Annotated in this window: 53 protein-coding genes, 4 tRNA genes and 1 rRNA gene; 39 read left to right on the top strand and 19 right to left on the bottom strand. The window is 41.4% G+C overall.

Features of this window, described 5'->3' with window-relative positions; all coding sequences use genetic code 11:
• Positions 1 to 104, top strand: a 5S ribosomal RNA gene (gene rrf / locus FTU70_RS11635); the annotation flags it as partial.
• 164 nt (positions 105 to 268) lie between these two features.
• Here rrf and FTU70_RS11630 read toward each other — a convergent pair.
• Positions 269 to 1,648 (bottom strand): dihydrolipoyl dehydrogenase, encoded by a 1,380-nt coding sequence (locus FTU70_RS11630; protein ID WP_180060628.1) that lies wholly within the window; start codon positions 1,646 to 1,648, stop codon positions 269 to 271.
• A 160-nt stretch (positions 1,649 to 1,808) separates the two neighbouring features.
• Here FTU70_RS11630 and FTU70_RS11625 point away from each other — a divergent pair, with 160 nt between their 5' ends.
• Complete coding sequence (locus tag FTU70_RS11625) at positions 1,809 to 3,506, top strand: hypothetical protein (protein WP_180060627.1); 1,698 nt, start codon at positions 1,809 to 1,811, stop codon at positions 3,504 to 3,506.
• Between the two features lie 158 nt (positions 3,507 to 3,664).
• On the opposite strand, the gene FTU70_RS11620 is transcribed toward FTU70_RS11625, so the two are convergent.
• Together FTU70_RS11620 and FTU70_RS11615 are read right to left on the bottom strand one after the other, a co-directional pair.
• A complete protein-coding gene (locus FTU70_RS11620; RefSeq protein WP_180060626.1) occupies positions 3,665 to 4,087 on the bottom strand; it encodes a beta-lactamase hydrolase domain-containing protein in 423 nt (140 codons plus the stop codon).
• Positions 4,080 to 4,415 (bottom strand): TIGR01244 family sulfur transferase, encoded by a 336-nt coding sequence (locus FTU70_RS11615; protein WP_096902417.1) that lies wholly within the window; start codon positions 4,413 to 4,415, stop codon positions 4,080 to 4,082. The genes FTU70_RS11620 and FTU70_RS11615 overlap by 8 nt, the downstream gene beginning before the upstream one ends.
• A 123-nt stretch (positions 4,416 to 4,538) precedes the next feature.
• Here FTU70_RS11615 and FTU70_RS11610 point away from each other — a divergent pair, with 123 nt between their 5' ends.
• The 3 genes from FTU70_RS11610 to FTU70_RS11600 all read left to right on the top strand — a co-directional run bounded on the left by FTU70_RS11610 (position 4,539) and on the right by FTU70_RS11600 (position 6,341).
• Positions 4,539 to 5,435: an alpha/beta hydrolase gene (locus tag FTU70_RS11610; protein ID WP_180060625.1), complete on the top strand. Its 897-nt coding sequence runs from the start codon at positions 4,539 to 4,541 to the stop codon at positions 5,433 to 5,435.
• Positions 5,436 to 5,867 (top strand): thioredoxin TrxC, encoded by a 432-nt coding sequence (gene trxC, locus FTU70_RS11605; protein WP_070153832.1) that lies wholly within the window; start codon positions 5,436 to 5,438, stop codon positions 5,865 to 5,867. It begins immediately after the preceding gene.
• 96 nt (positions 5,868 to 5,963) lie between these two features.
• A complete protein-coding gene (locus tag FTU70_RS11600) occupies positions 5,964 to 6,341 on the top strand; it encodes an acyl-CoA thioesterase (protein ID WP_228748483.1) in 378 nt (125 codons plus the stop codon).
• Between the two features lie 85 nt (positions 6,342 to 6,426).
• Here FTU70_RS11600 and FTU70_RS11595 read toward each other — a convergent pair whose 3' ends face one another.
• Together FTU70_RS11595 and FTU70_RS11590 are read right to left on the bottom strand one after the other, a co-directional pair.
• Entirely contained in the window at positions 6,427 to 6,930 is a 504-nt protein-coding gene (locus FTU70_RS11595) for a DUF4442 domain-containing protein (protein WP_096902415.1), read from the bottom strand.
• A 12-nt stretch (positions 6,931 to 6,942) separates the two neighbouring features.
• Positions 6,943 to 7,431 carry a YajQ family cyclic di-GMP-binding protein gene (locus tag FTU70_RS11590; RefSeq protein WP_004976234.1) on the bottom strand — a complete coding sequence of 163 codons (489 nt, stop codon included), beginning with the start codon at positions 7,429 to 7,431 and terminating at the stop codon, positions 6,943 to 6,945.
• A gap of 92 nt (positions 7,432 to 7,523) precedes the next feature.
• Between FTU70_RS11590 and FTU70_RS11585 the strand changes: the two genes are divergently transcribed.
• A complete protein-coding gene (locus FTU70_RS11585) occupies positions 7,524 to 7,838 on the top strand; it encodes a rhodanese-like domain-containing protein (RefSeq protein ID WP_004976235.1) in 315 nt (104 codons plus the stop codon).
• A gap of 79 nt (positions 7,839 to 7,917) precedes the next feature.
• Here FTU70_RS11585 and mnmC read toward each other — a convergent pair whose 3' ends face one another.
• Genes mnmC through FTU70_RS11565 form a run of 4 tightly spaced genes read right to left on the bottom strand, consistent with a single transcriptional unit; the run spans position 7,918 to position 11,261 of the window.
• Positions 7,918 to 9,819, bottom strand: a complete 1,902-nt coding sequence (gene mnmC, locus FTU70_RS11580; RefSeq protein WP_179991585.1) for an FAD-dependent 5-carboxymethylaminomethyl-2-thiouridine(34) oxidoreductase MnmC — start codon at positions 9,817 to 9,819, stop codon at positions 7,918 to 7,920.
• Positions 9,820 to 9,856: 37 nt separating this feature from the next.
• Complete coding sequence (locus FTU70_RS11575) at positions 9,857 to 10,312, bottom strand: hypothetical protein (RefSeq protein ID WP_004976237.1); 456 nt, start codon at positions 10,310 to 10,312, stop codon at positions 9,857 to 9,859.
• A gap of 5 nt (positions 10,313 to 10,317) precedes the next feature.
• Positions 10,318 to 10,620, bottom strand: a complete 303-nt coding sequence (locus FTU70_RS11570) for a YciI family protein (protein WP_004976238.1) — start codon at positions 10,618 to 10,620, stop codon at positions 10,318 to 10,320.
• Between the two features lie 29 nt (positions 10,621 to 10,649).
• Positions 10,650 to 11,261 (bottom strand): septation protein IspZ, encoded by a 612-nt coding sequence (locus FTU70_RS11565; protein WP_004976239.1) that lies wholly within the window; start codon positions 11,259 to 11,261, stop codon positions 10,650 to 10,652.
• 45 nt (positions 11,262 to 11,306) lie between these two features.
• On the opposite strand from FTU70_RS11565, the gene FTU70_RS11560 reads away from it, so the two are divergent.
• Positions 11,307 to 12,161, top strand: coding sequence for a PHP domain-containing protein (locus FTU70_RS11560; protein ID WP_180060624.1), 855 nt, complete (start codon positions 11,307 to 11,309; stop codon positions 12,159 to 12,161).
• Positions 12,162 to 12,266: 105 nt separating this feature from the next.
• On the opposite strand, the gene FTU70_RS11555 is transcribed toward FTU70_RS11560, so the two are convergent.
• A complete protein-coding gene (locus tag FTU70_RS11555; protein ID WP_180060623.1) occupies positions 12,267 to 13,175 on the bottom strand; it encodes a bestrophin family protein in 909 nt (302 codons plus the stop codon).
• Between the two features lie 77 nt (positions 13,176 to 13,252).
• Positions 13,253 to 13,942: a DNA repair protein RadC gene (gene radC, locus FTU70_RS11550; protein ID WP_180060622.1), complete on the bottom strand. Its 690-nt coding sequence runs from the start codon at positions 13,940 to 13,942 to the stop codon at positions 13,253 to 13,255.
• 113 nt (positions 13,943 to 14,055) lie between these two features.
• On the opposite strand from radC, the gene coaBC reads away from it, so the two are divergent.
• Positions 14,056 to 15,330 carry a bifunctional phosphopantothenoylcysteine decarboxylase/phosphopantothenate--cysteine ligase CoaBC gene (gene coaBC / locus FTU70_RS11545; protein ID WP_004976244.1) on the top strand — a complete coding sequence of 425 codons (1,275 nt, stop codon included), beginning with the start codon at positions 14,056 to 14,058 and terminating at the stop codon, positions 15,328 to 15,330.
• 78 nt (positions 15,331 to 15,408) lie between these two features.
• Here the strand turns inward: coaBC and secB are convergent, their stop codons facing one another.
• From secB to rsgA, 4 genes are all read right to left on the bottom strand, one after another.
• Positions 15,409 to 15,867 (bottom strand): protein-export chaperone SecB, encoded by a 459-nt coding sequence (gene secB / locus FTU70_RS11540; RefSeq protein WP_004976246.1) that lies wholly within the window; start codon positions 15,865 to 15,867, stop codon positions 15,409 to 15,411.
• Positions 15,868 to 15,901: 34 nt separating this feature from the next.
• Positions 15,902 to 16,156 (bottom strand): glutaredoxin 3, encoded by a 255-nt coding sequence (gene grxC / locus FTU70_RS11535; protein WP_004976247.1) that lies wholly within the window; start codon positions 16,154 to 16,156, stop codon positions 15,902 to 15,904.
• A gap of 33 nt (positions 16,157 to 16,189) precedes the next feature.
• Positions 16,190 to 16,597, bottom strand: a complete 408-nt coding sequence (locus FTU70_RS11530; protein WP_004976250.1) for a rhodanese-like domain-containing protein — start codon at positions 16,595 to 16,597, stop codon at positions 16,190 to 16,192.
• Positions 16,598 to 16,691: 94 nt separating this feature from the next.
• Complete coding sequence (gene rsgA / locus FTU70_RS11525) at positions 16,692 to 17,750, bottom strand: small ribosomal subunit biogenesis GTPase RsgA (protein ID WP_096902409.1); 1,059 nt, start codon at positions 17,748 to 17,750, stop codon at positions 16,692 to 16,694.
• Positions 17,751 to 17,873: 123 nt separating this feature from the next.
• Between rsgA and orn the strand changes: the two genes are divergently transcribed.
• Positions 17,874 to 18,431, top strand: a complete 558-nt coding sequence (orn, locus tag FTU70_RS11520; RefSeq protein ID WP_004976254.1) for an oligoribonuclease — start codon at positions 17,874 to 17,876, stop codon at positions 18,429 to 18,431.
• 210 nt (positions 18,432 to 18,641) lie between these two features.
• On the opposite strand, the gene FTU70_RS11515 is transcribed toward orn, so the two are convergent.
• The gene (locus tag FTU70_RS11515; RefSeq protein WP_131261957.1) at positions 18,642 to 19,517 is read right to left on the bottom strand and encodes a metal-dependent hydrolase; all 876 of its coding nucleotides are present in this window, start codon (positions 19,515 to 19,517) and stop codon (positions 18,642 to 18,644) included.
• A gap of 132 nt (positions 19,518 to 19,649) precedes the next feature.
• On the opposite strand from FTU70_RS11515, the gene FTU70_RS11510 reads away from it, so the two are divergent.
• From FTU70_RS11510 to FTU70_RS11490, 5 genes are all read left to right on the top strand, one after another.
• On the top strand, positions 19,650 to 20,696 hold the full coding sequence (locus FTU70_RS11510; RefSeq protein WP_180060621.1) for an AraC family transcriptional regulator: 1,047 nt from the start codon (positions 19,650 to 19,652) through the stop codon (positions 20,694 to 20,696).
• A 434-nt stretch (positions 20,697 to 21,130) separates the two neighbouring features.
• Positions 21,131 to 21,934, top strand: a complete 804-nt coding sequence (gene trpA, locus FTU70_RS11505) for a tryptophan synthase subunit alpha (RefSeq protein ID WP_180060620.1) — start codon at positions 21,131 to 21,133, stop codon at positions 21,932 to 21,934.
• Positions 21,931 to 22,827: an acetyl-CoA carboxylase, carboxyltransferase subunit beta gene (gene accD / locus FTU70_RS11500; RefSeq protein ID WP_180060619.1), complete on the top strand. Its 897-nt coding sequence runs from the start codon at positions 21,931 to 21,933 to the stop codon at positions 22,825 to 22,827. Before trpA ends, accD begins: the two co-directional genes overlap by 4 nt.
• Entirely contained in the window at positions 22,824 to 24,107 is a 1,284-nt protein-coding gene (gene folC / locus FTU70_RS11495) for a bifunctional tetrahydrofolate synthase/dihydrofolate synthase (protein WP_180060618.1), read from the top strand. The genes accD and folC overlap by 4 nt, the downstream gene beginning before the upstream one ends.
• Positions 24,098 to 25,144: an SPOR domain-containing protein gene (locus FTU70_RS11490; RefSeq protein WP_373685343.1), complete on the top strand. Its 1,047-nt coding sequence runs from the start codon at positions 24,098 to 24,100 to the stop codon at positions 25,142 to 25,144. Before folC ends, FTU70_RS11490 begins: the two co-directional genes overlap by 10 nt.
• A gap of 143 nt (positions 25,145 to 25,287) precedes the next feature.
• Here the strand turns inward: FTU70_RS11490 and FTU70_RS11485 are convergent, their stop codons facing one another.
• Positions 25,288 to 25,929 carry a peroxiredoxin gene (locus FTU70_RS11485; RefSeq protein ID WP_179990535.1) on the bottom strand — a complete coding sequence of 214 codons (642 nt, stop codon included), beginning with the start codon at positions 25,927 to 25,929 and terminating at the stop codon, positions 25,288 to 25,290.
• 338 nt (positions 25,930 to 26,267) lie between these two features.
• On the opposite strand from FTU70_RS11485, the gene secA reads away from it, so the two are divergent.
• The 10 genes from secA (at position 26,268) to FTU70_RS11435 (ending at position 34,903) form a co-directional block, all read left to right on the top strand.
• Positions 26,268 to 28,982, top strand: coding sequence for a preprotein translocase subunit SecA (gene secA, locus FTU70_RS11480; protein WP_179990882.1), 2,715 nt, complete (start codon positions 26,268 to 26,270; stop codon positions 28,980 to 28,982).
• A gap of 162 nt (positions 28,983 to 29,144) precedes the next feature.
• Positions 29,145 to 29,501, top strand: coding sequence for a hypothetical protein (locus tag FTU70_RS11475; RefSeq protein ID WP_026438462.1), 357 nt, complete (start codon positions 29,145 to 29,147; stop codon positions 29,499 to 29,501).
• A 195-nt stretch (positions 29,502 to 29,696) separates the two neighbouring features.
• Positions 29,697 to 30,917 (top strand): bifunctional glutamate N-acetyltransferase/amino-acid acetyltransferase ArgJ, encoded by a 1,221-nt coding sequence (gene argJ / locus FTU70_RS11470; protein WP_180044508.1) that lies wholly within the window; start codon positions 29,697 to 29,699, stop codon positions 30,915 to 30,917.
• Between the two features lie 150 nt (positions 30,918 to 31,067).
• Complete coding sequence (gene nadA / locus FTU70_RS11465; protein ID WP_180060616.1) at positions 31,068 to 32,135, top strand: quinolinate synthase NadA; 1,068 nt, start codon at positions 31,068 to 31,070, stop codon at positions 32,133 to 32,135.
• A 153-nt stretch (positions 32,136 to 32,288) separates the two neighbouring features.
• Positions 32,289 to 32,365 (top strand) — tRNA-Pro (locus tag FTU70_RS11460).
• A 46-nt stretch (positions 32,366 to 32,411) separates the two neighbouring features.
• A tRNA-Arg gene (locus FTU70_RS11455) sits at positions 32,412 to 32,488 on the top strand.
• A gap of 38 nt (positions 32,489 to 32,526) precedes the next feature.
• A tRNA-His gene (locus FTU70_RS11450) sits at positions 32,527 to 32,602 on the top strand.
• A 4-nt stretch (positions 32,603 to 32,606) separates the two neighbouring features.
• Positions 32,607 to 32,683: transfer RNA gene (locus FTU70_RS11445), tRNA-Pro, on the top strand.
• A gap of 893 nt (positions 32,684 to 33,576) precedes the next feature.
• Positions 33,577 to 34,461 carry a DUF6731 family protein gene (locus FTU70_RS11440; RefSeq protein WP_180060615.1) on the top strand — a complete coding sequence of 295 codons (885 nt, stop codon included), beginning with the start codon at positions 33,577 to 33,579 and terminating at the stop codon, positions 34,459 to 34,461.
• On the top strand, positions 34,430 to 34,903 hold the full coding sequence (locus tag FTU70_RS11435; RefSeq protein ID WP_180060614.1) for a hypothetical protein: 474 nt from the start codon (positions 34,430 to 34,432) through the stop codon (positions 34,901 to 34,903). The genes FTU70_RS11440 and FTU70_RS11435 overlap by 32 nt, the downstream gene beginning before the upstream one ends.
• A 1-nt stretch (position 34,904) precedes the next feature.
• Here FTU70_RS11435 and FTU70_RS11430 read toward each other — a convergent pair whose 3' ends face one another.
• On the bottom strand, positions 34,905 to 35,960 hold the full coding sequence (locus tag FTU70_RS11430; RefSeq protein ID WP_180060613.1) for a phage portal protein: 1,056 nt from the start codon (positions 35,958 to 35,960) through the stop codon (positions 34,905 to 34,907).
• A complete protein-coding gene (locus FTU70_RS11425; RefSeq protein WP_180060612.1) occupies positions 35,957 to 37,723 on the bottom strand; it encodes a terminase large subunit domain-containing protein in 1,767 nt (588 codons plus the stop codon). Before FTU70_RS11425 ends, FTU70_RS11430 begins: the two co-directional genes overlap by 4 nt.
• A gap of 184 nt (positions 37,724 to 37,907) precedes the next feature.
• Here FTU70_RS11425 and FTU70_RS11420 point away from each other — a divergent pair, with 184 nt between their 5' ends.
• From FTU70_RS11420 to FTU70_RS11350, 15 genes are all read left to right on the top strand, one after another.
• A complete protein-coding gene (locus FTU70_RS11420; protein WP_180060611.1) occupies positions 37,908 to 38,750 on the top strand; it encodes a GPO family capsid scaffolding protein in 843 nt (280 codons plus the stop codon).
• 43 nt (positions 38,751 to 38,793) lie between these two features.
• The gene (locus FTU70_RS11415) at positions 38,794 to 39,798 is read left to right on the top strand and encodes a phage major capsid protein, P2 family (protein WP_180060610.1); all 1,005 of its coding nucleotides are present in this window, start codon (positions 38,794 to 38,796) and stop codon (positions 39,796 to 39,798) included.
• 4 nt (positions 39,799 to 39,802) lie between these two features.
• Complete coding sequence (gene gpM, locus FTU70_RS11410) at positions 39,803 to 40,531, top strand: phage terminase small subunit (RefSeq protein WP_180060609.1); 729 nt, start codon at positions 39,803 to 39,805, stop codon at positions 40,529 to 40,531.
• Between the two features lie 154 nt (positions 40,532 to 40,685).
• Positions 40,686 to 41,135, top strand: a complete 450-nt coding sequence (locus tag FTU70_RS11405) for a head completion/stabilization protein (RefSeq protein ID WP_180060608.1) — start codon at positions 40,686 to 40,688, stop codon at positions 41,133 to 41,135.
• 9 nt (positions 41,136 to 41,144) lie between these two features.
• Positions 41,145 to 41,357, top strand: coding sequence for a tail protein X (locus FTU70_RS11400; RefSeq protein WP_180060607.1), 213 nt, complete (start codon positions 41,145 to 41,147; stop codon positions 41,355 to 41,357).
• 7 nt (positions 41,358 to 41,364) lie between these two features.
• The gene (locus tag FTU70_RS11395; RefSeq protein WP_180060606.1) at positions 41,365 to 41,718 is read left to right on the top strand and encodes a putative holin; all 354 of its coding nucleotides are present in this window, start codon (positions 41,365 to 41,367) and stop codon (positions 41,716 to 41,718) included.
• Positions 41,711 to 41,983: a phage holin family protein gene (locus FTU70_RS11390; protein ID WP_180060605.1), complete on the top strand. Its 273-nt coding sequence runs from the start codon at positions 41,711 to 41,713 to the stop codon at positions 41,981 to 41,983. Before FTU70_RS11395 ends, FTU70_RS11390 begins: the two co-directional genes overlap by 8 nt.
• On the top strand, positions 41,980 to 42,834 hold the full coding sequence (locus tag FTU70_RS11385) for an N-acetylmuramidase family protein (RefSeq protein WP_180060604.1): 855 nt from the start codon (positions 41,980 to 41,982) through the stop codon (positions 42,832 to 42,834). Before FTU70_RS11390 ends, FTU70_RS11385 begins: the two co-directional genes overlap by 4 nt.
• Positions 42,831 to 43,334: a phage tail protein gene (locus FTU70_RS11380; RefSeq protein ID WP_180060603.1), complete on the top strand. Its 504-nt coding sequence runs from the start codon at positions 42,831 to 42,833 to the stop codon at positions 43,332 to 43,334. Before FTU70_RS11385 ends, FTU70_RS11380 begins: the two co-directional genes overlap by 4 nt.
• An 11-nt stretch (positions 43,335 to 43,345) precedes the next feature.
• Entirely contained in the window at positions 43,346 to 43,795 is a 450-nt protein-coding gene (locus FTU70_RS11375; protein ID WP_180060602.1) for a phage virion morphogenesis protein, read from the top strand.
• Between the two features lie 72 nt (positions 43,796 to 43,867).
• Complete coding sequence (locus tag FTU70_RS11370; RefSeq protein WP_180060601.1) at positions 43,868 to 44,494, top strand: phage baseplate assembly protein V; 627 nt, start codon at positions 43,868 to 43,870, stop codon at positions 44,492 to 44,494.
• A complete protein-coding gene (locus tag FTU70_RS11365) occupies positions 44,494 to 44,838 on the top strand; it encodes a GPW/gp25 family protein (protein WP_180060600.1) in 345 nt (114 codons plus the stop codon). The genes FTU70_RS11370 and FTU70_RS11365 overlap by 1 nt, the downstream gene beginning before the upstream one ends.
• Entirely contained in the window at positions 44,835 to 45,737 is a 903-nt protein-coding gene (locus FTU70_RS11360) for a baseplate J/gp47 family protein (protein ID WP_180060599.1), read from the top strand. Before FTU70_RS11365 ends, FTU70_RS11360 begins: the two co-directional genes overlap by 4 nt.
• Positions 45,737 to 46,357, top strand: a complete 621-nt coding sequence (locus FTU70_RS11355) for a phage tail protein I (RefSeq protein WP_180060598.1) — start codon at positions 45,737 to 45,739, stop codon at positions 46,355 to 46,357. Before FTU70_RS11360 ends, FTU70_RS11355 begins: the two co-directional genes overlap by 1 nt.
• Entirely contained in the window at positions 46,354 to 47,445 is a 1,092-nt protein-coding gene (locus FTU70_RS11350) for a phage tail protein (RefSeq protein WP_180060597.1), read from the top strand. The genes FTU70_RS11355 and FTU70_RS11350 overlap by 4 nt, the downstream gene beginning before the upstream one ends.
• Positions 47,446 to 47,534: the final 89 nt, after the last annotated feature.

Genomic DNA, 47,534 nt, shown 5'->3' with positions numbered 1-47,534 from the left:
TAGCAAGAGTGAACCACCTGATCCCTTCCCGAACTCAGAAGTGAAACCTCTTCGCGCTGATGGTAGTGTGGGGTTACCCATGTGAGAGTAAGTCATCGCCAGCTCATTATTCTAAACACCCTCAACTCACGTTGGGGGTGTTTTTTTATGCAAAAAGAAAATAAAGTTAGAAAAATGAAATTATAAAAAGAAAGGAAACATAAAAGTGAAGGCAAAATAAAACCATCAGGGGATGGTTTTAAAGAGTAAGCATACTTTCTAAATTTGATTAGACATCACGTAGTAGTCGACGTGCATGTTTAAATGCTGTTCTTAAACCTTCTTCTAGTGTTGGATGGTAGAACGGTTTATCTAAAATATCTTCAAGTGTGAGTTCTTCATCAATCATCCAAGCCAATAAGTGCGCCATGTGCTCAGCAGCATCCACAAATAATTCAGCACCTAATAACTTTTGACTTTTATTATCAATATAAACTTCAATAGCACCTTTGTTTTTTCCTAGCACCAAAGCGCGACCTTGTTTTTCATAAGAAACAAAGCCTGTTGTAAATGCAATATTTTGATCTTTCAGTTGTTTATAGTTTTGTCCTACAGATGCCATTTCAGGTGAGCTAAACACAATGCCCATGGGTGTTAATGTTTTTATATTTTCAATGTTTGGAAAGCTTAAACAATTATGCACGGCTGCACGCCCTTCATGTGCTGCTTCATGTTGAATGGGAGTATTCGTGTGTGCATCACCCACAATAAAAATAGCATGCTGTCCGAGTTGTTTGGTATGAGGATCAATTGGGAGTTGTTTGATGTTGTTGAAACTTGTATCAATATTTTCAAGATGAAGCTGATCTAAATAGCTGCGTCTACCCGTAGCAACCAATACATAATCGGCAGTTAAGCTTTGTATTTGTCCATTTTCTTGATATTCAATTTTCACGCCTTGTTCTGTTTTTTGTAGTTGTGTAGGCAAGGTTTCAAATTTGATATTCAATTCTCGACTGAGTGTATCTTGTGCAATGGTTTGTAGTTCTGGGCTGCGGAGTGAACCAACTTTACGACTACGGGCAAAAATAGTGGTATCTACCCCTAAGCGTTGCATAGCTTGAGCCAATTCGATTGCAATTACACCACTGCCAATGACGGCCAAAGATTGGGGTAAGTTCTCTAATTCAAAGATTTGATCTGATGTGATTAAGCGTTCGCCTAATTTTTCTTTCCATGCTTGCTCATAAGCAGGAGTAGAACCGACTGCAATAATAAAAGCTTTTGCCTGATATTGCTGTCCATTCACTTGAATTGTATGGGCATCTATAAAAGTCGCAAAACCTGAAATCTTATGGGATGCTTCCCAACGATCTACATCTTTTTGTGTGGCACGGGTAAAACGATCACGTAATTGGCGTACGTGCGTCATGATTTGGGATGTATCAATTTTTGCATCTACCGTGAGTGCAACTTCTTGTGCATGTTGTATGTCGTGCATGCGATTGGCACTAGAGATGAGAACTTTGCTGGGCATACAACCAACGCGGGCACAGGTGGTGTCCCATGGACCGTGATTGATGATGATTAGGTTTTGGGTGTATTTAATCGCTTCTTTATAGGCGCTAATGCCTGCGGTGCCTGCACCAATAATAATGAGGTCGTACATTTGTGAGCTACTTCAGGTAATAAATAAATTCAGGCTAACACGAGCAAAACATTTATCATGCTTTTATTTACATAAAGCAGTAACTATGGTTACATATCTGACAATATTAATTTTATGTTTGATTAACTCATAGTTTTAGAGGGATTTGGGGAATAACTCAATGAAAAAGAAAGAAATTAGTTTGAAATTTTCGGCTGTGGCTTTAGCAGTTTTATTGGCTGGCTGTGGTGGCGGTGGAAGTGATGGATATTATGGGGGGGATGCTTCTAACGCTAATAGCGGTGGGGCTAATCAAAACCCATCTACTCCAGTCGGTGAACTACCTGAAGTTGCAACTTCAACAAATGCATTTACGCAATTAAACTCTTCTAAGCCTAATTTGTTATTGAGTGGAGATACGACAGTACTTCAAGTCCAATTGCTAGAATCTGCTACAGGTGGAGCATGGTCCGATGAAGAAATTTCATTACAACTAGTTGATGCACAAAATTTAGGTATAAGTTTTGCACCAAGCAAAGCTACTACAGATGAAAATGGATTCGTGACATTTAATCTTACATTAAATACTTTAAATGTCAGTGAAAGTTATAAATCTCAATTATTAAGTACTGGACTACAAATAAATGTATTAAATAGTAAAGGTACTAGTTTGGGGAGTCATGTCCTTAAAGTAGTAGAAAATGAAGAACAAAAAGCACAATATGATTTAGTTGTTAGTGCTAATAAAAATGAACTTTCTCTTACAGGTGATAATGCGATAATAACAGTACGTGCAGTAGACTTAAATGGTGGTTCACTTCAAGGTAAAACGGTGACCCTATCTTTAAAAGACTATACACACGTTCGTTTGGAGAGTGCATCAAGTTTAATAACTGATTCATTCGGAGATGCTAAATTTAAAATTAGCTTGTTACCGACAACGGGTAATGCTGCAGATTTATTGAAACTTAATGGAGTTGATGTAGAAGCGACAATTAAAGATGAAAAAGGTGTAACAGTTACGGAACCTTTCGAGCTTAAAGTCGTGGCTGGCGTTACAGCAACACCAGTAGGGCAAATTACTTTGGGTAATGCAGCCCTTTTAAGTAAAAGCTCAGATCAAGTTTATTATACTGAAAAATTCTCGGCTCAAGTTGTAGATGCTGATGGTAAACCTATTAAAACACCACAAAAAGTTACGATGAAAGTTGATATTATTTCAAGTACAACTGGATACTTTTTAACACAAGCTCAGATTAATGCTATGCGAAGTCAAGATGCCTTATCCTTTGAGCAGAATCGTATAGTTCCAATCCAGAATGAGATTACTACACTAGAGTTAAGTAAGGCACGTTTACAGGCTGATATTGATAAATTAGATCCAAATAGTGCAAATTATGATAGTGATAAGAAGGCTTTAGAGAATCAAATTATCGATATTGACTATAATATATTGGTTAAAAACACTGAAGCTTCAGTTTTGAAAGCTAGACTTGATTTAGTTAATAAAATTACAATTCCGAGTCGTGTTCAATGGGAATGTGGTATAAATCCAACCACTCAATTAGCTACAAGTTTAGTAGATCAAACGAATCAGAGTTTAGGTAGCCAGTATGAATACACTACTGACACAACTGGTAAATTTGATTTTAATATTAATTATCAAAGACGTTATGCTAGATGGCAAACGGTGTTATTAACAGCTTCAGCCCAACGTGCTGATGGCACAAAAATTGAGTCCACAATGACGTATGCATTGGGCGCATTAAAAGAAGATATTGATGCTGCTACTGGGCAACCGTTTGATGTAAGTCCGTTTAACCGTACTGTAGCTGATAATTGTAATTATATTAAACCGTGGACTTCTTTACTGAATTAAGAACTTAGACTAAAAAACAGCGCTTCAGCGCTGTTTTTTATGGGGGATTTCAATTTAAAAATTAAAGAGAAGTCCCCACACTCACACCCACCGTCGGGCGTACTTGCATAGAACTACAAGCACTCAGAAGCAAGACACACATCACCACCAATAAAACTTTATTCATGCAACAAACCTTGAGATTTTGCCTGATGAAATAACGCATTAGAACGAGCGCCACTACGACAAATCATCAGAATGGGTTTTGGAAGCTCATTATAATATTTAGCGAATTCAAGAATGTCTGTTTGAGAAATTTTACCGCTGTTGACAGGTTGATAAATCACACTGATCTGGGATTTTTCCGCGATATTGCGTAATTCACTCACCTTGACTGCATTACCCATCTCTTGATCAGGGCGGTTCACAATCACAGATTTAAAACCTTGCCGCATCAACTGTGAAAATTTGGCAGCATTCATCTGACCTGCAACACTGACTTTGGTATTTAAAGTCTGAACATCGTTTTGAGCGTGACTCAGCGGGATACTGCTACAGATCAGAATACAGCAAAATACATATTTGAGGATGGGTTTAGTCATCCAACAAATCCATTTGTTTTGCCAACTGGAATAAGTTGTTTGAGCGGTTACCCGTACGGCAGAACATCAACACAGGTTTTGGCAATTCGTTATAGTGATTGGCAAAAGTACGCACATCGACTTCAGTAATTTGACCAGACACCACAGGTTGATAGACATAATCTAAGCCTGCTGCACGTGCAGCTTCTTCAATTTGCGCACTGGTTGGTTGCTCAGCACCACCTTCCATATCTGGGCGGTTATTAATAATTGACTTAAAGCCTTTCTCTACAACTTGGCTCACATGTTCAGGACCAATTTGACCCGCAAAACCGACTTGTTCAGACATGGGAATACTCCATCATTTTATTCATGACAATATGCTTTATGATAGCATTAAGCAGATTCAAGAGCAGAATGTTCTGAAATATTTATAACGACGATAACGATAAAATAACGCAATGGAGCGCTTATGCATTCCTATACGGTCGAGCCTTTATATGTCAAAAGTGATCACGAGGTGATTGCTGCAGACTTTTATCGCCCTAAATCTATAGAAAAACCCGCGGTAATTCTGATGGCGCATGGTCTGGCGGCCTTGCGTCATTTTAAATTGGTGCAATACGCACAATATTTTGCTCAGGCAGGCTATGCCGTGGTGCTATTCGATTATCGCTATTGGGGCGGGAGTACGGGGCGTCCACGTGAGTTGGTATCCATAGAGGCGCAGTTAGATGACTGGCGCAGCATGATTTCACATATCGCGGAACGTAAGTTGATTGATGCCAAACGCATGATTCTGTGGGGAACTTCTCTGAGTGGCGGATATGTGCTGAGTTTGGCCTCACGCTTACACAATATTGCCGCGGTCATGGTACAAGTGCCTTTTGTAGATGGTGCGGAAAGTGCCAAGTTATATCCTTTGCAGCAACTTCCGAAAGCCCTAAAAATCTCCAGTCAGGACTATATGGGAGCAAAGGTGGGGATGTCACCCAAAACGCTTGCAGTGGTGGCGCAAAAAGAACTGTGTTTTTTACCGACCACAGACAGTTATGCAGGTTATATGTCAATTGTGAACCCCGATCATTACTGGAGTGGGGAAATTCCTGCTCGGGTGTTTTTTAATTTGATTCGTTATCGCCCCATTCAAGAAGTGCGGCAAATCAACATCCCTGTGTTATTTATTGCTGCACAGCGTGACAGCCTGATTCCAATTGAATCGAGCCGTGAAACGGCCACCAATATTGCGCCTTATGTGCAATATGAAGAGTGGGATATGCAACATTTTGATATTTATCATGGTGAATGGTTTAAAAAAGCCATTCAGACCCAATTAGAGTTTTTACAGCAACTGTTTGGAGTTCAGTAAATGATTATTGTATGCCCTGGATGTGGTGCAAAAAACCGTGTACCTGAAGATAAATTATCTGCAAATCCTGCATGTGGGCAGTGTCATCAAGCGCTGATTCCACTTGCACCCATTGAATTGAATGAGCAAAATTTCAGTAATTTTATCCAAAATAGCGATTTACCTATTCTGATTGATCTTTGGGCGGACTGGTGTGGTCCTTGCAAGATGATGGCACCACATTTTGCAACAGTTGCCAAGCAGAATCCGCAGGTGGTGTTTGCCAAAATTGATACCGAGGCCAATCCACGCTTAAGCAGTGCATTCCATGTGCGCAGTATTCCAACACTGGTATTGATGAATAAAAGCAATGAAATTGCTAGAATAAGCGGCGCGCTACGAGCGACTGAATTACAACAGTGGTTGGATCAGCAACTCAATGCCCAGTCTTAATGCACTGTTCGTGCTAATTTAATGCAAATGTCCGGAGTGAACGTGTCAGATTCTCATGTAAAACCAGAGGGAGTGCTTTCCCTACAAACAATTGCCATGCCAGCAGATACCAACTGGAGTGGAGATGTCTTTGGAGGCTGGATCGTTTCACAGATGGACTTGGCAGGTGCGATTCATGCCGAGCGTTTTAGTAAAGGACGTTGTGCCACGATTTCCATTAACCAAATGACTTTTTTGGTGCCTGTAAAAGTGGGCGATGTGATCAGTTGCTACACCAAAATTTTGAAAGTGGGCAATACTTCAATTCAAATGCAAATTGAAGTGTGGGACAGCCATGATGATTCACGTGAAGCTGTGCGTGTTACCGAAGGGGTATTTACCTTTGTTGCGGTTGATGTCAAAGGCTCAAAACGTCAGATTCCTGAAGAAGCCAAACAGAAGTTTTTAGAAGCTCAGGCTAGTCAAGCATCATAAGTATCAAGCTAGTCAAACATCGTAATGAAAAAAATCCCAGCACAGTAGCTGGGATTTTTTCTTGGAGAGGAAACAGGCGTTAGGCTTATTTCTGCTTTAAATGTGATTTTGACACCCATGCCCACAACATTTCACACTGAATCGGGGCTTCGCCTGATTCATCAATCACACTGACATTGACCAGTGTTTCGCCTTTGTCGGTGCTGTGCATGAGTTGTTGCTGTTCTGGGCTGAGTGTGGCAATGGCTGTCATTGCACCTTGAGTTGGACGTTTAAAGTCCACTTTCAGGCTTTTAATCAGCACAATGGCACTATCAGGTACATTCATAGCAGTCACAAAACCTGTAGCAGTTTCGGCAAGCAGCGCCATAGCACAGGCATGTACCTGTCCAATATGGTTTTGCATGGCTTTATGATTGGCAAGACTGACCACCACTTGCGATGGGGTTACTTCTTGATAGCGAATTTTCGCAGTGCCCACCATCGGCACGACACGACCAAAGGCTTGACTCAAAAGGCGGCTTTGAATGCCTTTCGGCAATTTTGATGTTGCTTTGACCAGTTTGTTTAAGCGATTGGTTGGTGTCATGACATCCCCAAATTAATCTTTAAAGTTGTTAAATTGCAGTGGCAGACCAAATTGTTGCTCTTTCAAGAACGCCATTACTTGTTGCAATGTGTCGCGTTTCTTGTCGGTCACACGAATTTTGTCACCCTGAATAGAAGATTGCACTTTAATGCCACTGTCTTTAATGGCTTTGTTAATTTTTTTTGCGGTATCTGAGTCAAGACCATCTTTAAGTTTGATCACTTGAATCACATTTTTACCTGATGCGGTCATTTTTTGTGGGTCAAGCGCCTGAATGTCGACTTTACGCTTATAGAAGTGATTTTCGAGCATGGTATACACTTGCTCACATTGGAAATCACTTTCAGTGGAGATTTTAATCTCTTTGTTTTTTTCATTGAGGTCGATAGAAACATCCTGACCACGAAAATCGAAACGAGTACCGATTTCTTTTTGTGTGTTTTGAACCGCATGATTCACTTCAAAAAGTTCTAATTCAGAAACAATATCGAAAGAAGGCATAATGAAGACCTTTGCAAATGGAAACAATATCTGAGATGCTAGGGATGTTTTCTTCATTTGCCAAGTGTTGTTTTACATCAAAGGAGTGCGCAATGATCCGTAAACAAGAAATTACAACATTTGAGTTCCCAGCTGACGCGATTATCTGGGATGTACGTGATGCAAGTGCTTATGCAGAAGCTCATGTTAAAGGTGCTGTGAATCAGCCAATTAACGATCTATCAGCAGAGAGTCTTACTCAGGTGTCGGCGGATCAACCCATTTACATTTTATGTGGTGGCGGAAGTAAAGCCCCACGTGCAGCGGAAAAACTAGAAGGTTTGGACAGCTCACGTGAATATGTTGTTTTAATGGGTGGTACACGTGCTGCGCGCGACGCAGGCATGCCTTTGGAACAAGGTCACTAAGTATCATCAATATGAAGAAAGCGCCGTAAGGCGCTTTTTTGTTGGGTATCGTTTTATTTCTATTTTCTCTAAGCGAGCGTTAGCTTGAAGGTGGAGGAGCTTTAAAATAAGGCTTCTTGGTTTTCACCTTTTTCTGAAAACGTGTAGCTGCCAGTTTTTGTACTAAGTTTTTAGGTACAGCGCAGGCTTCTGCTAAAACTTGTGCCGCCAGTATTTCACTGCACAACGGGGCAAATAAAAAGCCTTTAGAACCGAGTCCTGCAAAGCTGTAAATTTCCTGATCATCACGCATTTTGCCAAGTAGGGGAAAATAATCCTTACTTTGGGCGCGTAGCGAAGCGCGACCTTGCCAAGTATCTACGGGTGCTAAGTTTTCGGCATACGCAGGAAAGACACTGTGGATAAGTTCGTAGTTATGCACATGGTCTTCTGCCAAGACGTCACAATCTTCCCGATTTGGATAAAACGATGCACCTAAAATCAGTTGATCGGCATTGAGCTGCATGCAATAGCCGCCATAGCTATAGGCTTGTGATAATGGCAAAGCCTGATCTGTATTATTTACCCAGCTAACTTGCCCACGAATGGGTTTAAGCACAGGGTAATGCTCAAAAAAAGCACCGCTTTGCAGCGCTGCACAGACGATGACATGATCAAATGTTCCAAGTTCAGTATCTACGCTGTGTAAGATCAGTTGCTGTGCTGTCGTGGTGATTTGTTTAATTTGAGCTTGCTGAAACTGAATGTGCGGATGCGCAAGAATTTCATCACGCAGTTGATGTGGAGAAACTGCTCCTGCTTGCAATAAGTTTAAACTGGCAAAGTCGCTTTGTGGCGTAAGTTCGGTTGCACTCTGTGCTGCTAAAATACCTTTTGGGTATTGTGTGGCTAAATCCAGCAATTCATCGGCATGTTTAAGTGCCAGTTGATGAATCTGCAACGGACGAAATGCTTTGAATGCGGCATAGTGATTTAAAGCATGTTGCCATGCCAAAGTCATTAAATGATCAGCACTTTGATGAATTGGGCAAAGTTTTGGGTTTAAGAGTGCCAAAGGATTGCCAGAACCGCCTGCAAGTGGCGCTGTTTGGTCATAGAGCGTGACTTGATGCCCTCGTTGGGAAAATGCCCACGCACAGCTTAAACCCGCAATTCCTGCGCCTATGATCGCAATATGGCGCTGTTGGTTGCTTGTTGTGGTATTTGTTGTAATTTGAGTTTCGTTCTGATCGGATATTGGCTCTATTTCAGGCGCTTGCCAGATGGCTTTCAGCATTTCCCGTTTATGCCCAAAACCGCGTGGGCGGGTGATGTGAATACCGTGTTGTTTTAAGCCACGTTTGAGTACGCCTGCCACACTAAATGAGGCAAAAGTCGTGCCATAATCGGACAGTGCTACAATCGGGTTGAGCACGGTTTCCTGCCACATATCGGGGTTACAGGCGGGTGCAAAGCCATCTAAAAACCACGCATTGACAGGAGCAGTTTTAGCAATGACAGGAAAAACTTCCTGAGCATCGCCTAGCCATAAATCTAGGCTAAAGCGTTCATCTGGAAAGTTTAAACGATGACAGCCTGCAATAGCGGCAGGGTATTGCTGAATCAGCTGTTCAGACAGATGACTGAGTTCGGGCCAAGCCGCTAAGGCACGTATAAGATCGGCTTTGCAAAGTGGAAATTTTTCGACAGAAATTGCGTGTAAATGGCTGCGATTATTGGGACGTACCTGTTGCCATAATTGCCAGAGCGCTAAAATATTTAAGCCTGTACCAAAGCCTGTTTCGCCTACACAAAAATATTCAAAATCATTCAGCGCTGCTAAACGGATGGGTAAGTCATTGCCCTGTAAAAACACATGCCGTGTTTCTAATAAACCGTTGTCTTTAGAGAAATACACATCGCCAAATTGTTTGGAAATGGGCACATCAATACCATCGACCAGTTGCCAATCCAGCTCGGCAGTTTGAATAGGCTGAAACAAAACCAGAGTACCTTAAATCAAGAGGTGAATGCTCACCTTACCATTGGCGGCGACGTTTGGTATAGACATAGCTAGCAATTAAGAAGCCGAGCAATACGCCAACCGCGAGTGTTGCAGCACCGTATAAAAACATTTGCGCACTGCGTTCACTTTGCAGTACTTGAACTTGCACGCCTAAATTATCGTTTTTAAGTTGCAGTTCCTGATTCTGTGCCAAAGCATCGAGGTTTGCCTGTTCAAGTTGTTGCAAACGTGTGCTCTGATCTTTAATCAAGGCTTTGGTTTTAGCTTCCTGAAGGGCTTTATTTTTGGCAATTTGTTCTGCAGTCAGGGGCTTATCTTGTGCAGGAGTAACCCCATTGGCTGTTGCTACAGCTGCCGTGTTGGTCACAGCAGCAGGAGCAGGTGCAGTAGGTGTGGTTGTGGCTGGCTCAACTGCATATACAGGTGAACTGAGCAGAACAGCAACAACACTGGCAACAACGAAACGCATAGCGCTTATCCTTGAGGGAATGCTTTATTGAATGGCTTAACGTCAATGTGGCTATATACGCCTTCTTTTAAGAAAGGTTCATCTTGTAGCCAAGCATCGAGTGCTTCACGACTGTCAAAATCGACAATCATGGTGCTGCCATAAAAGCCTGCTTGTGGATTGCTTGGGTCTTTTGGCATTGCCCCCGCCACAATTAAGCGACCTTCGGCATCGAGTTGTTGCAAACGTGCAAGATGTGCAGGACGGGTCGCAAGACGTTTTTCCAGTGTACCTTCACGGTCAGTACAACTCAGAACAAATAAAGGCATAGTTACTCTCGAATATCGCAGATCAGAAATTATTCAGATGTTTTAAAGTATTTGCGCAATACAATAAACTGCACAATGATAAAGGAAAACATCACAATCATGTCACCAAAAGCAGTGAATTCGCCCCAATATTTTCCGTCCATAAATAAAAATGCAAAAAATACGTGTAGGAAAGACATGACTGCAAACATGGCTGCCCAAGTATAATTCAGGTTTTTCCAGCCAGCTTCGGTCAAGTTGAACACAGGCCCAAATAAGCGTTGAATCAGTGGTTTACGGTCTTTGCTGAACCATGGTGATAGCAAAAAAGCACCTGCAAATACAATGTTTAAAATGGCAGCTTTCAGGCGAATATAAAAGTCATCGCTTAACATTAAAGTAACGCCACCAAAAATTACGGTCATAAACAGCACAATCCACTGTTGTTTATCTAAACGGAATTTTTGCATGATGAACAATGCGCCGTACACCACTAACATCGAGATGATCAGACCTGTGGTGGCCACCAAAATATGGTTGTTATCGACACCGCCTGCAGAGCCGATCAGTTGTAGTAATTGATGATTAGTATCTTTTGGATCTACAGTTTTGTATAAATAAAAGAAAATAATGAGGGGCACAAAGTCTAAAAGTGCTTTCATGTTAGAGTATCTAAATCTGATCAAATAAATGACATAGTATAAGTGATGCACGGCGTAGATTTACATACACACAGTAATATTTCTGATGGAACTTTGTCACCTGGAGAATTGGTGTCTGCGGCAATTCAGCAGGGCATTCATACCTTGGCATTGACTGATCATGACACAATGGATGGGCTGGCTTTGGCAGAGCAAGCGGCTCAGGGGCAAGATTTAAAGATTATTTCGGGAGTGGAAATTTCCAGTCAATGGTCACGTACTGCCACTAAAAAAAGCTATAGCGTGCATGTGGTGGCGCTAAACATGCAAAATCCTGCACCTTTACAGGCGCTGCTGGAACAGCAAAAACAAATTCGTGCAGAACGTGCCAAACAAATTTGTGATTTACTCACTCCGCTGATTGGACAAGATATTTATAATGATGTACTTCTTAAAGTCGAAGGCGTAGCAGATCGGATTACCCGTACGCACATTGCCAAAACCTTACAAGAAAAAGGCATTGTAACGCGTGTGCAGCAAGCATTTGATAAATACATCAAAGAAGGCAAAAAGGCTTATGTGAAATTTGATGGCTTGAGTTTGGAAGATACGATTCGGGTAATTCATGACAGTCAGGGTTTTGCCGTGTTGGCGCATCCAACCCGTTATGATTTATCTGCGACCAATATTCGTTATTTGATTGAAATTTTTGCCAAATATGGGGGTGATGCAGTGGAATTGCCGCCTAATATTGACCCTGCATCGACCCGTCAAATGGTGGATCGCATGATTGCTGAACATGGTCTAAAAGTATCTGTCGGCAGCGATTTTCATGGTGAAAATATGCCGTGGATTAAATTGGGCAATATTCCGCGGGTGAAAGATGGTCAAATTGGGATTTGGGAGAGTTTTGTTGAGTAACTCCCTCATCCCAACCTTCTCATATAAGCAGATGTGATATCCATTATTAAAATTTAGAAAGGATAAAAACTCCTTCTCCCTCTGGGAGAAGGTTGGGAAGAGGGTCTAAAGCAAATTATTGTCCTGTGCCTGAATTGGTGGTGGCGTTGGTTTACCCAACGTACCCAATAATTCAATTTCAATGGTTCTTACCATGGCATCTAAAGGTAAGTCATTGCTTTGCGTGCCAAAAGGTTCTTCAATTTCAGAACTGAGCGCATCCAGACCTAAAAAAGTATAAGCCAAAATACCGACCAAAAGCGGAGTCGCCAATCCGAGTGTAGACCCTAAACTAAAGGGCAACATAAAACAGAAAAAGTACACTGTTCGGTTAAGTAGGACTGAATACGCAAAAGGGAGCGGTGTGGTAGCAATACGGTCACAACCCGTGAGTACCAAACTCAGCTCTGTGACGTGTTGATTCATTTGTGTGTAAATAATATCGGAAATTTCGCCCTCTTTAAGTGCTTGCATTAACTCCCATTGAATCAAACTGAGCGTGTATTGCGGCGCATTGGCTTGTTGATACAGTTGGGTAATTGCTTGCTGACTCATGCCACTGGTTTGAATTAACTCGGTTGGATTGGCAGTTTGATGACGCAGGCGGTCTCGCAAGACATTGGCAAATACAATGACGTGCTGAATGACGCGTTCACGTCGTGCTTGACTAAGTATACGGCAGTCGCGGTCAAAGTGGCGCGCGTTGGCAATCAGCATGCCCCAAAGTTTACGTGCCTCCCACCAACGGTCATAACAGGCAGAGTTTTTAAAGCCCAAAAAAATCGACAGCACCACCCCAATTAAAGTAAAGCCAACCAAAGGCAATTCTGGAAAATGAAAATAACCAATATAAGACAAACAGCCAATAATGGTGGAGATCAACATCACCACGCCCAAAGGCGGTAAGACCTTCGGTAAAATCGTGCCCCGCCAAGAAAACAGTAAGTTAAATACACTGGGTTGATCGACTATCATTTTATTAGAATCATCACAATTTTTTGATGATCTTCTGTGCTTGTGCAGGCTTTGTCAATATGCAAATTTTAAGTGTGCTAAAATTTAAGCAGTTGTTGTTCGGCAAAGGAAAAATTACCTTCACTTGAGATGATACAGTGATCGATCAAACGCAGCTCTAGCAACTGACAGGCTTGCTGAATCTGCTGCGTCAGGATTAAATCTGCACGTGAGGGATGTGGCAATCCGAAAGGATGATTGTGTGCAATCACAATCGCCGTAGCGTGTTGGCTAATTGCAAAACGCAGCAATTGATTAATAGAAATTTCACACGAATTCACTGCGCCATAAAATAACTTTTTAAAGCTGATTTTGCGTAAACAGGCATCTAGACAAAGTACCGCAAACACTTCTTGGGTTTCGCCCAAAAGTTCAAAACGCAAATACTCCATCAAACGTTTGGAGTTGCTAAGCTCTAGCGCATCTTGTTTTAAATGTTCAGCCACATAACGCCGTCCGAGTTCTTTAACTGCCATGAGCTGTGAATATTTACTGTTACCCATGCCGTGAAATTGACACAACTCGGCAATGGGTGCATCGAGTAAAGTAGTGAGATTGCCAAAATGCTGAATTAGCAATCGTGCCAACTCCACCGCAGAATGTTGTTGCGAGCCTGAGCGCAGGAAAATAGCCAGTAGTTCGGCATCGGACAAACTTGCAGCACCATTTTGAATCAGACGCTCACGTGGCCGTTCTTGTTCAGGCCAATGTTTAATAGATAAATGCATTGTTATTTGACTTTTTTATTCTAAATTTGAAACTTAAATCCCAACAGATCTCTTGGGAATGACATTATTTAATGCTATTGTGAGCGCCACTGCAACAAAAAGGTGGCTTATTTGTGAGCTTCGATTTAAGCGTCCTCCCTCATAAAAACATTATTTTAGCTGTGACAGGCGGCATTGCGGCCTATAAAAGTGCGATTTTAGTGCGTCGTTTAAAGGATGCGGGGTTTAGTGTTCGCGTGGTCATGACCAAGGGGGCACAAGCTTTTATTACACCGCTGACCTTTCAAGCACTGTCAGGCAATCCAGTACATACCGAATTATTAGATACCGAAGCCGAAGCAGGCATGGGGCATATTGAATTGGCACGGTGGGCCGATTTAATTTTGGTTGCGCCCGCCAGTTGCGACACCTTAGCCAAATTTGCTGCAGGTCTGGCCGATGATTTGCTCAGTACTTTATATTTAGCCACCACTGCACCAGTTTGGGTTGCACCTGCCATGAATCAGCAAATGTGGGCAGCCAAAGCCACACAGCGTAACTTAACCACTTTGGTGGAAGATGGCGTGCATGTAATTATGCCCGATGCGGGCGAACAAGCCTGTGGAGATGTTGGTTTAGGGCGTATGCCAGAACCTGAAGATTTGGCGCATCAGGTGACGCAGTATTTTCATCAGGCACAGCGTGCTTTGGTGGAAAAATTTGGCATGTTGGCAGGCAAAAATGTCACCATTACAGCAGGCCCAACCCGCGAAGCTTTAGACCCTGTGCGTTATATTTCTAACCATAGTACAGGCAAAATGGGTTTTTCTTTGGCTGCAGCCTGTTATGCAGCAGGGGCAAAAGTCACGCTTATTGCAGGCCCAGTTAGTTTAGATACGCCAAATGGGGTACAGCGAATTAATGTGTCTTCTGCAATTCAAATGCTAGATACCAGTTTGCAGATGCTTGAACAAGGCTGTGATATTTTCATCGCTACAGCCGCGGTGGCAGATTACCGCGTGGCAGAAATTGCGGAACACAAAATTAAAAAATTAGGCGATGAGCTGAATGTGGCGTTGGTCAAAAACCCTGATATTGTTGCGACCATTGCACAACAGGAAAAACGTCCGTTTATGGTTGGCTTTGCTGCAGAAACCCGCAATGTAGAAGAGTATGCAGCAGGCAAGTTGGTGGCGAAAAAGCTAGATATGATTGCCTGCAATGACGTTTCCCGTGCCGATATTGGTTTTGCTTCCGATGAAAATGCCATGACGGTATTTTTTGCCGAAAGCTACCGTATGGAAAAACGCGATTTGGAAAAAGCCTCGAAACAGGAAATTGCGCAGCAATTGGTCGAAGCGATTCATGATGCCTTGTATCGAGATCCATCTCAGGATGATGATTTTTAATTTTGATCGTCCATCAGTAAATGGCTGACGTAAAAAAACCGCTGAAATTTCAGCGGTTTTTTTATATCCAATCGCGAATTAAGCTTGACCTTCAGCTGCAGCGGCTTGAGCACGTTGCATATTGGCTTCAAACTCGGCATCGAAGTTGATTGGCGTTAACAATAATTGTGGGAAGCTGCCTTTGGTAACCATATCATTCACTGCTTCACGCAAGAATGGGAACAAAATGTTCGGGCAGTATGCGCCAAGAATGTACGGTAAACGCTCTTCTTCAACGCCATCAATCAGGAAAATACCAGCTTGGGTAACATCAACAATAAATGCAGTATCGCCTGCGTTGTTGGCTTGAACCACAACTTTTAATGCTACTTCAAAGTGGGTTGGATCAATTTTTTCTGCAGAAGATGACAGGTTGATGTTCAATTCAGGCTGCCATTCTTTGGTAAATACTTGTGCCCCAGGAACTTCAAAAGAAATGTCTTTGGTATAAATACGCTCTAATGCCAATTGTGGTTGAGCTTGTTGTTCTTCACTCATGTTAAATCCTTAAGAGTTGGTTATCGTGTTATGTTTATGCCAATAATTGATCGAGCTTGCCTTCGCGATCTAACGCATATAATTGGTCAAAGCCGCCAATAAACTGGTCATTGATGAAAATTTGTGGAACGGTACGATGATTGGTGCGTTGCATTAATTCAACACGTACTTCAGGCGCTTCATTCGACAAATTAATTTCTTTATAGGCAACGCCTTTACGCTCAAGGAGTTGTTTTGCACGAATGCAGTATGGACATACAGTCGTTGAATAAATAGTGACTTCAGCCATGATTGTTCTCCTTGCGAAAAATATTGGGTAAAACTATTTGCTTTTTACTAAAGGTAAACCTTGTGCTTTCCAGTTGCTAATACCGCCATCTAAACGATAGGCATCGGTATGTGCGACCTGTTGTAAAGCACTGCCTGCAACCTGACCCAAGTTACAGATAAAGACCAATGGGCGATCTGAGGTTTTTAACTCTTCAACATGCTTGGTAATTTGGCTATAGGGAATATTGCGGCTACCACTGATATGACCTTCACGGAAATCTTTGGCATCACGTAAATCAATCAACATGGCATTTTTAGCTTTGACTAAAATACCCAAAGATTGTGGGGAAATTTTGCGACCATTGCGTTGACCTTCTAACACAAAGAACAACACTACCAATACAGCCAGCGTCCCAAATAAGAAGGGATGATTCCCCATAAATTCGAACCAACGTTCCACAAGTCACCTAATTACAATGTCAAAATTGTTCAAGAGTATAGCGTATAAATATGGCGATCAAAAACACCGCTTCAAGGGCAGCGCCATAATAAAATTAATTTTTTTGTTGCGCTTCGGCAATTTCATCACACAGTCTTAAATAACTGTCTAAACGACGCGATAATATTTCACCTTCTGCAGCAGCCAGTCGCAGCGCACATTGCTTTTCATGTTTATGGGTACAGTTGCGGAATTGGCAATGCCCCAGCAGGTTTTCAATTTCAGGAAAACCATTTTGAATTTTATCTTGGCTTAAGTGCCATAAACCAAATTCACGAATCCCCGGTGAGTCAATTAAGGCTGCACCATCTCCAAAGCCAATTAAGCGGGTAGAGGTTGTGGTGTGTTGTCCAAGTGCTGAGTTTTCTGAAATGATATTGGTCTTTTGCGCCGCTTCAGGCACGATGGCATTAATCAGCGAGCTTTTACCCACGCCCGATTGCCCGACAAAAGCTACCGTTTCACCTGCTAAACGTGCCGCTAAATGCTCTAAATTCGCATCGGATTGGGTTTGCATAACTTCATATCCCAAGTCTTGATATTCCTTGAGCAAGTCTAAAATCGGGTCGTTTTCTTTGAGTAAATCAGATTTGTTTAAAACCAATAAGGCGGGAATATCGGCATCGGCACAAGCAACCAAATAGCGGTCAATCAAGCCCGGTGCAGGTTCAGGCAAAGGCGCAAAAACAATCACAATCAAACTGATATTGGCGGCAACAGGTTTAACTTTGTGATAACGATCAGGTCGGGTCAATAAAGATTGGCGTGGATGAATCGCGGTAATAATCCCTAAACCTGTATTCGGATCGGCTTGCCATTTGACCCGATCTCCCGTCACCAATAATTCTAAATTGGTGCGAGTATGACAACGCCAAATGCTGCCTATTTCGATAGGTTTCCAAAACGGTTCAGGCTCACCTGCGTGCACCACAGGTTTTTCAGGATGAATTTCAGGAACAGATAAAGCCTGCACTTCTAATTGACGACCATAGTGTTGTACCACCAAGCCTTCTAAATCATGTGAAGTGTCAATGTCTGCCTGACGTGACTTGTGTTGTTTTTCAATTCGACGTTGCTGTTGTTCAGTCAATCGACGCTTACGAATTAAAGCCATTCATATCCTAAAAAACCATGAACTCAGGATGGCAAAAATAGCATGAAGCGGGGGCACAGTTACAGCCAAGAAGCAAGAAATTTGCTACTATGTTGTTTTTAAGCCGAATAAGATTGCACATTTATGAGCAGCACGCCTGATACTCGCCTCATTTGGATTGATTTGGAAATGACAGGTTTAGATACCGATAACGACCAAATTATTGAAGTGGCTACCATTGTGACCGATGATCATTTAAATATTTTGGCAGAAGGTCCTGTGCTGGCTGTGCATCAACCTGATCGTATTTTAAATGCCATGGATGAGTGGAATACACGTCAGCATGGACAATCGGGCTTAATTGAGCGTGTGCGTCGCAGCAAACTCACTGCGCAGGATGCAGAACAGCAAACTATTGAGTTTCTGAAAAAATGGGTTAATCCTAAAACATCGCCAATGTGTGGCAACTCAATTTGCCAAGACCGCCGTTTTTTACACCGTTTAATGCCTGAATTGGAACAGTACTTCCATTATCGTAATTTGGATGTTTCATCAGTGAAAGAGTTGGCAAAGCGCTGGCGTCCAGAAATTATGAGCGGTTTGAAAAAGAATGCGTCGCATTTGGCGATGGATGATATTCGTGATTCGATTGCTGAGCTGAAATATTATCGCCAATACTTTTTTATTATGAATCAGGACTAAAACCTTTTTCTGCGTAGGAGATGGAGCTGTAACAGTAACAGCGATCTCTTACGCTTAAACTGTGTTGGTCACTCATAAATAAGAAATAATAAGATATGACTCAGCATTGCCTTATGCCTTACTTTATATAAAGATATTAGAGGCAAGTTTGTATAAAGCTAAGCAATGCTTAGGTGTTCATTGGTTAAAAGCCAAGCAAAACCAAAAGCTTTATTTTCCTGCCTGCCAAAATGCTTCACCTGCCTGAATTGGGTCGCCTGTTTGCGCCAAAGTCTCAAGCCAGACATCATATTGCGCGATGATTGGATGTTGGCTAGGGTGAAAGTCAGGTTTAAACCAATCACGATATTGTGATTGCATTTTGCGTAATTTCCCTTGTTTGCCAAACAGCCATTGCAAGCCACGTACATTCATTTTAAGGCGCTGGGTACGATTAAACCCATCGCATCTCAGCATGACATTGGCGCGGTACAGGGTAAATCCGAACATTAAACCTGTGGTCAGCACCAACGCCATTTTTCGAGTCACTTCAGGCACATTGCCCACCTGTTGCATCACATCAAACGCCACATCACGATGTTCCATTTCTTCAATCGCATGCCATGCAAATAAAGCACGGACATAAGGATGTGCATCTTGCAGCGTGTCTTTTTCGCCATAAAAAGTTTCTGCCATAAGTGCGGTTAAATGTTCCGCAGCTGCTGTCATGGCGATGTTGTATTGGGGCGAGCGATATTTCAGTTCAAACTTAAACACTTTGTTTAGACGCTGAATAAACTGATCTACAGGCATGCCTTGATCTTTCATGACCTGATTCATTTTGTCGTGTGCAATGCCGTGCTGAGCTTCTTGTCGAATAAAATCGGCAACACGCTGTTTTAAGTCAGGGTCTTGAATTTGATCACGGAACAAACGTACCGATTGAATGAAATAACGCTCGCCATCAGGAAAAGTCAGGCTCAAAGCATCAAACATGCGGGTTAAAAACGGGTCACCTGCAAACCAGTAACGCGGCACATCGGCTAATTTAAAATCGAGATTGCTGCGTACTATGGGCGCAGCATGATATTGGACAAGTGCATTCATTTTATTTTATTTCACTCTGGTCAATCCTGTTTGCATTATGTCGGGCTTTGGCAGATTTGTTTTGACAGTATTTGCCAGTTTTTATACATTAAGCGACAAAAGAAAATGATGCATGTCAAAATGAGCAAGCACATGAGCGAAATTCAAATTCCGAATGGTTATTATCAACTTTGGTTACGCTATTTATCTGCACAGGGCAGAGTTCCTGAGCAGCTTGGATTTTCGCCTGCACAATTGCAGCAGTTACAGCATGTGTTGGCATTGCCCATGGATACCCAATCGTCCTATCAGTTTTTTAACGAGATCATCCAACACAGTATTCAGTTTTTAGATTGTCCAACGCTCGTTTTTGAATTGGCACGTTATATTCAGCCTGAACATTTTGGCGTGCTTGGCTATATGGCATCGCGTAGTAACAGTGTTGCAGAAGCCATTCAATATATGATGCGTTTTAGTCGCTTGGTGGTGGATGGTACGGCAGCCGTACCAATGCGACTGGAACAACAATCAGATGCTTTATATTTATCATGGCCATTGGTGGATGAAAAATACAGCTTGGTTCATGAAATGACTTTTGCTTGTATGACTCAATTGGCCATGCAAATTTTTGATTTTCAACACTCTCCGATACGGGAGATTCATTTTGCCCATGCACCGCGTATGGCGATGCTGCATTATGAAAAGTTTTATGGTTGTAAGGTTTTATTTAAGCAAGCGGAATATCAAATTGTTTTAAATTTAGAAAGCCTCAGTTTAAAACCACAGCAAGCCGATCCCTCTTTAATTCATTTACTCACCAAACAAGCTGAAGATGCGATTGCATTAAAACCCAATGTCGATAGCGTATTACAGCAAGTTCAGGAGATGGTGGCGCAATATTTACGGCAGGAAGAAAACATCCCTAGTATTGAGTTTGTGGCACAGGTGTTGTGTTGTTCTGTGCGCACGTTGCAGCGACAGCTTAAACAAGAGGGCACAGGCTTTAAACAGATTATTGAAAAAGAGCGCATGCAGCGCTGTGAGCAGTTGCTTATACAAAATCTAGGGTTGTCTGAAATTGCACAGCAATTGGGGTATTCAGATCAATCTGCTTTGGCGCGGGCCTATAAGGCCTACACTGGGCAAACCTTGCTTAAAGCCAAACAGGCTTTACAGCAGGGTGAGTATGAAAAGAAATAGATAGGCATTTAAGTTCTAGCCTGATGAAGCACAGTATTTCAGCGCGATGTGTCATAGCATCACGGAACAATAGCATTGTAAAAATAGCGCTGAGCAATCGCTTTGAATCAGCTTTTGCAAGGTTGTGAAATGAATGATTTAGATGCTAAGTATTTTGTTTATATCATTTTTTAAAAGTTTAAATGCAAAATTGGGCAAAAAGCACAAACCGATAAGCAGGCCAAATTAGGCATCTTTGATCATTGAGAAAAAAGCGCAAATATTAGTAAATGTAGCCTCGCGGTTGTTCTGAATAAATCGTTTTGCAAACAGAAATACAGCAACCCATGCCAGTGCGCTATTCATTGTGTAAAAAATAGCGTTACAATGGGTCGATTTGTATTTCTACAATAGCAAATGTCTCAGTTTTAATCATTCAAGGAAAATACAACCCTATGTCACGTTTAGCCACACGATTTGCACAGCTTGAATCTCAACAGCGTAAGGCCTTGGTTTCTTATGTTATGGCAGGTGACCCTCATCCAGAAGTCACAGTTCCGTTGTTACATCAAATGGTCGAGGCAGGGGTAGATGTCGTTGAATTAGGTTTGCCGTTTTCAGACCCAATGGCCGATGGTCCAGTGATTGCCCTTGCAGCAGAGCGTGCTTTGGCAGGTGGTACCAGTACGCTAAAGGCTTTAGACATGGTCAAAGAATTTCGTCAAAAAGATCAGGAAACCCCTGTAGTGTTGATGGGATACTTAAACCCTGTAGAAGTGATTGGTTATGAAAAGTTTGTTGAATATGCCAATGATTGTGGTGTAGATGGTGTGCTTTTGGTGGATTTACCGCCTGAAGAAGCTCAAGATTTTGACAACATCTTAAAGAAATATGAGATGGATCAAATTTTCTTGTTGGCACCAACATCGACACCAGAGCGTATTCAGTTTGTGGCAAATCAAGCCAGTGGCTTTATTTACTATGTTTCCTTGAAGGGCGTGACAGGCGCAGCAACACTTGATGTTGCAGAAGCAGCAACACGCTTACAACAAATTAAATCTGTTACAAATGTGCCGGTTGGCGTAGGTTTTGGTATCAGCGATGCTGCCTCTGCCAAAGCAATGGCTGCAGCTGCCGATGCAGTCATTGTCGGAAGTGCTTTTGTAAAACAATTTGCGAGCCTTGCCCCAGAACAAGCCGTCATTGCAACGGTTAACAAAGTGAAGGAGCTTCGAGCTGCGCTCGATGAGTTAGTATGAATCAAGAAGTGAAAACAGGGAAAATTCTAAGCCCATCGACGCCGTGGACTGAACGTGGTGTGCCTGGTATTGAAACACCAGATGAACAACAAGCCTTAAAAGCTATTTTCACTGAACCAACAATTGAATGTCCTGAATGTCATGCGTTGGTCACCCGTACCGCAATGTCTTTTAATGCGTATGTATGTCCACAATGTGACGAACATTTACGTATGAAAGCGCGTGAGCGTTTAACTTGGTTCCTAGATCAAGTTCAACAAGAATTAGGTCAAGAATTTTCTGCCAAAGACCCGCTGAACTTTGTAGACAGCAAGGCTTATCCTGAGCGTATGTCTGAAGCGCAAAAGAAAACAGGGGAAACTGAAGCTTTGGTGGTAATGCAAGGTTTACTCAAAGAAATGCCGGTAATAGCTTGTGCATTTGAGTTCGACTTTATGGGCGGCTCAATGGGTACTGTTGTTGGTGACCGTTTTGTTCAAGCGGCTGAACGTGCGATTCAGCAAAAACAACCTCTAATTTGCTTTGCTGCATCTGGCGGTGCACGTATGCAAGAAGGCATGTTGTCTTTAATGCAAATGGCACGTACCTCTGCAGCGATTCAGCGTATGAAAGAAGCAGGCTTGCCATACATCGTGGTGTTGACACATCCTGTATATGGCGGTGTAACAGCATCATTGGCAATGTTGGGCGATGTACACATTGCTGAACCTAAAGCGATGATTGGTTTCGCAGGTAAACGTGTGATTGAGCAAACTGTACGTGAAAAACTGGAAGAACCGTTCCAGCGTGCAGAATACTTGCTTGATCATGGCGTGGTCGATCAAATTGTCCACCGTCATGCATTACGTGATACAGTTTATCGCATTGTGTCGAAACTGATGAATTTGCCTTGAACATAGCACCGCTTGCAACCGATGATTTAAATACATGGCTCAATTATTGGAGCCATGTTCACGTTACGGGTATTGATTTAGGTTTGGAGCGGGTGATTCCCGTTGCCGAAAAACTGGGTGTGACTCAGCCAAATGCCAAAGTCATTACGGTTGCAGGAACCAATGGCAAAGGTTCAACCACTACCACTTTGGCAGCAATTTTAAATGCCCAAGGCTATAAGGTAGGATTGTACCAATCGCCGCATATTTACCGCTTTAATGAGCGGGTCAAATTAGCAGGAAACGAAGTTGATGATCAAAGCTTGATTGATGCCTTTGTGCAGGTCGATCAAGCACGACGCGCCTGCGATCTGAGTTTATCTTTCTTTGAAGCGACCACGTTGGCTGCCTTTGTGATTTTTAAAGCACGTGACTGTGATGTCTGGGTGCTTGAAGTCGGTTTGGGTGGACGTTTAGATGTAGTGAATGTGGTGAACCCAGATGTGGCCGTGATTACCAATATTGGGTTGGATCATGTTGACTGGTTGGGCGATAGCATCGAAAAAATTGCTTATGAAAAAGCAGGGATTATTCGTCCGAACATTCCAGTGATTTTTGCAGGTCAGCAAGATTTACCACAAGCCATTCAAGACAAAGCAACAGCGTGCAAGGCGCCGTTATTGGTCTTAAATCGTGATTATTTTTATCGTGCTTCTGACGATGGCGAATCTTGGATGTTTGCATCTTCAGGTTGTACCTTAAAACTTCCAACAGGCAGTTTGGCATTAGATAATATTTCTACCGCAGTGGCAGCTGTATTAAATAGTGGCTTAGCGGTTTCTCAAACGGCAATTGCAGAAGGGATTCAAGCCGCTAAATTGGCGGGACGTTTTGAAGTTCGTCAAATTCAGGGTAAAACCGTGATTTTTGATGCAGGGCATAACCCGCATGGCGTTGAATTTTTGTTAAAGCAATTGCGCAATTTCTTAAATTACAATAAACAGTACACAGAAGTGGTTGGTGTTTTTTCAATGTTGGCAGATAAAGATATAAATTCTGTCGTTGAGTTATTGAAAGATACGGTGTTAATGTGGAAAATTGCCGCATTAAATGTGCCACGTGCGGCAGAGATCACGGTTTTAGATCAAGCTTTGCAAGGCGAAACAGTACAACACTTCGACAGTGTGCAATTGGCTTTTAAATCAGCGCTGGATGAAACAAAAAATAATCAGCTGATCTTGGTATGTGGATCATTTCATACCTTAGAAGCGGTATGGGAGTATTTGGAAGAATGTCAATGAATAACAAACAACGCTGGATGGGTGGCGTTGTTTTATTAGGTGGTGGTGTTTTATTGGCAGCATTGCTTTTAAAAGGGCAAGAAGAAATACATCAAAATAATGTCAAAATCCCAAGCCAAGCTGAACAAGTTCAGAATAAAAATGCCAATCAAGCAGAAATGGTGCAATTGCAGCCTCTAACTGTAGATGTCGAAACCGAGCAGCGCCTGCTAGAAGAGCAGCGCCGTGCACGTGAAAAAGCGGTAGCAGAGCAAGAAGCGCGTGCAGCCGAATTTTTGGCAATGCAGCAACAGGCTGAAGCTGAAGCAGCACGTAAAGCAGCAGAAGAATACGCAGTTTTAAATGCCCTGCGTTCAGGTCAGCAGCAAAGTTCTGACAATATTCCACCGGAATTGGTCGAAGATGAACAAGCCAAGCAAAAGCGTTTGGCTGAAGAAAAAGCTGCCCAGCAAAAGAAGTTAGAGCAGCAAAAGGCAACGGATGCCAAGAAAGCTGCTGAGTTAAAAGCCGCGCAAGAGCGTAGTGCTGCAGAGAAAAAAGCAGCAGATGAAAAGCGTTTAGCGGAAGAAAAACGTATTGCAGAAGAGAAGCGCAAAGCGGAAGAACAACGCCAAGCCGATGCAAAACGTAAAGCTGAACAAGAGCGCAAAGCAGCAGAAGCGAAAAAAGAAGCAGAACGTAAGGCTGCCGAAGAAAAACGTAAAGCTGAGGAAAAACGCAAAGCTGAAGAAGCTGCCAAGAAAAAGGCTGAAGCTGAAAAAGCACGTAAGTTATTGGAAGAAGGCGATAAGCAGTGGATGGTACAAGTGGCTTTGGCTGCTAACCAAGCCAATGCCGATGCTTTGGCGGCAAAACTGAAAGCCAAAGGTTATAAAGTCACCCAAAGTCCAACGTCTAAAGGGGTTCGGATTATGGTTGGGCCATCTAAAGACCGTGATGCTGCAGATGCAACCCGCAAGAAAATTACCGCAGACCCAAGTTTGAATATGAAATCTGCATGGGTGATTGACTGGGTACCGTTAGATAAACGTGACTAGATCATTCGATCAAAATGTTTATTAAAAAGGATTTAATCTTTTGGGTTAAATCCTTTTTTAATGCTGATTGAATTTAGGCGTGTTTCAAATGCTTTGATTGTAAAAAGCCTATCCGAAGATAGGCTTGCTCATGTAACACTTAATTAAGTGCGGTTCGGTTGTTTGGTCAAACGTAAATAAGGCTTGATGGCTTTATATCCACTTGGGAAGCGTTCTTTAAGTTCCGCTTCATCCTGAATGGCAGGCACAATGACCACATCTTCACCATCTTGCCAGTTGGCAGGCGTTGCAACCTTGTAATTGTCAGTCAGTTGTAGTGAATCAATGACACGTAAAATTTCGTGGAAATTACGTCCTGTAGAAGCAGGATAAGTAATGATCAAGCGTACTTTTTTATTTGGATCAATAATGATTAATGAGCGGACAGTCAGTGTTTCGCTGGCATTCGGGTGAATAAAATCGTACAGGGTAGACACTTTACGATCTTGGTCAGCAAGAATTGGGAAATTAACCGTTGTATCTTGAGTTTCGTTAATATCTTGAATCCAGCCTTTATGAGATTCAGCATCATCTACAGAAAGTGCAATCGCTTTGACATTGCGCTTGCTGAATTCATCTTTCAGTTTTGCGGTATAGCCTAGCTCGGTGGTGCAGACAGGTGTGTAATCGGCAGGATGCGAAAATAGAATGCCCCAGCTGTCACCTAAAAATTCATAAAAATCAATTGGGCCTTCATTTGAATCTTGCGTGAAGTTGGGTGCAGTGTCACCTAAGCGAATAGTCATTGTGTACCTCTGTCTTGTTTTGTTGTGTGATGTGTGCGTACTACTATGCGCCATTCCTTTTGCAGAATTAAATAGTGTTTTTGTATGTGCTTATGAGTAAATTGAATATGCTGTGTCGTTTTTATTGCATTTTCAAAATAGATTGATGTGTGATTGCTATATATCGTCCGCTCGAAATTTGTTACATTAACTGCCACTTAGCAGCGAGAAATGGCAAGTAGAGATTGGAATTTTTAATAGGTTTTTGTGCAAAACCCTTGTACTTCAAATTTCTAGCACCATAATAACCACTAAGAAAAACCTATTTATTTGACAAGCAAGATTTAGAGAGTTTATTCATGTTGGCAAGTCTGATCGGAGGAATCTTCGGTACTAAAAATGAGCGCGAACTCAAACGCATGCGTAAAATCGTAGACAAGATTAATGCGCTCGAGCCGACGATATCTGCCTTAAGCGATGCAGACTTATCTGCAAAAACCGAAGAATTCAAACAACGTTATAACAAAGGCGAAAGTTTAGATAAATTATTACCAGAAGCATTTGCAGTATGTCGTGAAGCGGCTAAACGTGTCATGAGCATGCGTCACTATGACGTGCAGTTGATTGGTGGTATTACCTTGCACGAAGGTAAAATTGCAGAAATGCGTACAGGTGAAGGTAAAACCCTAATGGGAACTTTGGCCTGCTATTTAAATGCTTTAAGCGGTCAGGGCGTGCACGTCATTACTGTGAATGACTACTTGGCGCAGCGTGATGCTGAACTCAACCGTCCTTTATTTGAGTTTTTAGGTTTAAGCATTGGCATTATCTACTCCATGCAAGACCCGACTGAAAAAGCACAGGCTTATCGTGCAGACATTACTTACGGTACCAATAACGAATTTGGTTTCGACTACTTGCGTGACAACATGGTGTTCTCACTGAGTGAGAAAAAACAGCGTGGCCTGACGTATGCCATTATTGACGAAGTCGATTCGATCTTAATTGATGAAGCACGTACACCATTAATCATTTCTGGTCAAAGCGATGACTCATCGCAGTTATATGCGGCAATCAACACCATTCCGCCAAAATTGCATGCGCAAAAAGAAGAAAAAGTAGCAGATGGCGGACACTTCTGGATTGATGAAAAACAACGCACTGTAGAAATGACCGAAATTGGTTATGAAACGGTAGAAAATGAATTAATTCAAATGGGTTTATTGGCAGAAGGAGAAAGTCTGTATTCTGCATCTAACCTAAATTTGGTGCATCACGTATCTGCAGCTATTCGTGCGCACTTCCTGTATCAACGTAACGTGCACTACATCATCCATGATGGTGAAGTAATTATTGTCGATGAAAACACAGGTCGTACCATGCCTGGTCGCCGTTGGTCAGAAGGTCTGCACCAAGCGGTAGAAGCCAAAGAAGGTCTGGAAATTCAGCCTGAAAACCAGACTTTAGCGACCACAACCTTCCAGAACTATTTCCGTTTATACAAAAAACTGTCAGGAATGACGGGTACTGCAGACACTGAAGCTGCAGAAATGAAAGAAATTTATGGTCTAGATGTCGTCATCATTCCAACCCACCGACCAATGATTCGTAACGACCAAAACGATTTAATTTATTTAAACCGTACAGGCAAATACAACGCGATTATTCAAGAAATTCAACGTGTGCATGAAGCAGGTGTCGCACCAATTCTGATTGGTACAGCGACCATTGAAGCTTCAGAAATTTTATCGGATAAACTGCGTGAAGCGGGTATTCAGCACGAAGTATTGAACGCGAAGCAACACGAACGCGAAGCTGACATTATTGCGCAAGCAGGCTCACCACGTGCGGTGACTATTGCCACGAACATGGCAGGCCGTGGTACAGATATTTTGCTAGGTGGTAACTGGAAAGCCTTGCTAGCCAAAATTGAAAACCCAACCCCTGAAGATGAAGCGCGTTTAAAGGCAGAGTGGGAACAAAATCACGACATGGTGTTAAGTTCAGGTGGCTTACACATTATTGGTTCAGAACGTCACGAATCGCGCCGTATTGACAACCAGTTGCGTGGTCGTGCAGGTCGTCAGGGTGACCCAGGCGTGTCACGTTTCTATTTGTCACTTGAAGATGACTTAATGCGTATTTTCGCAGGTGATCGTGTTGTAGCAATGATGCGTGCTATGGGCTTGCAGGAAGATGAAGCGATTGAACACAAAATGGTGTCACGCTCTATCGAAAATGCACAGCGTAAAGTTGAGGCACGTAACTTCGACATCCGTAAAAACTTGTTGAAATACGATGACGTAAACAACGAACAACGTAAGATCATTTATTCACAGCGTGATGATATTCTGGCAGAAAGCACGCTGCAAGACTATATTGAAGAAATGCACCGTGAAGTGGTCACAGGTATGATCGCCAATTATATTCCACCAGAATCGATTCATGATCAATGGGATATTGAAGGTTTAGAGCGTGCCTTGCGTGATGATTTGGGCATCGAATTACCAATTAACCAATGGCTCGAAGATGATCGTCGCCTAGATGAAGAAGCTTTGGTTGAACGTATTGCCGATGAAATTGTGACACGTTACCGTGCACGTCGTCAGCAAATGGGTGATGAATCTGCTGCGATGCTAGAACGCCACTTTATGCTCAGTTCACTTGATCGTCACTGGAAAGATCATTTGGCGGCTATGGACTATTTGCGTCAAGGGATTCATTTACGTGGTTATGCACAAAAGAACCCTGAGCAAGAGTACAAAAAAGAAGCCTTTAACTTATTTGTGAATATGTTGGGTGTGATTAAAGCTGATGTCGTTACCGATCTTTCGCGTGTGCATGTACCAACACCTGAAGAACTGGCAGCGATGGAAGCTCAACAGCAAGCGCAAGCAGAAGCGATGCAGCTTAATCTTTCACATGCTGATGTAGATGGTTTAACGGGCGAAACCTTTGAATCAGAACCACAGTACAGTGCTGCTGAGCAAACGGTTGTTCCACCTGCAAGCCGTAACTCGCCATGCCCATGTGGTTCAGGACTGAAATATAAACAGTGTCACGGTAAAATCTAAACCTGACTTGTTACAACTTAAGCAGAACTTTGGTTCTGCTTTTTGTATTTTGGGGCGCAAAATCTTTGTGGTAATAGTTTTGCAAGATGTGTATAGCATTTGCAGATTTTGGAATTAAATGCTATTTATTTGCACATGCAATATCCACGTGTGGAACAAAAAATGAAAAAAGTATTACAACCTTTAATGATTGTTGCCTTGAGCTTGCCTACTTTCGCATTTGCAAATGCGGCAACAACGACAACTCCTGCAAAAGTTCAAGCTGCTGTGGGTGCGACCACTGCACAGGTACAAGTGGATAATGGTCACGTGACTGTGGCAAGCCCACGCACAGGTATTCGTTATACCTTTGCTAATCCAGATCAGCGTCCAATCGTGTTGCATACTGCAGCGATTGCACCTGCGAATGCTGCCAATGTAAATCGTATTGTGGCTGCAAATCCTGCTTTATCTGCAGCAAGTCAAGAACGTGCAAAACAGGCTTTATTGGGTGAAACCGTGGTTGCGACTACGCCATAATCCAAATAGGCTCAATCAGTATAATTTTAGTTGCTGATGCATTACATTGAAGATTAAAACCAGTCCATACGGGCTGGTTTTTTATATATGACCTTGTGTATTAACAAAAGTTGAATCAAGCAGGGAGGATGCTCGATTTTTTCTTCAATTTCCACTAAGCTGTGACATTCTCAAATTTGTACTGGAAATTTCAAAATGGCAGTTGGTGACGTCTCTATGCCACACATGCATGTGGTCAAAGGTGTAAAAATTGGTTCAGCAGAGGCTTATGTGCGTTATCAGAACCGACGTGACCTGGTTATTTTTGAATTTGCAGCAGGCTCAAATGTAGTGGGCGTATTTACTCAAAACGCATTTTGCGCTGCGCCTGTGCATGTGTCCAAAGCACATTTAGCTCAAGGCAATCCGCGTTATTTGGTCATTAATACAGGTAATGCCAATGCGGGTACAGGCAAATTGGGTATGCAAAATGCAGAAATTACCTGTGCCAAATTGGCTGAATTGGCAGGTGTATCTACCCAAGAAGTTTTGCCATTTTCTACAGGTGTGATTGGCGAGCAATTGCCGATTGAACGCTTGGTTGCTGGTTTAGCACCTGCGCTGGCATCGTTACGTGAGGATGCTTGGCATGATGCTGCGACAGGTATTATGACCACAGATACCACACCCAAAGGTGCATCTGAGCAGTTTGAGTTAGATGGTATTACTTATAGCATGACAGGCATTTCTAAAGGTGCAGGTATGATTCGCCCAAATATGGCGACCATGCTTAGCTATGTTGCAACCGATGCACCAATTCAACGTGACATCTTGCAGCAATTACTCAAACACAGCGTAGAACAATCGTTTAACCGTATTACTGTAGATGGCGATACCTCGACCAATGATTCATGTATCTTGGTGGCGACTGGTCAGACGGGTGGCACTGAAATTTGCAGCGAAAATGACCCGCGTTATGCTGTGGTATTAGATGTTTTGAATCGTGTGATGTTGCGTTTGGCTCAACTGATTATCCGTGATGGTGAAGGTGCAACAAAATTCATTACGGTACGTGTTGAAGATGGTGACAATACCCAAGAATGTTGTGATATTGCGTACAGCATTGCACATTCACCATTGGTAAAAACGGCCATTTTTGCCTCAGATCCAAACTGGGGGCGTATTCTTGCTGCAATTGGTTATGCAGGCGTGCCAAATTTAGACGTTGAAAAAATTCAGGTTTGGTTGGATGATGTGCAAATTTGCAAAGATGGCGGTGCTGCTGCCGACTATACCGAAGCAGCGGGCGCGCGAGTCATGGCACAAACCGAAATGACCATTCGTGTAAATTTAGGACGTGGTCAAGCGACAGATACAGTCTATACTTGTGACTTGTCTTACGATTATGTCAAGATCAACGCGGATTACCGTTCGTAAAAATTCAAATTGAGTGATAAAGCCTCCGTTGTGAGGCTTTTTTAGCATTCAATCGGCAAAGGGCTGGTGAATGAGTAAATTGCCCCCATATCATCAGTGACTTGAGTAAGCTTGTGTTCGGGCAAGCATGAAGATAGAGAAGACGTTGTTATGAATGATGCGACCAATTTAATTGCCAATGAAGCCAAATCAATTGTGCAGGCGCATTTAGATCGCTTGGGTGAAACCAAAGAACATCATTTGAGTGAGCAAGCCAAGCAGGAAAAATTTGCGCAAATTAAAGCAGAACTCGAAAAGCACAATGCTGTCTTGGTTGCCCATTATTACTGCGATCCTGAAGTACAGGAACTGGCTGAATTAACAGGTGGCTGTGTTTCGGATTCACTGGAAATGGCACGTTTTGGTCGTGATCATGCGGCAACCACGTTGGTCGTAGCTGGTGTAAAATTTATGGGCGAAACTGCCAAAATTTTATCGCCAGAAAAAACCATTCTTATGCCAACTTTAGAAGCGACTTGTTCGCTAGACTTAGGTTGTCCTTTCGATGAGTTTAGCCGCTTCTGTGATGCGCATCCTGATCATACAGTCGTGGTTTATGCCAACACGTCCGCTGCGGTAAAAGCGCGTGCAGATTGGGTCGTTACCTCAAGCTGTGCGGTTGAAATTATTGAACATCTCGATAGCTTAGGTGAAAAAATCATTTGGGCGCCAGATCAGCACTTAGGACGCTATATTCAAAAGAAAACTGGCGCAGATATGCTGCTTTGGGATGGTTCGTGTATTGTGCATGAAGAATTCCGTTCACGCGGTATAGCCAATATGAAAGCCATGTATCCGGATGCAGCAGTTTTGGTGCATCCAGAATCACCAGAATCAGTTGTTGATGTAGCTGATGCGGTGGGCAGTACCTCGCAACTTATTCAAGCGGCAAAAACTTTGCCACACGAGCGTTTAATTGTGGCAACAGACCGCGGTATTTTCTACAAGATGCAGCAAGCTGTACCAAATAAAATTCTAATTGAAGCACCAACTGCAGGTGAGGGTGCAACCTGTCGTTCATGCGCACACTGCCCGTGGATGGCGATGAATGAATTGGATGGAATTTTGCATGTATTGCAAACAGGTGATCAAGAAGTATTCGTTGAACCTGCCATGGCAGAACGTGCTAAATTACCACTAGATCGTATGTTGAATTTCAGTGCGAGCTTAAAACGCTAAAATTGATTGAAAAATATCAAAAATGCTTGATAAATATACGGTTGAAGCTTTTTTTTAATTTTTTTTAAATATAGGTGTTGACGTCTTCGGGCGTCGCGCCTAGAATGCACACCGTACCGCACGATGTGCGATACACAAAAAGCTGAGATGAATCGGAGCATAGCACAGCCTGGTAGTGCACCTGGTTTGGGACCAGGGGGTCGTAGGTTCGAATCCTACTGCTCCGACCAATTCTTCAAGGCAACGTATCGCATGATATTATGTATCATCGGTCATGCGCCTGTAGCTCAGTTGGATAGAGCATCCGCCTTCTAAGCGGATGGTCACAGGTTCGAATCCTGTCAGGCGCGCCATTTTTTGGTAGCTTGGTATAAAAGAACCAAACATGATGGTGGATGTAGCTCAGTTGGTAGAGCCCTGGATTGTGATTCCAGTTGTCGCGGGTTCGAATCCCGTCATTCACCCCAATTTCGGAGCATAGCACAGCCTGGTAGTGCACCTGGTTTGGGACCAGGGGGTCGTAGGTTCGAATCCTACTGCTCCGACCATATTCTTGATTTTAATAATAAATTTAATCAGATCCAATCTATTTAATATCGTTTCAAAGTTCCAAATACTCAATTTAATTACATCTCTGTCAGTGTCTATATATCACTGAATTATTCCCAAATGATTCCCATGAGAAAATTGAAATTTGAGTGAAAAACCTACAAAACCCCTAAAATATGAGATATGAAAAATAAATGGGGACTAGCGTTTTTTAGAAGTAATAAAGTAATATTTTTTTATAATCCTATTTAATTCAATTGCTTATGTGGTTTTTAATAAGTAATTTAGGAGTAATATTTAAGTAATTTATTACTGTGTAAAAAGGTGATTTTCTCAAAAAAATGTAATTAATAAAATCAATAACTTATAAAATATTACCTCTAAAATTACAAAAAATTACTTCTTTAAGTAATATATTTTTACCTTGTAATTCAATTACTTATGTTGTGACCTTACTTTATTACTCCTAAAATTCATGCATCCCCATAAAAGAACATATATATGTTCGGTTTTAAATGCTTGGAACTTAATGATGTGCTTTGAAAAGGTAGGGTGAATTTTCTGTTTTTCTGTCATTTGGGCAAATCATGCTTTTATAGTTTTTTGCAGTGAAATGCAGTCTTTGAATTTGTTGTTATGCTCTGGAAGATGCTAATCCAGCTGTATTGTTCGGATGGATTCTATATTGATCTGTTCTGCAGTAATTCAGACACATTTAGAGCGGGCAGGTGGGGGGGGGCAACTGCGAGCCATCGACTACAGCAAGTATGTGTATGAGAAGAAGTTCAATAGGCAATAATTAATTGAAGATTTTGCTTTGATACAAGTGTATTGCTGATAATGTGCTGCTATGTCAAGATAGTGGCACACTATTTTAAAAAACGGGCATCCAATGGCTAGATCGTCATTTAAAAATATTCGAGTCGATTTTTTTCAAATGACCATAACTCCAACAGAAACAATAAAAACACCTTTGCAGGGGTTCAAAGCTATTCAAGACGGGGTTGTTGCCAATCATCATGACAATGGCGGATTTAAACGTGAGTTTTATGCCATAGATACTTATGGCCCAAATATTTGTGGCGCTTTAAGAAAATTTAGGAATGAAGATCTACCAAAAATTAGTTCATTAGGCGGGGCTGAATTGGATTTACCTTTAGCCGATGGTCAGGGATTGGTTGAACACAATTGTTTTATTTATTATCCAAAAGATAGTGTACTTGCACTGCACTTCAATTCTCATGCAAATCATGTAAGTCGAGTCGGTGAAACACTTGCAGGATTATGGGGCACAAGTGTCGAATTAACGCCTTTGGTTTCCGCAGATACTTTCCAAAGATTGCTTAAGACAGGAACAACTCTAGTAGAGATTGAAGCAAAAATACCTAAGCCAAATAATCCCCAGTTATTGCCAAGATCAGACAATTTTTCTCAGGGAGCCTTAGATTTATTGAATATGTCAGATGCTGATAGTCTATCTATTAAAGTCGGGATAGATCAGCGTTATGCTGGTATGAATCGGCGTTTAGCTAATTGGCTAAAAAATTCTGTGCGTACATTAAGCCAATATGACCCACAAAAATTGACTGCTAAAATTGATGAGAATGGTATCGTTTCACCCATTGATTTAATCGCAGACCGCATTAAGTCTACGCAGAAGGTTGAAGCTTCTGGTAGACATATCCCTCGTGAAACACTATACAATGCCATCGCTCAAGCGTATGACGAAGTAGAGAGTGAAATAGATGAATTTTTCTCCGTTGGTAGATCTAACTAAAAGGATGGTAAGTGTACTCATTACACTTGCTGTGCCTTTATTTGTTGGATGGTTAACGTGGAAATATTCGGATATCTATTTATCTAATTTGTGTAGTAATAATGGTCCGTATGAGTTGGCTAAACAAATTGCCAGCATTTCAGGTGTTATTTTAGGCTTTGTTCTAGCAGCGATTAGTATTTTAACTGCCGTGATGGATAAGACCTTAATTTCAAATATGATGAGAACAGGTCACTTTAAGAACTTCGTAAAACAAGCTTTTTATGGCTGTGCTTGGCTGATTTTATTAATTGTTATTTCATTGGTATTTTTAGGAATAGACACAGCTTTTATTAAGCTTGCATATACTGTGATTATGGCAGTGATGTCTTATACAACAATTCAGTTAATCATCACTGCCAGACGTTTTTACAATATCATTGTGGTTATGAGTAGCCGTTAAATTATTGAATCAACCCGTAGGGTTTAAACTTAATCACTTCATCACCCGCCCAATCATTGAATTGAAGTAGGCGTGATTGCAGTGGAATAATTTCATTGTGATAAAACACTTCAGTCGCAGACTTAATATCACCAAAGCCACCCGCATTGCTTGGCACAATACCCATGAGTTGTGGTGGAACGCGAAGTGCAGCTAACGTGTCATCACGTGTAATAGATTTAATATTGGTAAAGTCATCTTTTGCTGCAATTTCAGATGTTGGAATGACCTGAATGCCATCCTTTTTCCCATTTGGGCTGTAATAGAATAAATTGCGGAAGTTGCCTGGTCCTTTACTTTCCTTGAGTGCTGTTCGTAAGGCAGTAATATCATTTGGATCACTGGCAGGATCATTCACATATAAGATAAATCCTGCATGGCTACCATTGTTGTAATACTTTCTGCGGAACAGGGTCGCAGACTCATTGAGCCATGCAGACTGTAAAGCCGAAATATATTCAGGTGTTCCATAAATTTCCTGATCAATGTCCGTTTCCCGAATATGACAAATACGGTTTTGTGGAAATTCATATTCATGTAAACCATGATGGTTTTGATTCAAATAGAAATACTGGCCATCATGTTCTCCAGCGCGGGTATATTTTGCGAGGGCAGGTTTATATTCTATGGTGTTTCCTAAGCGGGACTTAATATCTTGAACATAAGTATTGCCACACCAAATGAAGTCCAAAGCAATTTGTTCAAAGGCTTTACGGCTCATGCGGCTATGCGGCATAAATAAGTTGGCCAAAAAGTTACGTTTGAAAATGATGCCACTGCTCAAATATGGAGTCGCTGTATAACTTTTTGAAAGTCCTTCAAGGCTGATCTTCGGCTCATACCAACGACCATTAAACCAACATTCCATATAGTTAGATAAATCATTACCATCTAATACAGGAACTGCATCACCAAAAGTAAATGCTTCTGCTCTTAGGGGTAGTGCTTGTTGTACGGGTTGTGGCAAATAGCTTAATGCTGAATTCATCAAACTTTTGGCGTTTGAAAATAGGTTCATGAATAAATCTCCAATACGGATGTATTTGTTTCTGTAATTCCTGCCAAAGGCTCGTTATAAATGGCATGCATGAGTGCCCAAGCTAAATCAGCATGTCCAATTTCTTCTGAACGCCCTGCTGTGAAAGTGATTTGGGTTTGGCTGGCTGTCATGGTTTTTTTAATACTCATTAAGGATTGGGTAAGGTCTTTATCACCTGCATCGTATTCGAGTCTGCCATTACGAATGACATCTAGCGTTTTGTAGACCAATTGCGCTTTAATTTCTGGTGAGTATTTAAAAGTATGTACGGCAGGGAAGAATTGTTTGACCAGTTCCGCGACACCAATTCCCATGCCTGTGGTATCAATACCGATATATGTGACGTTATAACGCAGGGTGATATTGCGGATATGTTCTGCCTGCTGTGCGAAATCATCTCCCTTGAATTGATGGCGTTCCAATACTCTGAACTTCCCACCTGCTACAGCTGGCGGTGCAACAACAACTAAACCTGCATTGTCACCAGAGAGAGCAGGGTCATAGCCAACCCAAACTTGTTTATTTGCAAAAGGTCGGTTATGCCAAATCTTAAAATCAGACCACAGCTCCAGACTGTCCACCATGCAGTGCATAAGCATATTGAGTGGGAACATAGACTGGCCATCATCTACAAATTCACACATCAATAGGTTGGAAAAATCTTCTGCAGAATATTCAAAGCGAAGATCACCAATATTGAAGAGATCGCAGCCACCTGCTTCAGCATCTATGATTGTGACGATCTGCCGCCAAATTTTGTCTTCGCAAAGTCTGCCTTTTTTTAATGAATCGTGTGAAACGTCGATGCTGACCTGTTGGTTTTTCGGTCTGCCTTTGTTGTATCTGCTGCCAGTCCAGAAAGAGTAGGCTTCATGGGTAATGGTGGATGGTGTCGAAAAATAGGTCTTACGCCATTTTTTATGCAATGCCATTGCCGATGCTACTTTTTCTAATTCATTGAAGCCATGCGTCCAAAAAAACTCATCGAAGTAAAAATTTCCGTGGTGGCCCTGTGCTGTACGGTAATTGGTACCTAGGAATAAAAGTTCTGCACCATTCGATAGAACAATCGGATCACCTGTCAATTCCACACCTACATCTGCAGCAAAAGCCTTGATGTAATGTTTGAAAATATGTGCCTGAGCTTTGGATGCAGATAGGAAGATTTGATTTCGACCAGTTTTAAGGGCATCGACCAAAGCTTCACGGGCAAAATAATAAGTTGCCCCAATTTGACGGCTTTTGAGAATAGCGCGGGAACGCTGATCCATTGCTCGGTACCAGTCCCATTGGTATTCAAACAGGTTTTCTTCAAATGCCAGTACGAGTTCTTCAATCTGTTCATCAGTGAAATGATTGGGAACTTTTTTACGTGGTGCAGTATTGCGTTTGCGTATCTCAGGATTGAGGTCTGCTTCGGTACCATCTTTACGATACTTTTCAATACGGGCAAATTCCTTATATGCCCGCATCAACATATCTATTTCTTTAATATCCCCTGACGTTTTTTTATTTTTTAGGATTAATACCATCAGGCGTACGGTCAGGGCATTTTCAACTCGATTTTCGGGCTTTTCTTTGTCCCAGTCATCCCGAGTTTTCCACGTCTGAACAGTACGTTCATTTTCATTGAGCACTTCTGAAATATCGACAATCTTCCAGCCAAGCCAATATAGAAATTTGGCTTTTAGCTTGTTATCCATAATCAGATGCAAATTTGCAATGGGCGATAAATCATTCATTATTTTGGCTGTTTGCTTTCATGTGCAAACATTGGCAGCACCGCACTGATTATTCAGTCAGGCTTATTTGTATATGGCTCATATACAAGCACATGGAATTGCAGTGCTTATGCTTAATTGCCCATTCTGCACCTAATCAAAATCGTGATTTTTATCCGTACATATTTATTGAATAGGTTTGCAAATGAGCAAAGAAGATAAGAAGTACAAATCCAAATGGTTTCGTATAGCTGTAGCTGGTGATACCACTGATGGACGAGAGATCCAACCAGAATGGATTCATCAAATGGCAGAAAACTATGATCCGAATGTCTATGGTGCACGTATTAATATTGAACATATTCGTGGTGTTTTGCCTGATAGCGTGTTTGGTGCATACGGTGATGTGATTGCACTAAAAACCGAAAAAGTCACTATTAATGGTGAAGAAAAAGATGCGCTGTTTGCTCAAATTGAACCGACTGAGAGTTTAATTGCAATCAACAAGAAGAGGCAAAAAGTCTATACATCAATGGAAGTTGATGAAAACTTTGCCAAAACAGGTTCAGCTTATTTGATTGGTTTAGCGGTTACAGACAGTCCTGCATCACTCGGTACAGAAATGTTGCAGTTTGCAGCAGGTGCACAAGTCAATCCATTGAATGACCGTAAACAACGTCCTGAAAACTTATTCAGTGCTGCAACGGAAGTTTCTATTGAGTTTGAGGAAGTGAAAACTCAGCGATCATATTCTGCAGGCTTGCTCGATACAGTAAAAAAACTATTCACAAAACAAGAAAAAGCGGAGCAAAAGTCTGCAGAATCTTTTTCTGAACAAGAGCAGGCGATTCTTGAAATTGCTACGGAAACATCTAAGCAAGGTGAAGCCGTTTCTGATTTAGAAGAAAAATATAGCAACTTAAATACGGCACATGAGCAGCTTCAGCAAGATTTTAACGAACTTAAAACGAAATTGGATGGGGAGCCTGACAGTGAGCCTCGTCCTAAATCTGCTAATTCTAAATTTACTGAAGAAGTCGATTGTTAAGTTTTGATTGTAAATCTTCCAAATTATAAAAAGAGTAACCGCTATGCGTAAAGAAACACGTTTTAAATATAATGCAGCGATGCAAAAACTTGCCGAATTGAATGGTGTAGAGCAAGTTTCCCAGAAGTTTAATGTGACACCATCGGTTCAGCAAAAGTTAGAAGATAAAATTCAGGTATCTTCAGCATTTTTACAGAAAATTAATATTTTCTTGGTGCCTGAGCAGTCTGGTTCAGCAGTCGGTTTAGGCATTAGCCGTCCAATTGCTTCACGTACCAATACAGATACCACAGACCGCCAAGCGACTGATCCAACGTCTATGGATGAGCGTTTCTATTTCTGTCGTAAAACAGATTTCGATACGGCAATCAAATACGCAAAGTTAGATCAGTGGGCCAAATTTAAAGATTTCTACGCCCGTTTTTCTGGACAAATTCATAAGCGTCAAGGCTTAGACCGCATCATGATTGGTTTTAACGGTACCTCTTATGCTGCGACCACAGATATTGCTGCCAATCCAAAACTGCAGGATGTCAACAAAGGTTGGTTGCAGAAAATGCGTGAAGAAAATGCAGCTCGTGTAATGTCATCTGGTGCGGATGTTTCAAAAATTACGGTTGGAGCAACGGGTGACTATAAAAACTTTGATGCATTAGTCATGGATCTGACCAATGAATTTATTGATGAAGTTCACCAGGATAACCCAGACTTAGTCGTGTTGTGTAACCGAAAAACTGTGGCAGACAAGTATTTCCCGTTGGTCAATAAAGATCAGGAAAACTCTGAAAAGCTTGCAGCAGACATCATTATCAGTCAGAAGCGCATGGGCAATTTACCTGTTTATGCCGTGCCGTTTTTTCCTGAAGATGCCATTCTTGTAACGACTTTCGACAACCTTTCGATTTACGTGCAAGAAGGTGCCCGTCGTCGTACCGTGATCGACAATCCAAAACGTGACCAAATTGAAAACTATGAATCTTCAAATGAAGACTATTACATTGAAGATTTAGGTTTGGCTGCGATGGCTGAAAAAATCGAAGTGGTATAAGCCTATGTCACTCGCACGTAAGCATTTCCAAAAACACAGTGCAATTTCAGCGGCCAATACGGCTGCTGAATTTGGCACCATGCAAGATTTGTCTTTTTATGAGTTACATCTTGCACAGTTAAATAATGACCGCCATCGCTTAAAGCAGATTCAATCTACTGAAGCGAAAGTTCAATTAAAAACCAATCTATTGCCAAATTATCTGCCCTATGTAGATGGAATTCTTGAAGCAAATAAATCGGTTCAAGATGAAGTCTTCATGACCATTTTAGTCTGGTGCATGGATGTTGGTGATTATTCCAAAGCATTGGAAATGGCCGAATTTGCCTTGTTGCACAACATGGCCATGCCAGATCGTTTTGAACGCAAGACAGCAACTTTAGTCACTGAAGAAATTGCGAATGCTTTTTTAAAGCAGCTTAAAACCAATGCTTATGTGGATATTGATGTTCTTTTGCATCTTGAAAAGTTGGTGATCCGTGGTGATGTAGATGCCCAAATTTTGGATATGCCAGATCAGGTAAAAGCAAAGTTATTTGTTGCCCTGGGTAAAGCAAAAATTAAGCTGATTACCAACAAGGATGAACCAAGTGAAAGCGACTTGGCTTATGCCAAAGATGCTTTGGCTTACCTTGAGCGAGCTGTTGAATTAGATGATCGTTGTGGTGGTAAACAAGATCATAAGACCATGGAAACCTTACTTAAAAAGTTTGGTGACCAAACTGTCAGTTAAATAATGACGGTGAAATCCTGAAAAGGCTTTGACCGATTTAACCGAGTGCCCACGCACCGCATGGGCGAACAATGGTGATGTCATTACACGCTAATACACATTAGACCATTGTTCCCACCCATGCATTCATTTCAAAACAACGGTAGGGGATAGTATGGGATTTGTCGCAAATGGTAATTACACGCCAAGTGAAGTCATTATTGAAAGTGATCCTTTTTATCCGTCTATTGCTTTGGATCAAATTCGAGAGATTGTGCGTCTTGATGGTGTAGTGACCAACGCCCGTCTCAAACAAGCAATTATTGAAGAAGTATTAGATATCAATCGTTTGCTTATTTCATTGCAAACCAAAGTGATTCAACTTTCTGATCTATCCAAAACTCAAATCGATGGTTTGCCTGATACTGACTATTTGTATTTATCTGCAGTTGCAAATGGAGTAGCTGCAAAGATTAATGAAAATTATCGAACCTATGACAGTTCAAATTCTGGTGCAAAAAAGGCTGAACAGGCTGAAAGCACTGTTGATGATTATCGTCGTAATAGACAGTGGGCCATTCAACAGCTTTTAGGCCAAAACCATACAGTTGTTGAATTAATTTAGAGATCGCACATGGCCAAAACGATTTTTGCTTTGCAACATGACACAGTCGATGAGATCTGTTGGCGAGTGTACGGCAGAAGTTCAGGTGTTGTTGAAAAAGTTTTGGAAGCCAATCCAAAACTTGCAGAACTTGGTGCATTTCTTCCCATAGGAACTGAAGTCATTTTACCTGACATTGAAACACCGCAACAAATTAAACAAACCATCCAGCTCTGGGATTAATAACAACATGACAGAACCAACTACAACAGCAACAGTTGCTGGATTAAGCGCAATTTCTTTACTGCCGTTCATTAATGGTAATGCTTTATTGGGTGCAGTACTTGGTGCTGCATTTATTGCAACTTATGAAAAAGATTTAACAGCATGGCAGCGTTTAAGAACCATGTTGTTATCTACAGGAATTGGCTACTTGCTTGCACCAGAAATCACGAGTCGGACTTTAGTCACCAGTGATGCGACTGCAGCATTGATTACATCCACCTTTTCACTTTTCATTTTAGTAAAAGCTGTCGATTGGGTGAAAAAAGCTCGGTTATCTGAGATTTGGAAAGTTTTTAAAAATGGAGGACAGCATGATTGAGTATTTATTTCAGGGTATTGCTTTGATTGCATACCTCGCATGTTCATTACGAATGATCTGTTTCAATCGTAACGGAGCACAGTTTCATCGTGGTTATGCTTGGCTTGCTGCTTTATTGATAGCAGCTTGTCTGGGGCAAAGCCTGCATATTTTGCTTTTCAAAGACCCTGTCACTGTATGGGATGCATTCTTTGCTGTGTTTTTGGCAGTACTTATTTTTAGAACAAAAGGCAATGTGGCCAAATTAATTTGGAGTCCAGCATGATTATTAAATTTGGTGAACGTGGTGATGCCGTCGCCCAGCTGCAGAAACGTTTAAATGCGCTTGGTTTTAAAAGTAAAAATGACAAACTTTTAGTCGTAGATGGCATTTTTGGTGAAGGAACCGAATATGCAGTGATGCAATTCCAAAAAAGTGTTGGGCTTTTAATTGATGGCAAAGTTGGTGATAAAACACGAGCTGCATTAGCTGAACAGGATGTATCTAAATTTTTAAAAGACAGTGATTATATTGCGGCAGCTAAACGTCTTAATGTATCTGAACTGAGCATTCGTGTTTTTGGTGCAACTGAAGGTCGTGGTGTTGGCTTCTTAAAAAATGGCAAGGCTAAAATTTTATTTGAACGCCACCGAATGTATCACTATTTGGTGCAATTCAAAGGTAAAGCTTTTGCAAATGCTCAAATGAAACAATTTCCCAACTTGGTGAATACATCACCAGGTGGATATAAGGGTAATGAAGCTGAATATACCCGTTTAAAACTGGCCATGAATATCCATGCTGAGGCAGCTTTAATGTCATGCAGTTGGGGGCAGTTCCAAATCATGGGTGAAAACTGGAAAGACTTGGGTTATGCCTCTGTTTTTGAGTTTGTAGATCAAATGCAAGCCACAGAATCTTTACAGTTAGAAGCCTTTGTCCGTTTTATTGAATTTAAGACGGGCACAATTGCAGATAAAAAAGTGGCTTTAGTTGATGCTTTGCGTGAAGAAGACTGGCACACAGTTTTCACGCTTTATAATGGGAAAAATTATAAAAAACTTGGTTATCAGGCGAAATTCCAACGTGAGTGGGATCATTTAGAACCATTGTACGGTGATAAAAAAGCAGCATGAAAAAGCCTGATAGTTTAAAACGACACATGATTAACGCTGTAACTGAGTTACAGCGTGATCCTGATCGTATGTTGATATTTACAGATAAGGGTAATGTTCGTTGTACGCTTGCAAACGGACTCTCATTTGAATATGTCTATGAACTTAACTTTATATTGACTGAATATGCAGGTGATCTTGATGCAGTCATGATTCCTTTATTAGATTGGGTTCGATTAAATCAGCATGAGTTGTTGGCCAACTTAGAAAAAAGCAAAGACGCATTTAAATTTGAAACTGTAATTTTGGACAATAACACTGTGGATCTGTCGATGACTTTACCTATTACTGAGCGGGTAATTGTTAAACGACAAGAAGATGGTACCTTGAATATTAGCTTCCCAGATGAAGAACAATATGAAAATGCCACAGAACCACAGCTTTTTAAAATGATTGATCAGAACACGGGAAATGTCTTAGCCGAATGGATGTCTGCTGAACCTGAGGAGCAGTATTTTTAGTTTGGTGGATTATGGAAAACTTTAATGAACTGACAGAGTATTTAGGTACCTTACTTGGCCAATTGAGTGAAGCTGAACTTCGTAAGTTAGAGATAGGTGTTGCACGTAAACTTAGGGTATCTCAAAAGGCTAGAATCACTCGACAGCAAAACCCAGATGGCAGTCAGTATGTCCCACGTAAAACTGTTTTAAGAGATAAGAAAAATAAAATTAAAAATAAGATGTTCAACGTGATCAAGAATGCAAAGTACATGCGTATTGATCGGACAGCACAAGGTACAGCAATTGGTTTTGTGGGGCGAGTCGCATTTATTGCGAGGGTTCACCAATACGGTTTAAGAGATAGAGTCGCACTTTATGGCCCCAATGTGCAGTATTCACGTCGTGAGTTATTGGGCTTTACTGATGAAGACCTTGCCATGATTGAAAATGATATTTTGAACTCTATTTCATCCAAATAAGTGCATTTGTATATGGCTCATATACAAGCCTTATCAAATGCATTCCTTTTTCATCTGCAACACGATTGCAGCATGAGCGCAGAATTACACCGTCGTCTTGAAAACCTGATTCGTTTAGGCACGATCAAGACCATTCATCCAGCGAAACCATTTACTACAGTCACTGTCCAAATTGGGCAGATTACGACTGCGAAGTTACGTTTTCTTGATTTAAGGGCAGGGGATGACAAGAGCTGGAATCCACCAAGTATTGGGGAGGAAGTTGTTGTGCTGAGTCCAAGTGGTGTGTTGGAAATGGGAATTGTTATTGCTGGTTTGAGTAATGATCAGAACCCAGCACCTGCTGATGACTTAAACAAGAATATTCGTATTTTTTCAGATGGTTGCCTTATTTCCTATGATGTCAGTAGCCACGCTTTAGAAGCCATATTACCTGCAGGTGGAACTGCTGTTTTAACAGCACTAGGTGGCGTAACGATCAATGGTGATACCACGATCAATGGAAATGTTCAGGTGAATGGCAGCACTGCAATGACAGGAAACAATACGGTTGGTGGTAGCCAGTTAGTACAAGGATCTAGCCATTCATCTGGTCAGTTCAGTACTGAAGCTGATGTGACTGCTGGCAGTATCAGTTTGAAATCGCATGTTCATTCTGGTGTGCAGTCTGGTGGTGGAACTACTGGAGGACCACAGTAATGATGTCGCGTCTTGATGGTTCTGAACTATCAGAAAAAGAACATATTTTACAGTCTTTGGAAGACATTGCTACGACACCAATTGGTACCCGAATTATGCGTCGTGATTATGGTACGCAGTTGGCTGATTTGATTGATCAACCTATTAGTGAAGCACTGTATTTGAAAATTTATAGCACTTTATATGTTGCGTATTTACGTTGGGAAGATCGTATCGATATTAGTCAGATCCAAGTCGCTGAGATTCAAAATGGGCAGTTAATTTTGGATATCACAGGGTTTTTAAAAACAAATGGCATGGAAATGAATATATCGATTCCTGTTAAGTGGGGAGCTATTGCATGAGTGTTGATTTTAATCAATTACAGAAACCTGATGCTTTTGATGAGATTGATTATGAAACTATTTTTAATAGTCGAAAGGAAAATCTAATTGCATTGTGGCCGAGCAATAAGCAAAACCAGATTCGAAAAACTCTAGATCGAGAGAGTGAGCCGCTAACTAAGCTTTTACAAGAAAATGTCTATCGTGAAATTCTACTGCGTTCAAAAATTAACGCTCAGTATCGTGCTGTACTTTTAGCTTATGCCACTGGTACAGATTTAGATGTCAAAGTAGCTGATTACGGTATTCAACGACTTATTGTTTCAGCTGAAGATTTAAGCAGTACACCACCTAAACCTGCAGTTTATGAAAGTGATGAAGAGTTGCGTTATCGTGCAAGTAAAGCATTTGATGGATTGTCTGTTGCAGGTCCAACTTCAGCGTATGAGTTTTTTTCATTGAGTGCAGATGGCCGTGTTGCCGATGCCTATGCCTCTTCACCATCCCCTGCAAATGCATTAATCACGATTTTACAAAGAGATTCTGCTAATGGTGCTGCATCCGAAGAACTCTGCCAAATTGTGAATAACTATGTATCTGGTGAAGAGCGAAGGCCTACAGGTGATCGAGTTGTAGTCCAGTCTGCTGATATCGTTGAATATAAAATTCAAGCTGTACTTCATCACAATAATTTGCCTGAAACTGATCCCTTGTTAGATGAGGCTCTCACTAATATTCGCAAATTTGTAAATAGTCCAAAGCGTATTGGTCAAAGTATTTATTTATCTGCCATTTTTAAGCAATTGCACGTGTCTGGCGTGGAACGTGTTGAGTTAATTAGTCCGACAGAAGATGTATTGGTTTCTGAATTTCAGGCTTCATTTTGCTCTGCGATTGGTATTTCTCTTGGGGGGAGCTAGTGAAAAATTTACTTCCTCCAAATTCAACTGATTTAGAAAAAAATGTTGCTGAAGAACTTGGCAATAATTCGAACCTGCCTGCAAATTTACGCAGCCTTGTCACTTTGAATGATGTACCAAGTCAGTTTTTACCGCATTTGGCTTGGGAAAACAGTGTTGATCGTTGGCAACAGGATTGGCCAGAAGAAGTTAAAAAACAGCAGATCAAGGCAAGTTTTGAGGTTCACAAGTACAAAGGCACAAATTACGCCCTGCGCAAAATTGTCGAAGCGTTTGGTTATAGCGTCACCATTTATGAATGGTGGCAAGAAGTACCCATGAATGAACCAGGTACTTTCCAAATTTCAATCGACACCAACAATCAATCATTAACTGAACAAGGGCTGAATACTTTACTTCAGCTCATTGATGATGCTCGACCGCTTACACGCCACTGCAAACATATTCAAATTAACGTTACGCCAAGTTATGCACAGATCTATGCCTTAGCAGGCAGTTATAGCGGTGACGATACAACAATTTTCCCAGAAGTCCAGGATGCCATTATTTCCGCAGCTCCTATTTGGGCTTTCTATGAGCAAACAGAAACTGAAATTTATCCTTTCGGAGCCCACACATGAGTTACTACACCAAGATTACGAAAGCAGGTTTAGCAGCAATCACAGCTGCTATGAATAACAATTCTAAAGTTCCAATTACCTACATGGCCTTTGGTGATGGCAATGGATATATTCCTGAACCTGATGAAAATGCGACTTCATTAGTCAATGAGGTTTATCGTGTTGGCGTAAATAAAGTTGAAGTTCATAGTAAGAACCCAAATTGGTTAGTCTGTGAAGCAATCATTCCTTCTGCTGTAGGTGGTTTTAATATTCGTGAAGTGGCTCTATATGACAGCACTGGCAATACCATGTTGGCAATTGCGAGTTACCCACCAACGTATAAACCAACAGTAGAAGAAGGTGCAGCGAAGATTCAAACCATACGAATTGTCATTCAGGTAGATAATTCGGGAAACTTTGAATTGATTGTAGATCCTGATGTAGTACTTGCAACAGTGGATTTAGTATTATCAAATCAAATAATTACTTGTGAATCCGTTGAGGATTTAATCAGTAAACCTATTTACAAAGATGGACAAAGAGCTTACTTAAAATCTTATTATGATGGTAAAGCTACTGGTTGGGGGTATTTGATTCATCGTAATATTACAACACAACCAGATTATGTATATACGTTTCCATGCATTTCTGGTGGTATCTGGGAGCGTGAGAGAAAAGATAAAAAACATCACTTTGCTGTCGACGCAGGCGTATTAACAGGAAATGGAATAGATAATACTGTTGCATTACAACGCTTAAGTGCAATTTTGGTTAGAGAGGATGTAATTGAATTTCCAGCTGGGGTGATTGAAACAACTGATTTTAAGATACCAGATGCCCTTATTACCGTAAAAGGCAAAGGAAAAACTATTTCAACATTAAAATTAACACATAAGGACTCATCAATTCGTATTCATGAAGCAACTCAATTTAAATCAATTAAAGTTTTAGGTGTCGGAGTTTATGAACATAAGTATTTATTAAGAGATGAACGCCCTTACAATACATCTGATGTTGATGTTGACTTAAATGATTGTTATTTTGGAAAATCTGAATATATTGTTTTAGCTCTGTACACGACAAAAATAGATAACTCATTGAAATAATGTCACAATAATTGTTTTCTAACGACGAATACTATGACACATCTCAATGAGTTATATCTTATCTTAAACAAATCTCTAAAATGGAACAA

This window comes from Acinetobacter sp. YH12135, from assembly GCF_013418565.1.
Lineage (GTDB): Bacteria > Pseudomonadota > Gammaproteobacteria > Pseudomonadales > Moraxellaceae > Acinetobacter > Acinetobacter towneri.
The sequence above is the reverse complement of the archived record's forward strand: the minus strand, read 5'-3'. Positions and strand labels throughout refer to the sequence as shown.

Bases quoted from the DNA above. Each gene is read 5' to 3' on its own strand.
- FTU70_RS11630 (WP_180060628.1), bottom strand. From the start codon at position 1,648: ATGTACGACCTCATTATTATTGGTGCAGGCACCGCAGGCATTAGCGCC.
- FTU70_RS11625 (WP_180060627.1), top strand. From the start codon at position 1,809: ATGAAAAAGAAAGAAATTAGTTTGAAATTTTCGGCTGTGGCTTTAGCA.
- FTU70_RS11620 (WP_180060626.1), bottom strand. From the start codon at position 4,087: ATGACTAAACCCATCCTCAAATATGTATTTTGCTGTATTCTGATCTGT.
- FTU70_RS11615 (WP_096902417.1), bottom strand. From the start codon at position 4,415: ATGTCTGAACAAGTCGGTTTTGCGGGTCAAATTGGTCCTGAACATGTG.
- FTU70_RS11610 (WP_180060625.1), top strand. From the start codon at position 4,539: ATGCATTCCTATACGGTCGAGCCTTTATATGTCAAAAGTGATCACGAG.
- trxC (WP_070153832.1), top strand. From the start codon at position 5,436: ATGATTATTGTATGCCCTGGATGTGGTGCAAAAAACCGTGTACCTGAA.
- FTU70_RS11600 (WP_228748483.1), top strand. From the start codon at position 5,964: ATGCCAGCAGATACCAACTGGAGTGGAGATGTCTTTGGAGGCTGGATC.
- FTU70_RS11595 (WP_096902415.1), bottom strand. From the start codon at position 6,930: ATGACACCAACCAATCGCTTAAACAAACTGGTCAAAGCAACATCAAAA.
- FTU70_RS11590 (WP_004976234.1), bottom strand. From the start codon at position 7,431: ATGCCTTCTTTCGATATTGTTTCTGAATTAGAACTTTTTGAAGTGAAT.
- FTU70_RS11585 (WP_004976235.1), top strand. From the start codon at position 7,524: ATGATCCGTAAACAAGAAATTACAACATTTGAGTTCCCAGCTGACGCG.
- FTU70_RS11575 (WP_004976237.1), bottom strand. From the start codon at position 10,312: ATGCGTTTCGTTGTTGCCAGTGTTGTTGCTGTTCTGCTCAGTTCACCT.
- FTU70_RS11570 (WP_004976238.1), bottom strand. From the start codon at position 10,620: ATGCCTTTATTTGTTCTGAGTTGTACTGACCGTGAAGGTACACTGGAA.
- FTU70_RS11565 (WP_004976239.1), bottom strand. From the start codon at position 11,261: ATGAAAGCACTTTTAGACTTTGTGCCCCTCATTATTTTCTTTTATTTA.
- FTU70_RS11560 (WP_180060624.1), top strand. From the start codon at position 11,307: ATGCACGGCGTAGATTTACATACACACAGTAATATTTCTGATGGAACT.
- FTU70_RS11555 (WP_180060623.1), bottom strand. From the start codon at position 13,175: ATGATAGTCGATCAACCCAGTGTATTTAACTTACTGTTTTCTTGGCGG.
- radC (WP_180060622.1), bottom strand. From the start codon at position 13,942: ATGCATTTATCTATTAAACATTGGCCTGAACAAGAACGGCCACGTGAG.
- secB (WP_004976246.1), bottom strand. From the start codon at position 15,867: ATGAGTGAAGAACAACAAGCTCAACCACAATTGGCATTAGAGCGTATT.
- grxC (WP_004976247.1), bottom strand. From the start codon at position 16,156: ATGGCTGAAGTCACTATTTATTCAACGACTGTATGTCCATACTGCATT.
- rsgA (WP_096902409.1), bottom strand. From the start codon at position 17,750: ATGGCTTTAATTCGTAAGCGTCGATTGACTGAACAACAGCAACGTCGA.
- orn (WP_004976254.1), top strand. From the start codon at position 17,874: ATGAGCAGCACGCCTGATACTCGCCTCATTTGGATTGATTTGGAAATG.
- FTU70_RS11515 (WP_131261957.1), bottom strand. From the start codon at position 19,517: ATGAATGCACTTGTCCAATATCATGCTGCGCCCATAGTACGCAGCAAT.
- FTU70_RS11510 (WP_180060621.1), top strand. From the start codon at position 19,650: ATGAGCGAAATTCAAATTCCGAATGGTTATTATCAACTTTGGTTACGC.
- trpA (WP_180060620.1), top strand. From the start codon at position 21,131: ATGTCACGTTTAGCCACACGATTTGCACAGCTTGAATCTCAACAGCGT.
- accD (WP_180060619.1), top strand. From the start codon at position 21,931: ATGAATCAAGAAGTGAAAACAGGGAAAATTCTAAGCCCATCGACGCCG.
- FTU70_RS11490 (WP_373685343.1), top strand. From the start codon at position 24,098: ATGTCAATGAATAACAAACAACGCTGGATGGGTGGCGTTGTTTTATTA.
- FTU70_RS11485 (WP_179990535.1), bottom strand. From the start codon at position 25,929: ATGACTATTCGCTTAGGTGACACTGCACCCAACTTCACGCAAGATTCA.
- secA (WP_179990882.1), top strand. From the start codon at position 26,268: ATGTTGGCAAGTCTGATCGGAGGAATCTTCGGTACTAAAAATGAGCGC.
- FTU70_RS11475 (WP_026438462.1), top strand. From the start codon at position 29,145: ATGAAAAAAGTATTACAACCTTTAATGATTGTTGCCTTGAGCTTGCCT.
- argJ (WP_180044508.1), top strand. From the start codon at position 29,697: ATGGCAGTTGGTGACGTCTCTATGCCACACATGCATGTGGTCAAAGGT.
- nadA (WP_180060616.1), top strand. From the start codon at position 31,068: ATGAATGATGCGACCAATTTAATTGCCAATGAAGCCAAATCAATTGTG.
- FTU70_RS11440 (WP_180060615.1), top strand. From the start codon at position 33,577: ATGGCTAGATCGTCATTTAAAAATATTCGAGTCGATTTTTTTCAAATG.
- FTU70_RS11435 (WP_180060614.1), top strand. From the start codon at position 34,430: ATGAATTTTTCTCCGTTGGTAGATCTAACTAAAAGGATGGTAAGTGTA.
- FTU70_RS11430 (WP_180060613.1), bottom strand. From the start codon at position 35,960: ATGAACCTATTTTCAAACGCCAAAAGTTTGATGAATTCAGCATTAAGC.
- FTU70_RS11425 (WP_180060612.1), bottom strand. From the start codon at position 37,723: ATGAATGATTTATCGCCCATTGCAAATTTGCATCTGATTATGGATAAC.
- FTU70_RS11420 (WP_180060611.1), top strand. From the start codon at position 37,908: ATGAGCAAAGAAGATAAGAAGTACAAATCCAAATGGTTTCGTATAGCT.
- FTU70_RS11415 (WP_180060610.1), top strand. From the start codon at position 38,794: ATGCGTAAAGAAACACGTTTTAAATATAATGCAGCGATGCAAAAACTT.
- gpM (WP_180060609.1), top strand. From the start codon at position 39,803: ATGTCACTCGCACGTAAGCATTTCCAAAAACACAGTGCAATTTCAGCG.
- FTU70_RS11405 (WP_180060608.1), top strand. From the start codon at position 40,686: ATGGGATTTGTCGCAAATGGTAATTACACGCCAAGTGAAGTCATTATT.
- FTU70_RS11400 (WP_180060607.1), top strand. From the start codon at position 41,145: ATGGCCAAAACGATTTTTGCTTTGCAACATGACACAGTCGATGAGATC.
- FTU70_RS11395 (WP_180060606.1), top strand. From the start codon at position 41,365: ATGACAGAACCAACTACAACAGCAACAGTTGCTGGATTAAGCGCAATT.
- FTU70_RS11390 (WP_180060605.1), top strand. From the start codon at position 41,711: ATGATTGAGTATTTATTTCAGGGTATTGCTTTGATTGCATACCTCGCA.
- FTU70_RS11385 (WP_180060604.1), top strand. From the start codon at position 41,980: ATGATTATTAAATTTGGTGAACGTGGTGATGCCGTCGCCCAGCTGCAG.
- FTU70_RS11380 (WP_180060603.1), top strand. From the start codon at position 42,831: ATGAAAAAGCCTGATAGTTTAAAACGACACATGATTAACGCTGTAACT.
- FTU70_RS11375 (WP_180060602.1), top strand. From the start codon at position 43,346: ATGGAAAACTTTAATGAACTGACAGAGTATTTAGGTACCTTACTTGGC.
- FTU70_RS11370 (WP_180060601.1), top strand. From the start codon at position 43,868: ATGAGCGCAGAATTACACCGTCGTCTTGAAAACCTGATTCGTTTAGGC.
- FTU70_RS11365 (WP_180060600.1), top strand. From the start codon at position 44,494: ATGATGTCGCGTCTTGATGGTTCTGAACTATCAGAAAAAGAACATATT.
- FTU70_RS11360 (WP_180060599.1), top strand. From the start codon at position 44,835: ATGAGTGTTGATTTTAATCAATTACAGAAACCTGATGCTTTTGATGAG.
- FTU70_RS11350 (WP_180060597.1), top strand. From the start codon at position 46,354: ATGAGTTACTACACCAAGATTACGAAAGCAGGTTTAGCAGCAATCACA.